The 57,272-nt window shown below is 67.2% G+C and carries 49 protein-coding genes and 2 pseudogenes (1 of these 51 cut by a window edge); 27 read left to right on the top strand and 24 right to left on the bottom strand.

The window, feature by feature from the left end; genetic code table 11:
* The first annotated feature begins 287 nt into the window (after window positions 1-287).
* Window positions 288-2,594 (top strand): phosphoenolpyruvate synthase, encoded by a 2,307-nt coding sequence (gene ppsA, locus NA8_RS08735; RefSeq protein WP_063049864.1) that lies wholly within the window; start codon window positions 288-290, stop codon window positions 2,592-2,594.
* Between the two features lie 96 nt (window positions 2,595-2,690).
* Here the strand turns inward: ppsA and NA8_RS08730 are convergent, their stop codons facing one another.
* From NA8_RS08730 to NA8_RS08720, 3 genes are all read right to left on the bottom strand, one after another.
* Complete coding sequence (locus NA8_RS08730) at window positions 2,691-3,590, bottom strand: universal stress protein (protein WP_063049863.1); 900 nt, start codon at window positions 3,588-3,590, stop codon at window positions 2,691-2,693.
* A 246-nt stretch (window positions 3,591-3,836) separates the two neighbouring features.
* The gene (locus NA8_RS08725; RefSeq protein WP_063049862.1) at window positions 3,837-4,826 is read right to left on the bottom strand and encodes an Acg family FMN-binding oxidoreductase; all 990 of its coding nucleotides are present in this window, start codon (window positions 4,824-4,826) and stop codon (window positions 3,837-3,839) included.
* Window positions 4,827-4,836: 10 nt separating this feature from the next.
* Complete coding sequence (locus NA8_RS08720) at window positions 4,837-5,589, bottom strand: SDR family NAD(P)-dependent oxidoreductase (protein WP_063049861.1); 753 nt, start codon at window positions 5,587-5,589, stop codon at window positions 4,837-4,839.
* Window positions 5,590-6,180: 591 nt separating this feature from the next.
* Between NA8_RS08720 and NA8_RS08715 the strand changes: the two genes are divergently transcribed.
* The 4 genes from NA8_RS08715 (at window position 6,181) to NA8_RS08695 (ending at window position 11,204) form a co-directional block, all read left to right on the top strand.
* Window positions 6,181-7,908, top strand: a complete 1,728-nt coding sequence (locus tag NA8_RS08715; RefSeq protein WP_063049860.1) for a sensor histidine kinase — start codon at window positions 6,181-6,183, stop codon at window positions 7,906-7,908.
* A 184-nt stretch (window positions 7,909-8,092) separates the two neighbouring features.
* The gene (locus tag NA8_RS34305) at window positions 8,093-8,560 is read left to right on the top strand and encodes a hypothetical protein (protein ID WP_063049859.1); all 468 of its coding nucleotides are present in this window, start codon (window positions 8,093-8,095) and stop codon (window positions 8,558-8,560) included.
* On the top strand, window positions 8,557-9,993 hold the full coding sequence (locus tag NA8_RS33595) for a M48 family metalloprotease (protein ID WP_063049858.1): 1,437 nt from the start codon (window positions 8,557-8,559) through the stop codon (window positions 9,991-9,993). The genes NA8_RS34305 and NA8_RS33595 overlap by 4 nt, the downstream gene beginning before the upstream one ends.
* Window positions 9,994-10,643: 650 nt before the next feature.
* Window positions 10,644-11,204 carry an EF-hand domain-containing protein gene (locus tag NA8_RS08695; protein ID WP_157106594.1) on the top strand — a complete coding sequence of 187 codons (561 nt, stop codon included), beginning with the start codon at window positions 10,644-10,646 and terminating at the stop codon, window positions 11,202-11,204.
* A gap of 184 nt (window positions 11,205-11,388) precedes the next feature.
* Here NA8_RS08695 and NA8_RS08690 read toward each other — a convergent pair whose 3' ends face one another.
* The gene (locus NA8_RS08690; RefSeq protein ID WP_063049855.1) at window positions 11,389-18,087 is read right to left on the bottom strand and encodes a type I polyketide synthase; all 6,699 of its coding nucleotides are present in this window, start codon (window positions 18,085-18,087) and stop codon (window positions 11,389-11,391) included.
* A 167-nt stretch (window positions 18,088-18,254) separates the two neighbouring features.
* Between NA8_RS08690 and NA8_RS08685 the strand changes: the two genes are divergently transcribed.
* From NA8_RS08685 to NA8_RS08675, 3 genes are read left to right on the top strand one after another with little or no spacing between them, the layout of a single operon-like run.
* On the top strand, window positions 18,255-19,352 hold the full coding sequence (locus tag NA8_RS08685; protein ID WP_063049854.1) for an AMP-binding protein: 1,098 nt from the start codon (window positions 18,255-18,257) through the stop codon (window positions 19,350-19,352).
* Window positions 19,352-20,737 (top strand): aldehyde dehydrogenase family protein, encoded by a 1,386-nt coding sequence (locus tag NA8_RS08680; RefSeq protein ID WP_063049853.1) that lies wholly within the window; start codon window positions 19,352-19,354, stop codon window positions 20,735-20,737. The genes NA8_RS08685 and NA8_RS08680 overlap by 1 nt, the downstream gene beginning before the upstream one ends.
* Before the next feature lie 24 nt (window positions 20,738-20,761).
* Window positions 20,762-21,748 (top strand): aldo/keto reductase, encoded by a 987-nt coding sequence (locus NA8_RS08675; RefSeq protein ID WP_063049852.1) that lies wholly within the window; start codon window positions 20,762-20,764, stop codon window positions 21,746-21,748.
* Window positions 21,749-21,758: 10 nt separating this feature from the next.
* Here NA8_RS08675 and NA8_RS08670 read toward each other — a convergent pair whose 3' ends face one another.
* From NA8_RS08670 to NA8_RS08650, 5 genes are all read right to left on the bottom strand, one after another.
* Window positions 21,759-22,991 (bottom strand): cytochrome P450, encoded by a 1,233-nt coding sequence (locus NA8_RS08670; RefSeq protein ID WP_063049851.1) that lies wholly within the window; start codon window positions 22,989-22,991, stop codon window positions 21,759-21,761.
* Between the two features lie 17 nt (window positions 22,992-23,008).
* Window positions 23,009-24,106 carry an SDR family oxidoreductase gene (locus tag NA8_RS08665; protein WP_063049881.1) on the bottom strand — a complete coding sequence of 366 codons (1,098 nt, stop codon included), beginning with the start codon at window positions 24,104-24,106 and terminating at the stop codon, window positions 23,009-23,011.
* Between the two features lie 449 nt (window positions 24,107-24,555).
* Window positions 24,556-25,218, bottom strand: coding sequence for a transcriptional repressor LexA (lexA, locus tag NA8_RS08660; protein ID WP_063049850.1), 663 nt, complete (start codon window positions 25,216-25,218; stop codon window positions 24,556-24,558).
* 29 nt (window positions 25,219-25,247) lie between these two features.
* Complete coding sequence (locus NA8_RS08655; protein ID WP_063049849.1) at window positions 25,248-26,213, bottom strand: LysR family transcriptional regulator; 966 nt, start codon at window positions 26,211-26,213, stop codon at window positions 25,248-25,250.
* 318 nt (window positions 26,214-26,531) lie between these two features.
* Window positions 26,532-27,014: a nitroreductase family deazaflavin-dependent oxidoreductase gene (locus NA8_RS08650; RefSeq protein WP_063049848.1), complete on the bottom strand. Its 483-nt coding sequence runs from the start codon at window positions 27,012-27,014 to the stop codon at window positions 26,532-26,534.
* A gap of 149 nt (window positions 27,015-27,163) precedes the next feature.
* Between NA8_RS08650 and NA8_RS34935 the strand changes: the two are divergent.
* Window positions 27,164-27,313, top strand: a pseudogene (locus NA8_RS34935) (zinc-binding dehydrogenase); the annotation flags it as partial.
* A 56-nt stretch (window positions 27,314-27,369) separates the two neighbouring features.
* Here the strand turns inward: NA8_RS34935 and NA8_RS08645 are convergent.
* Entirely contained in the window at window positions 27,370-29,163 is a 1,794-nt protein-coding gene (locus tag NA8_RS08645) for a serine/threonine-protein kinase PknD (RefSeq protein WP_063049847.1), read from the bottom strand.
* A gap of 690 nt (window positions 29,164-29,853) precedes the next feature.
* Between NA8_RS08645 and NA8_RS08640 the strand changes: the two genes are divergently transcribed.
* On the top strand, window positions 29,854-31,173 hold the full coding sequence (locus NA8_RS08640; RefSeq protein ID WP_063049846.1) for a glycoside hydrolase family 1 protein: 1,320 nt from the start codon (window positions 29,854-29,856) through the stop codon (window positions 31,171-31,173).
* A 37-nt stretch (window positions 31,174-31,210) separates the two neighbouring features.
* Window positions 31,211-31,405 carry a hypothetical protein gene (locus NA8_RS08635; protein WP_063049845.1) on the top strand — a complete coding sequence of 65 codons (195 nt, stop codon included), beginning with the start codon at window positions 31,211-31,213 and terminating at the stop codon, window positions 31,403-31,405.
* Between the two features lie 5 nt (window positions 31,406-31,410).
* Here NA8_RS08635 and NA8_RS08630 read toward each other — a convergent pair whose 3' ends face one another.
* Window positions 31,411-32,319, bottom strand: a complete 909-nt coding sequence (locus NA8_RS08630) for an NAD(P)H-dependent flavin oxidoreductase (RefSeq protein WP_084466629.1) — start codon at window positions 32,317-32,319, stop codon at window positions 31,411-31,413.
* A 136-nt stretch (window positions 32,320-32,455) separates the two neighbouring features.
* Entirely contained in the window at window positions 32,456-33,151 is a 696-nt protein-coding gene (locus NA8_RS08625; protein ID WP_063049843.1) for a TetR/AcrR family transcriptional regulator, read from the bottom strand.
* A gap of 186 nt (window positions 33,152-33,337) precedes the next feature.
* Here NA8_RS08625 and NA8_RS08620 point away from each other — a divergent pair, with 186 nt between their 5' ends.
* From NA8_RS08620 to NA8_RS08610, 3 genes are all read left to right on the top strand, one after another.
* A complete protein-coding gene (locus NA8_RS08620; protein WP_063049842.1) occupies window positions 33,338-35,059 on the top strand; it encodes an FAD-dependent oxidoreductase in 1,722 nt (573 codons plus the stop codon).
* 131 nt (window positions 35,060-35,190) lie between these two features.
* On the top strand, window positions 35,191-36,783 hold the full coding sequence (locus NA8_RS08615) for a serine hydrolase (RefSeq protein ID WP_063049841.1): 1,593 nt from the start codon (window positions 35,191-35,193) through the stop codon (window positions 36,781-36,783).
* Between the two features lie 122 nt (window positions 36,784-36,905).
* Window positions 36,906-37,346 carry a hypothetical protein gene (locus tag NA8_RS08610; RefSeq protein WP_063049840.1) on the top strand — a complete coding sequence of 147 codons (441 nt, stop codon included), beginning with the start codon at window positions 36,906-36,908 and terminating at the stop codon, window positions 37,344-37,346.
* A gap of 131 nt (window positions 37,347-37,477) precedes the next feature.
* Here NA8_RS08610 and NA8_RS08605 read toward each other — a convergent pair whose 3' ends face one another.
* Together NA8_RS08605 and NA8_RS08600 are read right to left on the bottom strand one after the other, a co-directional pair.
* The gene (locus NA8_RS08605; RefSeq protein ID WP_063049839.1) at window positions 37,478-37,861 is read right to left on the bottom strand and encodes a VOC family protein; all 384 of its coding nucleotides are present in this window, start codon (window positions 37,859-37,861) and stop codon (window positions 37,478-37,480) included.
* Window positions 37,862-38,162: 301 nt separating this feature from the next.
* Window positions 38,163-39,038 carry a DUF4231 domain-containing protein gene (locus NA8_RS08600; protein ID WP_063049838.1) on the bottom strand — a complete coding sequence of 292 codons (876 nt, stop codon included), beginning with the start codon at window positions 39,036-39,038 and terminating at the stop codon, window positions 38,163-38,165.
* Window positions 39,039-39,167: 129 nt separating this feature from the next.
* On the opposite strand from NA8_RS08600, the gene NA8_RS08595 reads away from it, so the two are divergent.
* Entirely contained in the window at window positions 39,168-39,374 is a 207-nt protein-coding gene (locus NA8_RS08595; RefSeq protein WP_157106593.1) for a hypothetical protein, read from the top strand.
* A 63-nt stretch (window positions 39,375-39,437) separates the two neighbouring features.
* Here NA8_RS08595 and NA8_RS08590 read toward each other — a convergent pair whose 3' ends face one another.
* Together NA8_RS08590 and NA8_RS08585 are read right to left on the bottom strand one after the other, a co-directional pair.
* Window positions 39,438-40,709, bottom strand: a complete 1,272-nt coding sequence (locus tag NA8_RS08590) for a cytochrome P450 family protein (protein ID WP_063049836.1) — start codon at window positions 40,707-40,709, stop codon at window positions 39,438-39,440.
* A 353-nt stretch (window positions 40,710-41,062) separates the two neighbouring features.
* Entirely contained in the window at window positions 41,063-42,178 is a 1,116-nt protein-coding gene (locus tag NA8_RS08585; protein WP_063049835.1) for a hypothetical protein, read from the bottom strand.
* Window positions 42,179-42,887: 709 nt separating this feature from the next.
* On the opposite strand from NA8_RS08585, the gene NA8_RS08580 reads away from it, so the two are divergent.
* Both NA8_RS08580 and NA8_RS08575 read left to right on the top strand, forming a co-directional pair.
* Window positions 42,888-43,649, top strand: coding sequence for a bestrophin-like domain (locus NA8_RS08580; RefSeq protein ID WP_063049834.1), 762 nt, complete (start codon window positions 42,888-42,890; stop codon window positions 43,647-43,649).
* 87 nt (window positions 43,650-43,736) lie between these two features.
* Window positions 43,737-44,675, top strand: coding sequence for a hypothetical protein (locus tag NA8_RS08575; RefSeq protein WP_157106592.1), 939 nt, complete (start codon window positions 43,737-43,739; stop codon window positions 44,673-44,675).
* Between the two features lie 51 nt (window positions 44,676-44,726).
* Here the strand turns inward: NA8_RS08575 and NA8_RS08570 are convergent, their stop codons facing one another.
* Window positions 44,727-45,488, bottom strand: a complete 762-nt coding sequence (locus NA8_RS08570) for a 3-hydroxyacyl-CoA dehydrogenase (protein ID WP_063049832.1) — start codon at window positions 45,486-45,488, stop codon at window positions 44,727-44,729.
* A gap of 519 nt (window positions 45,489-46,007) precedes the next feature.
* Between NA8_RS08570 and NA8_RS08565 the strand changes: the two genes are divergently transcribed.
* Window positions 46,008-46,844 (top strand): DUF3558 family protein, encoded by an 837-nt coding sequence (locus tag NA8_RS08565; RefSeq protein WP_157106591.1) that lies wholly within the window; start codon window positions 46,008-46,010, stop codon window positions 46,842-46,844.
* Window positions 46,845-46,989: 145 nt separating this feature from the next.
* Here NA8_RS08565 and NA8_RS08560 read toward each other — a convergent pair whose 3' ends face one another.
* Window positions 46,990-47,283 (bottom strand): DUF1330 domain-containing protein, encoded by a 294-nt coding sequence (locus tag NA8_RS08560; RefSeq protein ID WP_063049830.1) that lies wholly within the window; start codon window positions 47,281-47,283, stop codon window positions 46,990-46,992.
* 188 nt (window positions 47,284-47,471) lie between these two features.
* Here NA8_RS08560 and NA8_RS08555 point away from each other — a divergent pair, with 188 nt between their 5' ends.
* Window positions 47,472-48,374: a LysR family transcriptional regulator gene (locus tag NA8_RS08555; RefSeq protein WP_063049829.1), complete on the top strand. Its 903-nt coding sequence runs from the start codon at window positions 47,472-47,474 to the stop codon at window positions 48,372-48,374.
* A gap of 293 nt (window positions 48,375-48,667) precedes the next feature.
* Window positions 48,668-48,996, top strand: a pseudogene (locus tag NA8_RS35690) (enoyl-CoA hydratase-related protein).
* 270 nt (window positions 48,997-49,266) lie between these two features.
* On the opposite strand, the gene NA8_RS08545 reads toward NA8_RS35690, so the two are convergent.
* The gene (locus tag NA8_RS08545; protein WP_063049828.1) at window positions 49,267-49,938 is read right to left on the bottom strand and encodes a cyclase family protein; all 672 of its coding nucleotides are present in this window, start codon (window positions 49,936-49,938) and stop codon (window positions 49,267-49,269) included.
* A gap of 143 nt (window positions 49,939-50,081) precedes the next feature.
* On the opposite strand from NA8_RS08545, the gene NA8_RS34920 reads away from it, so the two are divergent.
* The 4 genes from NA8_RS34920 (at window position 50,082) to NA8_RS08525 (ending at window position 52,589) form a co-directional block, all read left to right on the top strand.
* Complete coding sequence (locus NA8_RS34920) at window positions 50,082-50,288, top strand: hypothetical protein (protein WP_063049827.1); 207 nt, start codon at window positions 50,082-50,084, stop codon at window positions 50,286-50,288.
* A 124-nt stretch (window positions 50,289-50,412) separates the two neighbouring features.
* The gene (locus NA8_RS33585) at window positions 50,413-50,631 is read left to right on the top strand and encodes a hypothetical protein (protein WP_063049826.1); all 219 of its coding nucleotides are present in this window, start codon (window positions 50,413-50,415) and stop codon (window positions 50,629-50,631) included.
* A 225-nt stretch (window positions 50,632-50,856) separates the two neighbouring features.
* Complete coding sequence (locus NA8_RS08530) at window positions 50,857-51,342, top strand: DUF2505 domain-containing protein (RefSeq protein ID WP_063049825.1); 486 nt, start codon at window positions 50,857-50,859, stop codon at window positions 51,340-51,342.
* Window positions 51,343-51,563: 221 nt separating this feature from the next.
* Window positions 51,564-52,589, top strand: coding sequence for an alpha/beta hydrolase (locus NA8_RS08525; RefSeq protein WP_439957373.1), 1,026 nt, complete (start codon window positions 51,564-51,566; stop codon window positions 52,587-52,589).
* Between the two features lie 147 nt (window positions 52,590-52,736).
* On the opposite strand, the gene NA8_RS08520 is transcribed toward NA8_RS08525, so the two are convergent.
* Window positions 52,737-53,189 carry an anti-sigma factor antagonist gene (locus NA8_RS08520; RefSeq protein ID WP_063049824.1) on the bottom strand — a complete coding sequence of 151 codons (453 nt, stop codon included), beginning with the start codon at window positions 53,187-53,189 and terminating at the stop codon, window positions 52,737-52,739.
* Window positions 53,190-53,319: 130 nt separating this feature from the next.
* Here NA8_RS08520 and NA8_RS08515 point away from each other — a divergent pair, with 130 nt between their 5' ends.
* Entirely contained in the window at window positions 53,320-53,922 is a 603-nt protein-coding gene (locus NA8_RS08515; RefSeq protein ID WP_063049823.1) for a TetR/AcrR family transcriptional regulator, read from the top strand.
* Between the two features lie 129 nt (window positions 53,923-54,051).
* Here NA8_RS08515 and NA8_RS08510 read toward each other — a convergent pair whose 3' ends face one another.
* A complete protein-coding gene (locus NA8_RS08510; RefSeq protein ID WP_157106590.1) occupies window positions 54,052-54,702 on the bottom strand; it encodes an RICIN domain-containing protein in 651 nt (216 codons plus the stop codon).
* A 242-nt stretch (window positions 54,703-54,944) separates the two neighbouring features.
* Here NA8_RS08510 and NA8_RS08505 point away from each other — a divergent pair, with 242 nt between their 5' ends.
* Window positions 54,945-55,172 carry a hypothetical protein gene (locus NA8_RS08505; protein ID WP_063049821.1) on the top strand — a complete coding sequence of 76 codons (228 nt, stop codon included), beginning with the start codon at window positions 54,945-54,947 and terminating at the stop codon, window positions 55,170-55,172.
* 138 nt (window positions 55,173-55,310) lie between these two features.
* On the opposite strand, the gene NA8_RS08500 is transcribed toward NA8_RS08505, so the two are convergent.
* From NA8_RS08500 to NA8_RS35495, 3 genes are all read right to left on the bottom strand, one after another.
* Window positions 55,311-55,541, bottom strand: coding sequence for a hypothetical protein (locus tag NA8_RS08500; protein ID WP_063049820.1), 231 nt, complete (start codon window positions 55,539-55,541; stop codon window positions 55,311-55,313).
* A 336-nt stretch (window positions 55,542-55,877) separates the two neighbouring features.
* Complete coding sequence (locus NA8_RS08495) at window positions 55,878-56,507, bottom strand: TetR/AcrR family transcriptional regulator (protein ID WP_245663722.1); 630 nt, start codon at window positions 56,505-56,507, stop codon at window positions 55,878-55,880.
* Window positions 56,508-56,551: 44 nt separating this feature from the next.
* The gene (locus NA8_RS35495; RefSeq protein WP_281198982.1) at window positions 56,552-56,677 is read right to left on the bottom strand and encodes a hypothetical protein; all 126 of its coding nucleotides are present in this window, start codon (window positions 56,675-56,677) and stop codon (window positions 56,552-56,554) included.
* 120 nt (window positions 56,678-56,797) lie between these two features.
* On the opposite strand from NA8_RS35495, the gene NA8_RS08490 reads away from it, so the two are divergent.
* Window positions 56,798-57,272, top strand: partial view of a hypothetical protein gene (locus NA8_RS08490; RefSeq protein WP_157106589.1) — the 5' portion only. It continues 80 nt past the right edge of the window; only the first 475 of its 555 coding nucleotides appear in the window; it begins with the start codon at window positions 56,798-56,800; the stop codon falls past the right edge of the window.

Genomic DNA, 57,272 nt, shown 5'->3' with positions numbered 1-57,272 from the left:
TCGCTCCGCTCTCGGCCTGTCCGCGCGACCGGCGGCGCCGGGCCTGGTTCCCGTCCGCGACGGCGAACCACCGCACGCGGCGACATCGGTTTCCGGTTCGCGCGAAACCGCGGCCGACTTCCCGGCACCAGCGCCCGGTGGTCGAGACGAGTCAGGGCTTCCCGTGCGGCGGCGGGGGGCCGATGGGGGCCCGACGATGGGACCTTCGGCCGTGGTGAACGCACACGACGGTAGGCGAGTCTGACAACACAGGCGATGTGCCAAAAGTACGACCGATCGGAGCCGTTATGGGTGACTACGTAGCCGACCTCGGTGACCTGCGGCTGGCGGACGCAGATCGCGCAGGCGGCAAGGGCGCGAATCTCGGTGAGCTGGTGGCGGCGCACCTGCCGGTGCCACCCGGGTACGTGATCCTCAAATCGTGCTACGAGGAGGTGATCATCCACGGTCCGCATGGCGCGGAACTCGACACCTTGCATACCGAGGCGCTGCAGGCGGCGGCGGAGGGCGCCCGCTCGGACGCCGCGCGGCTGGACGAGCTGTGCACCCGGATGCGCAAGCTCGTCCACCAGACGCCGATGGCGGCAGGTGTGCACGACGCCGTGCTGGCGGCCTACCACCGACTGGGCGATTCGGTCCCGGTCGCGGTGCGCTCCTCCGCCGTCGGCGAGGACAGTGCCACCGCCTCCTTCGCCGGAATGAACCTGTCACGGACCAATATGCGCGGCGACGACCGGCTCATGGACGCCGTCGTCGACTGCTGGGCTTCGCTGTTCACCCCCCGGGTGCTCACCTACCGCGCCCGCCGCGACATGCACGAACGTCCGGATATCGCGGTGGTGGTGCAGCGCATGGTCACCGCCCGCAGGTCGGGTGTGGCTTTCACCGCCGATCCGGCGACCGGCAGACGGGATCGCGTGGTGATCGAGGCAGCGCGCGGCCAAGGGGAGGTCGTGGTCTCCGGAGCCACCGAGCCGGACACCTACATGCTCGACGCCAAGGGCCCCACACTGATCGCCGCACGCGCGGGCCGTCAGGGATTCGCCATAGTGGCCGGCCCCGACGGCGACCAACGGATCCAGCTCAGCGACGAAGAGGCAGCCGCCCAGGTGCTCAGCGAGGACGAGGCGGTGTCGGTAGCCCGGACGGCCCTGCAGGTACAGCAGCTGCACGGCGGCCTGCCGCAAGACGTCGAATGGGCATTCGACGACGAGCGGTTGTGGCTGGTACAGGCCCGGCCCATCACCACGCTGGCCGACCGGACCGATACGAAACCTTCGGTGCGCGCGCCCGCCCCGACCCAGGTACTGCTGCGGGGTCTCGCGGCCGCACCGGGCCGCGCCAGCGGCGCGGTGCGCATCCTGCGCTCACCGTCGGAGGGCTCGGCGCTGCGGGTCGGCGAGGTGCTCGTCGCGGCCATGACCAATCCGGACTGGTTGCCCACCATCTCGCGAGCGTCGGCCCTGGTCACCGACAGTGGGGGGATGACGTGTCACGCCGCCATCGTCGCGCGCGAACTCGGTGTGCCGTGCGTGGTCGGCACTCGCACGGCGACCACCACGCTCACCGAGGGCGCCACCGTCACCGTCGATGGCTCCACAGGCCAGATCCTCGCGGGGCGCTCGGAACCGGTACAGGCCGTTTCCCGGCCTGCGGCGCCGGCCGCCGCCGCGGAGTCGACCGCGACGCGCATATACGTCAATCTCGCACTACCGGAGGTCGCCGAACGTCTCGCGGCCACCGACGTCGACGGTGTCGGATTACTGCGGGCGGAAACGCTGATCACGCAGGCGCTCGACGGACGCCATCCGCGGGATCTGATCGCCCGCGGCGAGCAGGACACCTTCGTCGAACGTCTGTCGCAGTCCCTGCATCGAATCGCGACCGCGTTCGCCCCACGGCCTGTCGTCTATCGCGCGACCGATCTGCGGAGCAACGAATTTCGTGATCTCGTCGGCGGAGAACGCTACGAACCGGACGAACGCAATCCGATGATCGGATACCGCGGCTGCTACCGCTACATCCGCGAACCCGAGGTGTTCGCGCTCGAACTCACCGCTCTGGCTTCCGTACGCGAGAGAACACCGAATCTGCACTTGATGATCCCGTTCGTGCGCACCCGGTGGGAGCTGGAGGCATGCCTGGAGCTGGTCGACCACAGCCCGCTGGGCAGCCAGCGTGGACTGCACCGCTGGGTGATGGCCGAGGTGCCCTCCGTGGTGCACTGGCTGCCCGAATACGTGGGCCTCGGCATCGACGGCGTATCGATCGGCAGCAACGATCTCACCCAGCTGATGCTCGGCGTCGACCGCGACTCCACTACCTGTGCCGACCTGTTCGACGAATCCGACCCCGCAGTGCTGGACGCGATCGGGAAGATCATCGGGACCGCCCGGCGCCTGAGCATCACGTCCTCACTGTGCGGGCAGGCGCCTTCGACGCGTCCCGAATTCGCCGAATATCTGGTTCGGATGGGCATCACGTCGATCTCGGTGACACCGGACGCCGTGCCTGCCGCCCGTCGCGCGATTGCCGCGGCCGAGCGGCGAGTTCTGCTCGAGCAGGCGCTCCGGTCGCGAAACGAAGGCCGCTGAGACAAGCCGGCCGGTGGCTATGTCGGCGCCATGCGCGGACGGGCGACCGGCCGAGGACTCCGTTCCGAGCGCCAGGTGTCCCGTCGGGCCCCCGTCTCACGTCTGGCGCACCACAATGATCGGGCAATCCACCGCATGCAGCAGCGCCGCACTGGTGGAACCGAGCAACATGCCGGTGAACCCTCCGCGACCGTGACTACCCACCACGAGCAGTTGGGCTTCGTCCGATGAATCGACCAGGGAGCGCACCGGCCGGTCGCGCACCAGCACACGTCGCACCCGGACATCCGGGTAGCGTTCGCCGAAACCGGCGAGATTCTCCGCGAGCAACGCGTCCTCTCGCTCCCGCACCGCGTCCCAGCCGGGCATGAGGTCGATCCCGCTCGCATCGCTCCACGCATGCAACGCGATCACACCGACTTCACGGCGCGAGGCCTCCTCGAAGGCGAGTTCGATGGCGGGCACGCTGTTGTCGGTGCCGTCCACCCCCACCAGGACCGGTTTCCCCGAGGAGAAAGCGTCGGTTGCCGACGTCGAGCGCACGACCGCGACCGGACAGTGCGCGTGCCGGGTCATCGCCGTGCTCACCGAGCCGAGCAACTCACGCCGGAACGCTCCGAGCCCGCGACTGCCGACCACCAGCGTTCGCGCGCGCTGGGACCTTTCCAAAAGGTCGGGGATGACCGGCTCGTCCGTCAACTCGGTGCTGATCGCCAAAGCCTCGCCTGTCGCGGTCGTCCTGGCCACGCGGGCGGCCTCGGTGAGCACCCGTTCCCCGTCCTTGCGCAGCCACTCCACATCGGCTTCGGTCAGCATCGCGCCGACGTCGTACCCGGGCCGGACCGCGACGGAGGTGACGATATGCAGGCGGCAACGGTGCAACGCGGCGTCAGCCGCCGCCCACGCCGCCGCATGGTACGAAGTGGCCGAACCGTCCACCGCGACCACGATCGGCCGATCGGCCGGACCGTCGTCCGGGGTCGAGTTGTCCGTCATCGTGTTCTCCTCGGTCCGAGGTCGGTCATCTCATGTCCATGCCGACGATCCGCCCAGTCGGCGCCACTCGGCTGCCGAACGAGCGCTACGAGACCGGCCGGATAACCAGCCGATCGGTAGCACCTGCGCCTCCCGCCGACCGAGATGAGCATCCGGGGTTTGCCGTTCCACAGCCGGGATCGCCACCCGCGAACCGCCTGCGACGGACACCGCGGCACCTGACGCGCCCCTGACGGGCACGCTCTGTCACGGCTCCGACGGATCCAGCGGCTGCACCACTTCGTCGAGCGCGCGGCGGGGAGTGGGCGGGACCGGATCGGCGCTCGTAATCGCCCAGCCGATCCGAATGATGATCTGCGGATATCCGGTGTCGTCCAAGACGTGGGCGCGAATGCGCTTCCTGGTGTCGGCCAACTCCATCGGCTCGGTCAGCGGACACGTCGCCAATCCGAGGGTCGTGGCGGTCAACAGCACCGCACTCGCGGCCTCACCGGCACGCAACTGGGACAACCGGTCGTCACTGCTGGTGCTCAGCAGCATCATCCGGTCGGCCGCATCGATATCGCGCACCACAGCCTGCGGCAACCCCGGATTCGAGAACGGCCGCACCGTCGGATCGGCGTCGGTCAGCACCGCGTTGCGCGCGGGCACCCCTTGCGCTGCCGCGTGCCTGCCACTCCACTGCGCGAGTTCGGCACCGTAGGAGACGTCACGGGCATGTTGCCATGCCGCCTGTTCGAACGCTTGCAACAACTGCGTCCGCGCCGGTTCGGCATCGATATCGCGCACGAGCACTCCGGTCGCCGCCCCGGCTGCGATGAGGGCCTCGACATGCGCGGGCGGCACCTCCCAGGAACTGAAGCGGCGGCGATCTGTGCTGCGCCTGCTGATCGCGCGGGCCAACTCCACGTCCTGGGGTGTGCATGTGGTGGGACGGAACTCGACGGCTGCGAGGTGCTCGGGTGTGGCCGGGTTCGGCAGCCGATGGATCACCGTCTCCCACCCCTCCGCACGCGCCGCGACGCGCAGATGATGCAACGCCGCGCCACAACTCAGCAGCAGATCGCGTCCATCGGGGTCGGTGTGCGGCAGCCTTCGGCTCTCGTCGGCGAACAGGTGCACAGTCTCGTGGCCGAGCCGCCAAAGCCACGGCTGCGTGTTGTGGACCGACGGCGCCCGGGATGCCAGCGCCAACGCGGATCGAAGCGTTTCGTGATCGGGATGTGTTTTCGGCATCGTCGGCCTCTCATCGAGATTCGTCCGGCAGGCCCAACACCTGACCGGCAGTAGCGCCACCGTCGAGCACGAACTCCGAGCCGGTCGAGTAGGTGGCCTCGGTGACCAGGAACCGCACCATCGCAGCAACCTCCTCCGGCTGACCGAAGCGGGCCAGCGGCTGACTCGCGGTGACGGATTCGTCCATCGCCTCGGTCATCGGGGTGCGGATCGGGCCGGGATGAATAGAACACACACGAACGTTCGCGCGTCCCAGTTCCAGGGCGGCGGCCTTGGTCAGACCTCGCAAACCCCATTTGCTCGCGACATAGCCACCGATACCCGCGTATCCGATCAGCCCGGCAGTGGAGGAGATGTTGACGATGACCCCGCCGCCCGCAGCCCGCAACCGGGGCGCGGCCAGATGCATGCCCAGCCAGGCGCCGTAGAGGTTGACATCGACCACATGCCGGAACATCGCGGGAGATTCGGACTCCACATCACCGAAATCGACGATTCCCGCATTGTTGATCAACACCGCCAGCGGACCGAACTCTGCCTCGGCGTCATCCAGGACCGCACGCCAGCCCACCTCGTCGGTCACGTCGAGTCGGCGGAAGATCGCGCCCGAGCCGAGCGATTCGGCCAACGCGGAGCCCTCCCCTTCGAGCAGATCGCCGATGACGACCGAGATGTGCTCTTTCGCCAAGGCGGCCACGATGGCGGCGCCGATACCGCGCGCACCACCGGTGACGAGCGCGCTTCTGCCAATGAATTCGGCCATGGCAATCCCTTTCAGCCGGCTGTGCCGCTTTCCTCGTCGATTCAGCATGGCGCGAAGCGACTGCGGACGTGACGGCCGAAGGTCACCGATAACCGGGTCATCCGGCCACGATCGGCCGGCCTTACCGAGACGACACCTCTGCCGACAGAGCCGACGAACCCGGGCGTGCACCGACGAGCAGGCCATGCGCGACGCCATCCTCGCCGTGCCGGGCGCTCGCTGCTCGACAACCGCGAGCCGGCCCCCAGTGCGACCCCCCGATGCGCGCCGACCTCGAGCAAGACAGTCCCGTGGCCGGCTCACCGAGAACTATGTCCCCCGGCAGCTGGCCGAGTTCGTTCCAACCGACGCGCGCAGGCAGCCGTCTACGCGTCGAGACTCCGGTCGCAGCGGTCGGGCCCCGACAACGGCCTCTGACCGGCATCGAACCGCGTCATCTGTCGAACACCGAGCCACTGCCCGCCTCGACCCATCGGTCGCAGTCTCGAGTCGGTATCCGAAGCGTCGGACGTCCACCCCGCCCCGGCAAGTGAACTAGTGTTGCATTGTGGTCGTCTGCCAAGGACAGATCGAAGGCCGGGAGCAGTCGAGATGACCGAGTACGTGTCGGCCGACTCCTACTCGGTGCGCGATACCCTCTCGCAACTGCGGCTGCGCGAACTGCTCGGCGAGGTCAAGGATCGCGTCGAGCAGATGATCGACGCCCGCGACCGGATGGACGGTCTGATCGAGGCCATGCTCACCGTCACCTCCGGCCTGGACTTGGACCGCACCCTGCGCACCATCGTGCACACCGCGATCTCCCTGGTCGACGCCCGCTACGGCGCGCTCGGCGTCCGTGGTCACGACCAGCAACTCATCCAGTTCATCTACGAGGGCATCGACGAACCGACCCGCGAACGCATCGGTGACCTCCCCCAAGGCCACGGCGTGCTCGGACTGCTGTTCAGCCAGCCCAAACCCATCCGGCTGGACAACCTCGCCGACCACCCCTGCTCGGTCGGCTTCCCCGCCCACCATCCACCGATGCGAGCCTTCCTCGGTGTGCCCGTCCGTATCCGCGACGAAGTATTCGGCAACCTGTACCTCACCGAGAAAACCGGCGGCCAGCCGTTCACCGAGGACGACGAGGTCATCGTGCGAGCCCTGGCCGCCGCGGCGGGCATCGCGATCGACAACGCCCACCTCTATGAATCCGCCCGCACCCGGCAAGCCTGGATCGAAGCCACCCGTGACATCACCACCGAATTCCTCGCGGGCACCGCCCCCGATCGAGTCCTGACCCACCTGGTGGAGGCCACCTGCCGGCTCACCGGCTCGCAACGGACCTTTCTGGCGGTCGTCCCGGACCCCGAGAGCACGCCCGATGAGATCACCGAACTGCTCATCACCCACGCCGCAGGCGCCCAAGACAGCCTGCGACCCGTCAAGCTGCCCTCGCGCGACACCAGCATCACCACAGCGCTCCGGTCGCACGCCCCCCAACGGCTCGGCGACGCCCGCCGCACCGATCTCGGCGAGATCTTCACCGACTCGGGCCCCGCCCTGGTCTTGCCGATGCAGACATCCGACTCCACCGTCGGCGTCCTGATCGCACTACGCGCAGTCGAATCGGCACCCTACGACGACGGGATCTTGGAACTGACGGTCGCGTTCGCCAACCAAGCTGCCCTGGCGATGCAGCTGGCCGACGCACAACGGCGCATGCGGGAACTGGACATCCTGTCCGACCGCGACCGCATCGCCCGCGACCTGCACGACCACGTCATCCAGCGACTGTTCGCCGTCGGGCTCAGCCTGCAAGGCGTCGTCCCCCGCACCCGCGTCCCCGAAGTGCGCGAACGCGTCACCGACGCTATCAACGACCTGCAAGATGTCGTCCAGGAAATCCGCACCTCGATCTTCGATCTGCACGGCGGCAACGGCCACAGCACGCAAGTACGCCAACGGCTCGAGGAAGCCATCCGCCAGCAAACCGCCCCCAGCGACATCCGCACCTCCGTACGCATCAGCGGACCGCTCTCGGTGATCGATCCGGAGCTGGCCGATCACGCCGAAGCCGTTGTCCGCGAAGGCGTCAGCAACGCTGTGCGGCATTCCGGCGCGGATTCGGTCGCGATCGAGATCACGGTGGCCGACGACCTGACCGTCGTCATCGAGGACGACGGATGCGGAATCCCGCCGGACGTCACTTCGAGTGGCCTGCGAAATCTGGCCCAGCGGGCTGAACAAGCCGCCGGAACCTGCACCGTCACAGCTGGCAACGGCCCGGAAGGAAGAGTGGGCACCCGGCTGTGCTGGCAGGTGCCGCTGCGCTGAAATCCGGCGGCGAGGGGCAGGCCCCGACTTCGACGACTTCGCTACAGAGATCGACGGACGTGCCGCGGGTGAGCGACCCCCGACCACACCTGAAATTGTCCGAACCGCTTCGGTACGCGAGAACCCTGAGGGGCCCGATCGGTACTATCGCAGTTTCGGCAGACCTGACGGGTAGGGGGTGCTCATGGTCACGACAGTGCGTCAAATCGTGTGGGACGTAGTCGGAAGCAAGGTTCCGGAAGAGCGGTGGCTACTGGAAAATCTGGATTCCCTGGACGATGAGCAGGTGAGTCGTTCGCTGCGTCGCGCCGCTGCGCGATGGCGGGGACCGCTACGTTTCGGGCTCCCCGACATCGCGCCGTTCGTGGTGCCGCTGGTCTGGATGGTGGTCGAACAGCTTTCCGACCATGCGACCGGGAAGGCGGTCGATGCGGCCACGAGCAGGATCGGTACTCGTGTGCGCGCCATGGTCGGCAGGCGGCGTGCGCCCGAGCCGACGGTGCCACCGGTGGATCCGGAGACGCTGCGGCACGTGCGGAGCCGGATCGTCGATGGCGCGGTCGCACGCGGATTCGACAGCGCCCGAGCCGAGGAGCTGGCCGAGGAGGTCGTCGCCCGGCTCCGGGCGATCGAACCGGACATCGGACAGTGACCAGCAACACCGACGGCTCTCGACGGCATCGCGGCTTTCTCTCCTGGGGCACCCGGCGCCGTTGCGTGCTGCTGCTGGCAGTGATCCCGACATGGTCGCTCATCCTGTCCACCCGGATGCTGCTCGCATTACGGGGTGAAGCCACATACCGACGCTGTCTGGACGCGGCCGGATTCGATCCGGCCGACCTTGGCGACGTGACTGTACTGCGACTTTCCATCGAATTCGGCCGCTATTCGCATTGCCTTCCGGAAACTGTTTCCCAGGCGGTGCGGCCGGCGCTTTGGTGGACCGCCGGGGTGCTGCTCGCAGCGTTGGTCATCTACTGGATCGGGCCGCTGTGGGCTCGACGTACGGTGCTGGGGACGATGCCCGCCCAGATGCGAGCCACCGTCGACAGCCTGATCGAGATCGCCGGACTCGCCTCGCGCCCACCGAAGTTCGTTGTCGCGATCTTCGACCCCACCAAGGATGCTGTCACCATTCGCCGCGCGGGCCGACCGATGATCTGCCTCGGCGCGGGTCTGGTCAAGGAGGAGTTGGGCAGGACTGGACGGCGCGGGCAGGAGCGCAAGCCCGATACCTTTCGGGCGGTGGTGCTGCATGAATTAGCCCACGTCCACAATCGGGACGTCCTGATCGGATACGGTGCGCGCGCCCTGTGGCTGACGTTCGTCATCGGTGTCGCCGTGCCCGCAGCGGCAGTGCATCTCTGGTTGTCCACCGGTCTGGTCGCGACGGCCTCCTACTCTCAGCACTGGCCGAACGGTGCCGTGAACCCGTGGCGCGAGTTGGTCTTTCTCGGATCGCTGATCGTGACGGGCCATCTGATCTACGCGGGGCTGCAACGCACTCGGGAACAAGTAGCCGATCACGACGCACGTGTATGGGGAGCCGACCCTGCGGCGTGGACGGTGCTGGAGCACGGCACCGGGGAGCCGGCGCAGATCCGTCGCGCCGACCGGTGGTCTCTCCCGCGCTGGACCGATGGAGGAACTCACCGTCCGATCGCTCTGGTCGCCGGGGTCCTGAACGGACTCGCCACCCGGCTGGCCGAGAGCTGGCAGACGCATCCGATGAGCGCCAGGAGGTGCCGGTGGCTGGCGGAATCCGGGTTCATCGACGACAATCACGGCAAGATCATGCCCAGCTTCCTCGCAATGGGAGCGTGCATGCTGACCGCGGCCGGGATGAATCGCGTCTGGCCCGGCATCGAAGGCGTCCCGCGCATCGTATTGATAATCTCGGTCGTGCTGACGCTCGCCGTACTGTTCTCACTGAGCGACGGCATTTCCAAGGGAAAGACCCATCAATGGAAACACTCCGCCGCCGGTGACCGTCACGATAGCCCCGATCTGCCGAACTTCGCCGATTCCGGTCCATTCGAGATGCCATGGTGGCACCACGACGACGACAACAGATGGTTTCCCTAGTCCCCGCTCTCCGGACGGGCGATCAACCGCCGCCGTCCTCGTCGATGGCTTCTTCGCATAAGACCAACGTTGCACCACACGGTGATCCAGGGAATCAGCCCGGTGCTCCCGGAACACGATCGCCTTCGACCCGGGCACCTCGAACGAGCCGCCGAACCCGCGATTTCGGCCCCGGCACTGACCTCCGGCTTCCAGCCCGATTCCGCCGCAAGGCCGGAATACAAGCCGGTCGGAGAGTTCGGCCACCGTCCGGGTGCCGCCCGACTGCTGCAGCTCCAGGAGTGTCAGCGCGCGGCCGGTTGGTCGGGGCATGGTGGCAGCCTGACGCGAATACAGGACCGATTCTGTCCACTATTTCTCCTAGCCTGCGACGAGCACGCCTCCAGCACAGCCAATGAGCTTCCCATGGACTTCGTCTCAATCCGCATCATCACCAGCGACGTCGCACGCCTCGTCGACTTCTACGAGCGAGCCACAGGGGCGCGGGCGACGTGGGCCGCGGATGGTTGATACCACAGCTGCGGACCGGCGATTCCGGCATTTCTCCCCGAGCACGCCTAGCCGCTCGATATGCTGGACCGGCACTCGGTCGTGTCAGGACGAGTTCGCTTCTCGGCTGTAATGTCAAGAGAGAAAGAGTGTTCAGGAACATGATCTCTGATTTTCTCGACCGCAAACTCAGCAAGCGCTTCCATGCCTACGACGTGAATGGGGACGGTGTCATCGAGCGCGGCGACTTCGCGCTCGCGGTGGAACGTATGGGACAGGCTTTCGGACGGGAACCCGATGACCCCGAGATGCAGCGGGTCGCGGAGTTGAATTTCGCTGTGTGGGATCGACTGGTCGCTCATTGCGACGCGAACAGCGACGGGAAGGTAAGCGAAGAAGAGTTCAAAGAAGCGTCTCTGTCGGGTTCGTTGGAGACGGTCGACTCGTTCGAAGAAGACTACCTTCCCCTGATCAACGCGGCTCTGGACATCGCGGACGCCGATCGTGACGGAAAGCTGACCGCGACCGAGTTCACTCTGTGGGCCGGTTCACTGCTGAATCATTCGCAGCCCGAGATCGATGAAATTCTCCGTCATTTCGATCGCGACGACGACGGACTGATCTCACGAGAGATCATCCTCGCCTCGATCCACGAATACTTCTTCAACGACTCGCCGGACTCGGCGGGAAGCTGGGTGGTCGATCCGTCTCCCGGCCAATAATTTCGAGGATTCCGGGGAAGTCGTTTCCGCTGTTTGGCGGCTTTTTCATCCCTGCGCTCCCGGCGGCCTCCGGGAGCGCAGGGATGATTCTGTATATTCGAAATCTCACTCGCATTACTCTGGCGCATACCTCATTCCACGAAAGGTCTCCGAATACAGCCATCACTGTCACCGCGGCTGTGTGTTATCGGTCGGCAGGCGCTTCCAGTACGGCATCGGCGTTGGAGTGGGGAACTTCCATCGTTTGAGAGGCCGGTGCGAGGGTAGTTCCGCTCCGCAGAAGTTCTCTGCCCAGTTGGTGTGCCAGAGCTGTGGAGTTCGGATGGTCGAACAACGCATCGGTTCCCAGGTGTAGGCCGGCGATTCGGTTGAGGCGGTTACGGAGTTCCACAGTGGTGAGCGAGTCGAAGCCGAGGTCTTGGAACTTTTCGTCGGGGGCGACCGTGTGGCCGGCGGGGTATCCCAGCACATCGGCTGCCTGAGTGAGAACCAATTCCAGCAAGAGACGGTGTTGTTCCGCCGCGCCGGCTCCTGCCAACCGCTGCGCCCAGGATGATGGGCTGTCGTGGTGTGCTCGCACGCCGACAGGGACGCCGCGGCGCGGAACGAGGTCGCGCAGCAGCAGTGGCTGCTCGAGATGGGATGAGCGCAGAGCCGCCAGATTCCACCGCATCGCGGCTGTCATCGCTCGTGCGCTGCCTCTGGCCGCGTCGAACAGCGTCAAGCCTTCGGTGGCCGACAGCGCCACCACCCCGCCACGGATGAGACGTTGCTGCCTGATGCGGTCCACCCCGCTACTGATCCGTGAAGGCGGTGCCCACAGGCCCCAGGCCACCGAGCAGGCGGGGAGTCCTTGTGCGCGCCGGTGGTAGGCCATGGCGTCCAGGAAAGTGTTGGCGGCGGCGTAGTTTGCTTGGCCCGCGTTGCCGAACAGGCCCGCGCCGGACGAGAACATGATGAATTCCGCCAGGTCCAAGTCGCGGGTGAGCTCGTGCAGGTGGATGGTGGCATCGAGCTTCGGCCGCAGTACCCGCTCCAACTTGTCGGTGTCGAGAGATTCGAGTGTCCCGTCATCCACCGCGCCCGCCGCGTGCACGACAGAACCCAGTGAGGGTATCGATGACAGTAGTGCGGCGACTTCTTCTCGATCCGAGACATCGCAGGAGACGATGCGGATTTCGGCGCCGACCGCGGCCAGTTCGGTGGCGAGATCAGGTGCGGTTTCGGTCGTCGTTCCGCTCCGGCCGGCCAGTACCAGTCGCCGCACGCCGTGTTCGGTCGCGAGGTGTCGGGCGAGGATCGTCCCGAGTGTGCCGGTGCCTCCGGTGATGAGCACGGTTCTCTCGGGATTCGGCTCGACCGGGACGGTCAGTACTACCTTGCCGGTGTGCCGGGCATGGCTGACGAATCGCAGTGCCTCACCTGCCTGCCGGATGTCCCAGGCGTGAATCGGCAGCGGGCGGATGGCTCCGTTCTCGACCAGAACGACCAGCTCAGCGAACTTTTCCTCGAGGCGAGCTGGTCCCAGGTCTCCTAGGTCGAAGGGTTGGTAGCTCACTCCGGGATGTTCGGCTGTGACGGTTCGAGGCTCACGGACGTCGGTCTTGCCCATCTCGATGAAGCGCCCGCCCTGGCGTAGCAGACGCAACGAGGCGTCTGTGAATTCCCGAGACAGGGCATTGAGCACCACGTCGACTCCACCCCCAGCGGTGGTGCGCTGGAAGTGTTCTTCGAACTCGAGCGTGCGCGAAGAGGCGATGTGCCGGTCGTCGATGCCCTGCTCGTACAGGGCTTCCCATTTGCCGGGGCTGGCCGTGGCATACGCCTCTGCCCCGATGTGCCGGGCCAGTTGCAGGGCGGCCATGCCCACCCCACCGGCGGCGGAATGGATGAGGACCGATTCCCCGCGCGTCAGGCCCGCCAGGTCCAGCAAGGCGTAGTGGGCCGTCAGGAAGGCGATAGGGAACCCGGCTGCCTGGGCGAATGACCAGCCGGCGGGGATCAGGACCAGGGCCCGGTGGTCGGCATCGACCGATGACGCGAAGCCTCCTGAGACCACGCCCATCACTCGATCGCCCTGGACGAACCCGGTGACCCCGGTACCCACCTCTGTCACCACCCCGGCTACCTCGCGCCCCATCGTGGCCTCGCCCGGGTAGATGTCCAAGGCGATCATCACATCGCGGAAGTTGATGCCTGCCGCTCGCACCGAGATCCGGACCTGGCCCGCCCGAAGCGGACCGTACGACCGTGATTCGAGGGTCCATCGGTCGAGATCGCCCGGCTCCGTGGGAGCGAGACGCCACGGTGAGCCGTCGACGGACGGCCGGAGCTCGTCGGGCACGGTGTCCGCACGTGCCAACCGAGGCACGTAGAGTGTGTTCGCCCGGAAAGCCGACTGCGGCTGTCCGGACGCGCGAGCCGCTGCCAGCGCTTGGGGTAGGTCGGCGCCCTTCTCCACGTCGAGCAGCAGGATCCGCTCGGGGTTCTCGGTCTGCGCGACCCGGACCAGTCCCCAGATAGGTGCACAGGCAAGGTTTTCCACGCGATCTCCTGAGATGGCGGACACTGCCTCTCGGGTCACTACGGCAAGTCGAGTTCCGGCGAAACGATCGTCTGCGAGCCAGGCCTGGAGCAGGTGCAGAATCTGGGCGCTCATGACGTGTGTTCGCCGGATCAGCGTGCTGTCCTCTTCCACACCGACGCACGGAACCAACACGACATCCGGTACGGGGGTCCCCCCGGCCACCGAGAGGACGAGCGCTGACCAGTCGGGCGCCGCCACGACCGAGTGTCCGTTCGCTTCGAGCGCCGCGGCCATAGGGAGTCGGTCGGGACCCAGTACGGCGTAGGCGCAGTCATCGGACCACGCCCATGCGTCCGGCTCGGGGGCGCGAACCCAGTCGAGCCGGAACAGGGCTTCGGCGGCGGATTGTTTGCCCACTCCGGTCGGCATCGCCGGCCGCAGAACGAGCGAGGCGACCTCGATGACCGGTCTGCCGGCCTCGTCTGTCACGGTGAGGGACAGCTCGATCGAGTCCTTGGTGTCGGTCCTCCCTGGCCGGAGCCTGGCCCGCAGCACGGAAGCACCGGGTGCGTACCGATCGACGCCGCTCCACGAGAAGGGCAGCCACAGTTCGGCCGGCCCCTCGGCGAACCGTGCCACCGCGAACCGAGTCGCGTGCAGCACTGTGTCGAGCAGTGCGGGATGTACGCCGAACCCGCTCGGGGGCAGCCCCTCCGGGAGACTCGCCTCCACATACACGTCCGTTTCCAACTGCCAGGCGGCCCGTAGGCCACGGAACGCCGGCCCGTAGTCCATCTCACGTCCGGCCAATTGCCGATAGAGATCGTCGAGTGGGATCGGCACGGCATTCGGTGGGGGCCACGGCGCATCCCCAGCCCACGACCACGCCGGCGACTCGGACGGTAGCCCGGTGACGGGGGCCACGGTACCGGTCGCGTGTCGTGTCCATGAACCGGGCTCGGCGACACCGGGATCGGCTTCGGGCCGAGCGTAGATGGTCAGCTGCCGGTCCCCGCTCTCGCCTGGCGGACCGACCTCGACTTGGAGCAGCACCTCGCACTCGTCGGGCACCGGCAGCGGCGCGTGCAGGATCAGCTCGTCCAGGCGACCACAGCCGAGTCGTTCGCCGGCGTGTGATGCCAGCTCGAGCAGTGCCGTGCCAGGGAACACCGCAGCGCCTCCGATGGCGTGTTCGGAAAGCCATGGGTCGGTCCTGGGTGTCAGTCGGCCGCTGTAGACGTGCCCGCCCGAACCGGCGAGTTCGACCGGAGCCGTCAACCACGGGTGGTCGGCGACAGCGGGGGCGACGGGGATGGCTCGGCGTCCGACCACCGCTCCCTCGGGCCAGTACCGGTGACGCTGGAAGGCATACGTGGGCAGGTCCACCTGCCGCGGCCGTAGCGCGGCGAAGAGGGTGTCCCAGTGCAGCGTCACACCGTGGACGTGCGCCCTGGCCAGAGCGGTCGCTATGGCCGAGGCCTCGGGCTTGCGGCGGCTCAGGGCCGGGCCGAACGACTGTGCCTCGGGCAGGCAATCGCGGACCAGCGCGGTCAGCACGCCATCCGGGCCGACTTCCAGGTAGCCGGTCACACCGTCGGCGTTCATCCGGCGCAGCCCATCGTGGAAGCGCACTGTCTCCCGGACGTGCCGAACCCAGTATGCCGGGGAACACGCCTGTTCCGCTGTGAGCGGAGCGCCGGTGACATTCGAGATGAGCGGGATACGGGGCGGGGCATAGCAGAGTTTCTCGGCCACCTGCCGAAATCGCTCGAGCATGCCGCCCATCCGCGGAGAGTGAAAGGCGTGGCCGACTCGCAGCCGCTGCGTCCGACGCCCCGATGCCTCCCAGTACGCGGACTGATCGGCGATTGCCTCCTCATCCCCGGACAGCACCACAGCCCGTGGACCGTTCACCGCGGCGATCGCCAACTCGTGCTCGTGACCGGCCAGTGCCTCGGCGGCTTCTTGCTCGCTCGCCGCCACCGCCAGCATCGCGCCGCCCGCGGGCAACTCCTGCATCAGCCGGCCTCGTGCCGCGACCAGCGCGCAGGTGTCCGCCAGCGAGAGCACGCCCGCGATATGCGCCGCGGCGAGTTCTCCGACGGAGTGGCCGAACAGAACGTCCGGCCGTAGGCCCGCCACCTCGAGGAGACGGAAGAGCGCGAGTTCGCAAGCCAGCAGCGCTGGTTGGGTGAAGTCGGTTCGGGCGAGCAGCGCGGCGTCCGGTGACCCCTCGTCGGCGAAGACGACCTCCAACAGCGGCCGGTCCAGCAATGGGTCCAGATGCGCGCAAACGACGTCGAGGGCCTCGGCGAAAACCGGCGAGCGGTCGTACAGTTCCCGGCCCATGCCCGCGCGTTGAGCGCCCTGACCGGTGAACAAGAACGCGATCTTCGGGTCGGGCACGGCGGTGCCGAGGATCACTCCGGGCGTCTCACGCTCCTCGGCGATCGCCTCCAGGCCCTCGAGGTAGCCGTCCCGGTCGGCGGCGAGCACCACGCCGCGGTGCGGGAACGCCGTACGGGTGGTGGCCAACGTGTAGGCCACGTCCACCACCGACAGCTCCGGGCGAGAGCGCAGGTGGCCGACGAGCCGATCCGCTTGGGCGCGCCGCGCGAGCGCACCCCGACCGGACACCACCCAGGGCACGGTCCCGGGCTCGGGTGCCGCGACCGGATGCGAGCCGGCGTCACCGTCGGGCTCGCGAGCTTCCTCGAGGATTACGTGCGCATTGGTGCCGCTGATCCCGAACGAGGACACCCCGGCGCGGCGCGGCCCTTCGAGTTCCGGCCACGGCCGTGTCTCGGTCAACAGTGACAGCCCGTTCGCCGACCAGTCCAGCGGCGCCGGTCGGTCGACGTGCAGCGTCCTGGGCAGCACTCCATGGCGCATGGCCTGCACGGTCTTGATGATTCCGGCGATTCCGGCGGCGGCCACCGTGTGGGTCAGATTCGATTTCACCGATCCGAGCCACAGCGGCCGTTCGGGGGTGCGGTCGCGGCCGTAGACCGCCATGAGTGCCTGTGCCTCGATCGGATCGCCCAGCTTCGTTCCGGTGCCATGGGCCTCGACCATGTCGATGTCGTGCGGTGTCAGGGCGGCGTTGGCCAGCGCCTGACGGATGACCCGGCGCTGGGCCGGTCCGTGCGGGGCGGTCAACCCGTTGCTCCTGCCGTCCTGATTGACCGCCGTCCCGCGGACGACAGCGAGTACCCGATGGCCGCGTCTGCGGGCGTCGGTCAGCCGCTCGACCAGCAGCATCGCCACCCCTTCGCCCCAGACGGTCCCGTCGGCGCCCGCGGCGAACGCTTTGCATCGCGCGTCCGGCGCCAGGGCGCGTTGCCGGCTGAACTGTACGAAGGGTTGCGGAGTGCAGAGGACCGTCACGCCTCCCGCGATGGCCAGCGAGCACTCGCCCGCCCGCAGCGCCTGACCGGCCAGGTGCAACGCCACCAAGGACGACGAGCACGCGGTGTCCACCGTCAGAGCCGGGCCTTCGAAGCCGAAGGTATAGGCCACACGCCCGGAGGCGACCGCGAACGAGTCGGAGGCACCCACGAATCGCCCGGCCGTGTCCGACTCCTGTGTCATCGAGTCGTATCCGAAGGTGCTCATCCCGAGGTATACGCCCGTCGGGGTAGCGCGCAGGGTGGTCGGGTCGATGCGAGCGTGTTCGAGCACCTCCCACGCGGCTTCCAGTACCAGACGCTGCTGTGGGTCCATCGCTACCGCCTCGCGGGGAGAGATACCGAAGAACGCCGCGTCGAACATGTCGGCATCGGCTAGGAAGCCGCCGTGCCGCACGTAGCAGGTGCCCGCGCGGTCCGGGTCCGGGTCGAACAGGTTGTCCAGGTCCCAGCCCCGATTCATCGGGAAGGGGGACACGGCCGAACGTTCCTCGGTGACCAGGCGCCAGAGGTCGTCGGGGGATGCCACTGCACCGGGCAGCCGACAGCTCATACCGACGATCGCCAGCGGCTCATCGATGGCGGCGGGTGTGGCGTGGAGCGTGGCCTCGGTGATTCCGGATGCCGCCGCGTCCGAGGCCGTCAGTACGGACCGCAGGTGCTCGGCCAGCGCTCGTGGCGTCGGATATTCGAAGACGGCGTTCGCCTCTATGGGCACGTCGAGCGCCTCGGCCAGGAGGTTGGCCAGCCGCACGCCGGCCAGCGATCCCAGGCCGGAGTCCCAGAATGCTCTGTCGACCGGGATGGCGGCACGCTCGTTCCCGATCGCTCGGGCGGCCGCGTCGCGGATCAGCTCGATGAGCCGCCGCTCGCCGTCGACGGAGCCGGATTCGAAGTCGTTGAGATACAGACGATCTGAGGGTACGAGCGGCTCGTCGCTACGGTTCAACGCGCACTCCCTTGGTGGGCCGGTACATCACCGATCTGTTACAGCGTTCGCTGACAAGGACTCTCGAATCACGCGATCGGGCCCTCGGATCCGCATCGCCATAGAAGAATGACTGATAGCGTAACGCGTTGCCGAGTCGAATACCGTTGGTATCGAGAGGGTTTCATATGCCAAGTTTTCCGGAACCGGTGCTGGAAACGCCCATCGGAGAGACGCCCGACACCGCCGAATTCTTGGCCGCCGCCATGCGCTGGCACTTCGGGCCGGAGACCGGCTCGACCTTCTGGCTTCAGCGCGCCGCGACCCTCGGCTTCGACCCGGTGCGCGATGTGCGGTCCCTCACCGATCTTCGACTCTTTCCCAATGTCGTCGACGAACTGCGCACGGTGCCGGTGGAGCATCTGATCCCACGTGGATACGGCGGAGGCGCCTCGGTCTTCGGTGTCTACGAGAGCGGGGGCACCACGGGCAGCCCCAAACGCCTGCCCTTCCTCGCCGACTGGATGGACCGCGTCATCACCTGGGCGATGCGGGACATGGACGCACGAGACCACCCGCGGAACGTCAACTGGCTGACACTGGTTCCGAGCGGGCCGCAACTGTTCGGCGACTGGACCGCGGAACTGGTCCGCCGCCGGGGCGGGGTCCGTTTCTGCATCAACATGGATCCGCGTTGGGTGAAGAGGACGATCGGCGCAGGCGAGACCGATATCGCGGATCGGTACGTCGATCATCTGATCGCGCAGAGTGCGCACATCCTGCGCAGTCAGCAGGTCGGGGTACTGGTATCCACGCCTCCCCTGCTGGAGCGCCTGTGCCGCGACGAGGAACTGGTCGATCTGATCAATGCCAAGGTGCGGCTGATCGTCTGGGGCGGAGCGCGAATGGATCCGGACACCCGCCGGGTACTGCGCACCGACGTGTTCCCCGGCGTCGAACTGTACGGCTACTACGGCAACGTCACTATGCTCGGCACCACGATCGAACGCCCCGGTTCCGACGACGCGCGGTGTATCTTCGACACCTTCTCGCCGCACATCGTGCTCTCGGTCGTCGATACCGCCACCGGAGAGCCTGTCGCCTACGGCGAGCGCGGCCAGGTGATCGTGAACCATCTCAGCCGGGCCATGTTGCTGCCCAACAACTCAGAGCGCGATCTGGCCATCCGGATCGAGCCGCCGGCGGGACAACTCGGTGACTCCGTTGCCGACATCACCTCGATGACCTCCTTCGCCGGGGAAACGGTCATCGAGGGAGTGTATTGATGGCCGCCCCGGCGCAACTCGATGTGCTCGGTCCACGGGGTGCGTTCCGCGCCCTCACCCGCCATACGCTCGAAGACGTGACCGGCACACCGGCGGCGGAGCTGAGCCTGGCTCCACCGGTGTTCGTGAGTCGCGCTCTCACCGCCCTACGGAGAGCGCCCACCCCGCCGCGGCGCGAGCGAATGGCCGCGCTGGCCCGCGCGGGTCACCTGTTCGCGGAGGCCTCTCTGGGCGGATTGTCACCTGAGGATTACCAGTACCTGGTCTGCCGGGTCAGTGGAGTACCCGCCGCGGTGGTGCGACGCGCGACGCGGTGGATCGAGAGCTGCGCCGTGGGAGCGGACCGTGCCGCGGCCGATGCGTGTCCCCGCGCGGCGGCGGGCGAGGATTCCGCCATCCGTTCCGGCTCGGACCCGGAAACCCGGCACATCAGGTGGGCCCGGCGCGGCGATGTCCTGGCGGTCGGTGCGGCAGGCAATCACCCTGCGGTGCAATCGCAGTGGCTGGATGCGCTGGCACTCGGTTATCGGGTCGCCGTGCGGCCGTCGTGGCACGAGCCGTTCACCCCGCACCGGCTGGTTGCCGCGTTGCGGGCGGCCGGGTTCGGCGCCGACCAGGTGATGCTGCTGCCGACCGACCAGGAGGGCGTCGATGCCCTGATCGGCGGCGCGGACCTGGCCGTGGTGTACGGCCGTGACATGGTCGGTCGGTACGCGACGGACCGTAAGGTTGCCACGCACGCGGCCGGAAGGTCGAAGATCCTGCTCACCGGTGAGGACTGGCGCGACCATCTGGACATGGTGGCGTACTCCGTAAGTCATGACGGTGGCACCGCGTGCGTGAACGCGACGGCGGTCTTCGTCGAGGGTGATCCCGCGCCCTTCGCCGAAGCCCTCGCCACGCGGCTGGCGGAGCTGCCGAGTTCGCCGCCGGAGGACGATCGGGCCGTGCTGCCCGTACGCCGGCTCGACGAGGCGCGGGTGATCGAGAAATACCTGCTGCGCCACGCGCAGAGCGTCCGGACATGGCTCGGCGATGATGGGATCGTGGACCCGTTGGGCGACGGCAGCGCTGTGCTGCGCCCGGCGGTGTTCCAGCTGGACCGGGCCGACGCCCCCCAGGCCAACCTGGAGCTGCCCTTCCCGTGTGTCTGGGTCGCCCCATGGTCGCCGTCGGACGGTCTGGCGCCCCTGCGGGACACCCTTGTGCTCACAGTGGTCACTTGCGACGACGCTCTCATCGATCGCCTGGTGGCCGAGCCGTCGATCGGCAATGTCCATGTCGGTAACCATCCGACGTGCGCGATGGAGCCGGGGCATCCGCAAGACGGGTACCTCGCCGAATTCCTCATGCGCAGCAAGACGGTGGTGCAACGAAAGAGGTGATCGCCTGACCGAAAGGAGTTCTCAGTGGACACACGCCGCGTGGGTAGCTTGACCGTTGGTGCTCAGGGCCTTGGCTGCGCGGGGATGAGCGAGTTCTACGGAGTCACCGACGACGACGAATCGGCGGCGACCATCCACCGCGCACTGGATCTCGGTGTCACACTCCTCGATACCGCCGACATCTACGGCAGGGGCGCCAACGAGGAGTTGATCGGCCGGGTGATCGCCGGGCGCCGCGACGAGGTGATGATCGCGACGAAGTTCGGTCTCGTCCGCGCCGACGACGGATACGCCAGAACTGTGCGCGGAGACGCTCGTCATGTGCGACATGCGTGCGAGGATTCGCTACGACGCCTCCGCGTGGACCATATCGATCTGTACTACCAACACCGCGTGGATCCGACGGTACCGATTGAAGAAACCGTTGCCGCAATGGCGGAGTTGGTGACTCAGGGCAAGGTCCGCGAGCTGGGTCTGTCCGAGGCCGGGACGGCGACCATTCGGCGAGCGCACGCGACCCATCCGATTGCCGCCGTGCAGTGCGAGTGGTCACTGTGGACCCGCGATCTCGAGCACGACGGCGTCCTGAGCACGTGCCGGGAACTCGGCGTCGGCCTGGTGGCGGCCTCTCCGCTCGGTCGCGGCTTCCTGACCGGGCGGTTCACCTCGGCCGCGGACTTCGGACCGCTGGACTTCCGGAGGATCACGCAACCGAGGTTCGCCGACGGGAATCTGGAACGCAACCTACCGATCACGGCCCGATTGCGGGCGCTCGCCGACCGGTATGGCGTGACCACGGCTCAGCTGGCGCTGTCATGGGTGCATCACCGAGGCCAGGACGTGGTGGCGATTCCCGGAACCAAGCGCCGATCCTATTTGGAGGAGAACGTCGGTGCGGCCGGGCTCGCCCTGTCCGCCACGAATCTCGCCGCGATCGAGGCGGCGGTACCCAGGTCCGGGGTCGTCGGGGAGCGCTGCGATCCCGCGATGGCCCGCCAACTGGGCCTGTGACGCCGGCCGGTCACGCTGTCTCCCTGCGGTCGGCGCGGCATGGGCCGAAACCCACCAGCAGCGAGTCCAAGGACCGGACGGACAAGTTCTCCCGCCACCGGATCTCCTCACCGGCGAGCAGGACAACGGGCGCGGCCCGGCACAGCTCCTCGAGCACGATCTCTGCCTCCATTTGTGCGAGCGTGGAGCCAGGGCAGGTGTGGGTCGAATGGCCGAACGCGAGGTGACGGTCGCTACCGCGTCCGATATCGAAACGATCCGGTTCCGGGAAGGCCGAGGGATCACGGTTGGCCGCGCCGGCGTGGAAGTAGATGAGGCTGCCCTTGCCGATCCGTGTGCCCCGCAGCGTCAACTCCGCCGTCGCCATGCGGGAGATCCGCTGGACCGGGCTCTCGAATCGGAGGACTTCCTTGACCGCGTTGCGGATTCCGCTCGGGTCTCGACGCAATTGTTCGAATTGCTCCGGATGCCGCAGCAGCAGCAGTATCCCGTTGCCGATCAGATTGCTCGTGGTCTCGAATCCGGCGAAGACCATCATCAGGCAGACTGCGACGATGTCGTCGTCGCTCAGTGATGGGTCGTCGACCAAAGCGCTCAGTAGATCCGCGCGCTGTTTCCTGCGCCGGGCGCGCACCAGTGGGCGCAACAGGTCGGTCGTCTGCCGAACGGTGTCCATCGCGGCCTCCGCCCGAGGCAGATAGGCATGGGGCGCCGCCCCGAAGAAATCGACGATGTCGACAGCGCACCGCTTGAGCAACTCGACCATGTTGTCGGGTACGCCGAGGATCCGCGATGTGACGTACAGCGGAAGCGGCAGGGCCAGATCCGCGATGACGTCCATGCCGCCGCGTTCCACCGCCCCACGCAGAATGGTCCGCGCGGTATCGCGTATCAGCGGTTGGAAACCGGCGACGATCGTCGGTCTCATCGCACGCGTGACCGGCGTGCGCAACCGCGCGTGCTCACGGTGGTCCAACATCAGCGGCCAACGGCGCAGCACCCGGGACAGGGGCTCGAACCGGTCCCGCTGCTCCGCGGGGAACTGCGCGAGGCGTGGGCTGATCCGGTCCGCGGAGATCGCCGGATGGGCCAACCCGAAGCGCACATCCTCATACCGAGTGACCACCCAGGCATGGAGCTGCTCGCTGAATGTCACCGGCCGGTTCTCGCGCAACCTGCCGAGTACAGGGTATGGATCGGTTCTGGCCTGAGCGCTGAGCAGATCATACGCGGCCTCCGCCATGGTTTCCCTCCTCGAGATCAAGTCCAGGAGGAGGCCGCTGGTACGGCTCCCACGCCTGCCATCAGGTAGTCGTAGTCGACGCGGACCGACGAGGAGGGCCCGCCGAGCAGCGCGACGATCCGGGTGTCGTCATATCGGCGACGGTGGCTCAACATTCCCGAAGTGGGTGTTCTGTCGAGGAACGCTTCCAGCGCGGTCCGCTCGGTGGTCGGTGCCGCTCCGATCACCAGCCGCAGCGGAGCCAGCGCCTCCATGACGTCCATCAGCACCCGCACCGGGACGTCATGGCCGTGCACGACGTGGTATGTCTCCACCCGGCCGGTGTGCTCGAGGTCGGTCAACCGCGCCATGACCTGCGCGGCCCGCTCCACCGGCACGAAGTTCAGGTGCGCCTGTGGATGACCGATGGCGCGCACGACCGTTCGGGATGCCCCGGACGTTGTCGGGCACAAGCGCCCGACGGCCGCCCGGATGGTCCGACCCAGAGGCAACAGGGGATGCGGCGGTAGACCCGCCTGCGGGGGGCGGTTCGTCACCAATATGCTGGGCCGCACCACAACAGCTGGCCGACCGTAGCGGCGGGACCACGTTCGTATCAGTGTTTCCGCCTCGAATTTCGTCTGCTCGTACGCGTTCTCGAAACCGGCCGTCCCGTCCAGCTCCGACTCGTACACCACGCCATCGCGTCGTGCGCCCGCTACGAATGCGGTGCTGACGTGGCACAGCAAGGGTTGACGTTCCCCGGCGGACACCAGATCGAGTACGTGGCGGGTGCCGGCGACATTGACCGGGCGCAGCGCACTCAGATCGTCGTGCATTTTGATACTTGCGGCGCTGTGCCATACGACGTCGATCGCATCGGCCAAGTCGCGGAACGCCGCAGGGGAAAGACCGAGTCGTGGCGACGACACGTCCGACTCGACTATGCGGATCCGGCGGGGCAGCGCATCGATCAGGCTGCGCGGTTCCCCTACGAGCTGGAGGAATTGCGTGATGCGATCCAGCGCGGCCGGATCGCGAGTCAACACGACGAGGTCGTGATTACGAGCAAGTAGCTCGCGAACGAGGTGAAGACCGAGAAAGCCGGTCGCACCGGTTATGGCGACAGAAGACATGTCGACCTCCGCTGGCAGCAAGAGCAGTGCAAGACTACAGGCTCAACCGATATATGTCCTTCATTGGCGCACAACGGAATAGGACGAAAACTCGCGCAGTCACCGTCGTCCACCTCGGCGGGCCCCCGCCTGTGGTGGCCAGGGTCCGTGATCGCCCTGCGCGTCGTCGAGGTCACGTCGCAGACGGTTCCGGGCCGACATGACCGGCGGCGAGCAAATGTCGCAAGTGATCCGAAAACAACACCGGCGGACCCGCCACCCCGACCGGCCGGTTACAGCATCAACCTTCCTGGACGCGGCACCAGGCGCAGCTTTCGTCGGCTTGCTCGAACCCGGCGCCGGGAGGCGTCCGAACAAACTCCGAACAAACTCCGACATGCCGTTCAGGGTACGGCGACCGCCACCGCACGGGCCCGACTGCCACCTCCCGCGGAAAGAAATCGCCGAGGTCAGACGCGCCGCATCACCGACACGACCTTGCCGAGCACGACCGCTTCGTCGCCGTCGATCACCGCGTAGGCCGGGTTGCGCGGCTCCAGGTACACATGACCGTTGCGCCGCCGGTACACCTTCACCGTCGCCTCTCCATCGATCATCGCCGCGACGATCTCGCCGGAATGCGCCTCGTGCTGCCTGCGCACCACCACGAGATCGCCATCGCAGATGGCCGCATCGATCATCGAATCGCCGCGTACCCGCAGCCCGAACACCGTGCCGCGCCCGACCAGCTCGCGCGGCAACGTCATCGTGTCCTCGGCGTGCTCCTCGGCCAGGATCGGAGCGCCCGCCGCGATGTCACCGACCACCGGCACCGCCACCGAATCCTCCGCGACCTCCCGCCGCGCGGGCGTGTGCAGAAACATCCGCACGTCGATCGGCCGCGACACCGTCCGGCTACGGCGCAGGAAACCGCGCTCCTCCAGGCTCTTCAGATGCTTCGACACCGACGACGCCGACCGCAGCCCCACCGCGTCACCGATCTCGCGCGTGTTCGGCGGATACCCGTGCCGGACAACCCAGTCCCGAATCGTGGCGAGAATCCGCTGCTGGCGCGGTGGTAACGTCGAGGTGTCGAGATGCTCGAACGCGTCGAGCGGGTCGAATCCGGTCACCCGGGGAATGGTAGAGGCACGAGCGGACACTATCGCCCTGCCACCGCACCGGGCACGCCGAACAGCGCCTGATCGGAATCGGGAACCCAGCAGGCAGCGGCCGTATCTCGGTTGTAGTTGTCCGCCACGTGCTCGACCAAATGCCGCAGTCCCGGATGCCGGTTACCCGCCGACCACAACAACGCCAGCGGATAGGCGGGGGTCGGATCGACGATCATCAGGCGCCGCACGTTCGGATGCCACGGCGTCTGGCCCCCGTCTCCGCTGAACGTCGTCAACGACGACGAGTCCGCGATACGTTCGACGATCTCGGCCATCCCCACCAGCGGCCCCCTGGTGTCGACCGGAATCCCGCTGAACGCGCTGAGATCTCGGTAGAAGTCGGCCCACTCCGACGGCACGGCCGCACCGGGCACCCACACCGGCTGCCCGGCGATCTCGCGCAACGCGATCGTCGACCGGCCCGCGAACGGATGATCCTTACCCACCAGCAGATACAGCGGCTCCAAATACGCGGGAGCGGCGACGATATCGTCGGGCAGAGCCACCGGGCCGCCGTACGCGCGAGCGAGAGCCGCGTCGACGATGCCGCCGCGCAACGCTTCCCGCGAGGTCGTGATCATATTCGAGATGACGATCTCGGTGTCGCGGTGCGGATGACGCGCGAGGTAGAACTCCATCAAGTCGGTCGCGGCCATCCGTTTCCCCAGCACCGCAACCCGCAACGGCCGCACTACCTCGCGCACCGCCCGCACCGCGGCCTCGGAGCCCGCGAGCAGCGACCGCGCATACGGCAGCAACCGAGTACCGGCCGCGGTGGGCACACTGCCGCCGTGCCCGCGGTCGACCAGCGCCGTTCCCAGCTGTGACTCGAGCTTCGCGATCCGCTTGGACACCGCCTGCTGGCTGATCCCCAGTACCGCGGCCGCGTGACCGAACTGCTGCTCCTCCACCACCACGACGAACGCGCGCACCGCCGCGAGATCCAGATCCATCCACCACCTCCGGGCACAACCTTACGTTGTCCCCATCCCGGGTCCCCATGTTCTATAGCGACCGTCATCGCTGCTCAAATGATCGCACCAATCATGATCAGCCAACACAGCTTACAACCATTCGGTGTTAATCCGATCGGTCCTGTGATCGCTGGAGAACCGAATGACAGCGTCCTTCGTCCACCTGCCCGACCACACCGAATTCAATGCTCGACAGCGCGGCGAAAGTCGGCCCGATCCATCCAGAAGCGGAGCAACTCGGCGGGCCCGCCATCGGCCACAAGGACACCTGGCCGCCACTGGTTTCCGATGCCACTGTCAGTCGGATACGCGGCGCAGCTCGAAGATTCGAAACACCCGGCCGCCGGACAGTTCGTACTCCATGGCGTAGCCGGGCCAGAACTCGACCGCCAGATCCCAGAAGCGCTTACGCTCCACGCCGGTGATCTCGCGCACCGCGGCAAGGAACTGCTCGCCCTTGTGCCGGACCGAAGCGGTTTGCGCCGCACGCAGATTCGCCGACCAGGCCGGATGCTTCGGACCGCCCCAATTCGAGCCGAGGACGATGAAGTCCGCACCGTGCGGCACGTAGAGCAACGATGTGGTGCGCGGGATCCCCGTCTTCCGCCCCGGCACGGTGACCTCGACGGACGGCAGCCCTGCCAGATCCAAGACGCCTTTTCGCCCGCCGCTCGCCCGCCGGACCAAGCGTTCGACCCGCACTACGACCGGCGCCGACCGCATGACCCAGCGCCGCTGGGCGAGCCGTCTAGCCAGAACCGGCACCGGATTAGAGACCATCACAGGACACCTTCCCGTAGCGAACTCCGCAACCTGGCGGGCGCAACAACAGATCTAACACCTCGTAGTCCGCATACCCCACGTTTCTGGACTTGCGGGTCCATTCGTCGGCGCGGCGCCCGTCGTGAACCTGCGCAACCTGCCCCGCAGTGTCAGGATCTGCTGCTCAATGGTTCGCGATCAGATCCCGACTCGCAGGGCGTTGCCGCGGCGCGGAGCTCTCCGACCTGATCCGGGATGGGCGGTTGGAGATCGAGATCGCTCGGCGTTACCCGCTCGCGGACGCCGCGCAGGCTCATCGCGACATACGCGCTCTGGCAGGTGCGCTAGGTCTGAAACCGACAGAGTTGCGGGGTCAACCGACCGGAAGTTTCACCACCGAATTGGGGCCCAGGTCGGTGATGTATACGTTGCCCGCAGTGTCGACCGCCACCCCCTGGGGGTTCTTCAGGCCGGTGAACGGCAGCGGCGTCGGCGTCGACGCGCCCGCCGCCAACCTCACCACCCATTTGTTACCCCAGTCGACGACATACAGGTCTCCCGCCCCGTCGACGGCCACACCCTGGGGGTCTTTGAGGCCGATGAATGGCAACGTAGTCGACTCCGGCGCGCCCGGCGCCAACCTCAACACCCGCTCGGTACCCAATTCGGTGACATATACGTTGCCCGCATTGTCGACCGCCACACCCTGGGGATCTCGGAGCCCCGTGAACGGTAGCGTCGTCGGCGCCGGCGCGCCCGCCGCCAACCTCAACACCCGATCATTACCCCAGTCCGCGACGTACACGTCTCCCGCCGCGTCAACTGCCACACCCTGGGGGTTCTTCAGGCCGGTGAACGGCAGCGGGGCCGGCGCGGACGCGCCCGCTGCCAATTTCACGACCCGATCGTTACTCGTATCGCTTACGTAAACGTTGCCCGCCGTGTCGACCACCACACCCTGGGGATTATTCAGGCCGGTGAACGGCAGCGGCGTCGGCGCGGACGCGCCCGCCGCCAACCTCAACACCCGATCGTTGCCCATGTCGGTGACGTATATGCTGCCGGCCGTGTCGACCGCCACATCGGTGGGCAGGCTGACTCCGGTGAACGGCAGCGAAGTCTGAGCCGAGGCGTCCGACGTGGGCGAGTTGCCATCGCCGCCCGAGCCCCGTTGGACACCGGCGACGACAGCTACGACGGCCACCACCGTCACCGCGACCGTGGCGGCGAGCAGCATAGCGGTCTTGCGCGACAATCCGATTCGCCACCAACGGCGCGCAGCCGCGCCCGGGGCGTTGCCGGCCACGACACCGTCCACCGCGGCGCAGGCGGCCGTGGCCAGCTCGCGCACGGTCTGGTAACGATCGTCCGGATTTTTGGCCATTCCTTTGGCGATAACCGCATCGAACGCAGTCGGTACATCGGGCGTACTGGCGCTGGGACGTGGTGGAGGGCTGTGTAGGTGATGGGCGATCACACCCTGCGGCCCCGATGCGCTCACAAACGGCGGCCGGCCGGTCAGGCACTCATACAGCACGCACGTCAACGCGTATACGTCCACTCGGCCATCGGCCTTGACCTCGGTGCTGATCTCCTCCGGCGCCATGTATGCCACGGTGCCGATGGTCTCGCCGAGAGTGGTCAGCGTACGGTCATCGGCGGCGTGGGCGATCCCGAAATCGATCAGGGAGGCGAACTCATCACCGCTCAGCAGAATGTTGGAAGGTTTGACATCGCGGTGGACTAGCCCGGCTTCGTGGGCAGCCTGTAGCGCGCCGGCCACCTGTGCGGTGATCGCCACCGCCCGCCGCGGCGACAGGCGCCCTTCGCGGGTGATCACCGTGCGCAGGTCGGTGCCCTCGATCAACCGCATGTTCAAATAGAGCCGACCGTCGATATCGCCGAAGTCATGGATGGGAATCACGTGCGGCTCGGTCAACTGCGCCACCGCCCGGCACTCCCGGCGGAACCGCTCGCGCAGTTGCTCGTCATCGGCGAAGCGCTCGGGCAGCACCTTCAGCGCCACCACCCGATTGGTCAGCGAATCATGCGCCCGCCACACCTGGCCCATGCCGCCCTGACCCAGCAGCGACAGAAGCCGATAGCGTCCGAACGCCTCGGCTGAATCCTTTGTGGCGTCCCCGCCACCCATCAATGTGTCATCCATTGCGCCGTCTCATAACCGCCCGACTGGCAAACGGTGTACTCGAATTGCATTTCGACCCCGCCTGAGCAGGAGCCCCACGCGCGTTGATTCAGCCGGGGCCGGACAGTCCGGATTCGGGCGGGAGAAGCCCCAGCCATGCCCGTTGACAAATACGCGGATGAACACCGCCCGGACACCGGTGCGAGCGCACGGATCGTTCCCATGAACGCCAATAACCTGTCGCTAGTTCAGTGTACCTCGGTGTACCTCGGTGTACCTCGAACCCATTCGACCGACCTCGTGAAGACGGTGATCTGCGACGTCGCCACCAGCAGCAGCTCCCGAACACTCAACCAAGTCCCGAGAGAACGCCGACCCACCTCTCTCCCTCTTTGCTTTGTTTTTGGATGCTGGCGTGAACGCAAGGCGAATTTGTGTGGCCGAATTTTTCACATAGTTGAATGCGCATATCTACGTAGCATTATGTTTTTCCACCGCGCTGGGAGATGCGATGCCATGCACGGCTCAACTCCTCCATGTAATTTGCCCGGCGAGCAGGCGGCGGGGAACGAGCGTCCCATCTCCTTTGACACCTTCCCCGTCTTCAAGAAAACGGACAATCGACCAGTTACCCTGTCCCCCGTGGTACTCGCCCCGTCCATGCGCCGGAGGTCCGCGAGCGCCCGTCGCCCCTCCCGGAACAGGAGTCCGATGCGTTCCCACCCCCGCCGCGTCTGGGCCGCCCTCGCGGCTGTCGCCGCCGTCTTGCTCGGAGTCGCCGCTCCGGCCGCAGCTCGGCCCGCGCCACCCGCCGTGGTCACGCCGATGGGCCCGGATTTTCTCTGGGGCGTCGCCGCGTCGGGGTACCAGTCGGAAGGCCATGCACCGGACAGCAACTGGTCCCGTTACGTTGCGTCCGGGAAAACATCGGACCCGTACCGGGATTCGATCGACTTCTATACGCGCTACCGCTCGGACATCGCCCTCGCGGCGGGCCTGGGTGTGAAGGTGTACCGCATCGGCATCGAGTGGGCTCGGCTCCAGCCGGAGCCGGGCAAGTGGGACCCCGAGGGGTTGCGGTTCTACGACAACGTCGTCGCCGCGATCACGGCTGCGGGCATGCGCCCCATGATCACCATCGACCACTGGGTCTATCCGGGTTGGGCGGTGGACCGCGGCGGCTGGAACAACGCGGGCATCGTCGAGGACTGGCTGGCCAACGCACGCACGGTCGTCGATCGATACTCCCCGTACGAGCCGCTGTGGGTCACCTTCAACGAGCCGACCTTCTACTTGGTGAACGAACTGCGCAACGGCGGCCTGCCGCCCGCCGCCACGCCTGCGATGCAGGATCGAATCGCCCAGGCGCACAACAACATCTACGACTACATTCACAGCGTTCAGCCGGACGCCATGGTGACCAGCAATGTCGCCTATATCCCGGCCGCCGAGGACATGGTGAACAAGCCACTGGTGGACAGGATCGGCGCCCAGCTCGACTACATCGGCATCGACTACTACTACGGCCTCTCCCCCGACAGCCTCACCACCACGGGCAATCTCGCCGAGTTGTGGAAGAATCCGCTCCAGCCGGAAGGCATCTACTACGCACTGCAGCACTATGCGCGCCAGTTCCCCGGCAAGCCGCTCTACATCGTGGAGAACGGAATGCCCACCGAGAACGGCCTGCCACGGGCGGACGGATACGGGCGTGCCGACTCCCTGCGTGACACCGTTTACTGGCTGCAGCGCGCCAAGGCCGACGGCATCAACCTGATCGGCTACAACTACTGGAGCCTCACCGACAATTACGAGTGGGGGTCCTACACACCACGTTTCGGCCTGTACACGGTCGACGTCCTTACCGATCCGGCACTGACGCGTAAGCCCACGGACGCCGTGGCCGCCTACACGGACATCACCCGGGCCGGCGGCGTCGCGCCCGGGTACCGGCCGACCCACGCGCCGAAGGATTGTTCCTTCGTGGACGGGCCGGCAAGCTGCTCCGATCCGGTTACCGTGCCGGAGTGAGAGACCGAAGCCGCATGTCGGCGAGTGGCGGTAGGCGATGAACGACGATCCCGTCGCGGTACTCCGGCGCTGGACCGACGCGGGCGGGGTCTGGCGGGTCACCGGGCGCCGATCCGGTTCGGTCACCGTCGCGCTCTACCAATGCACCGGCGGTGAGGAGGTCGATCGGCTGACCTCTTCCGACCCCGAGTTGATCCGCTGGCTCGGCGACCGGACCAGCAGCGAGGACTGAACCACTCAGCCCGCGACCGATCCCGTCGCCCCTGACCACAGCCGCTGCAGCACCTGCGCGGCCGGTTCCACGCTGGTGACCGAACCGACGCTCGAGCCCGCGTCGATCGGCGCCACGGCCGGATCGTTCGCGGCGAGAGCGGCCATGAGCGCGTGCTTGGCAGCCGCATCGGTGGCGAGTTCCCCTTCCCGTCCGGTCCATCGGTCGGTGAATCCGGTGCGCAGCACTCGCGCGGGAAACCGAGCCGGCCATGGCAATTCCATCCCCACGTCGTAGGCCCGGGTGAGCACGGTGTCCGCACCGCGTGCGTCGAGCAGGGCTCGGCGGCCCGCGTCCGACAGCAGCGACTCCGAGCACGCCGCCAGGCAGGTCCCGAGCCATGCGCCACTCGCTCCCGCTCGGAGTACAGCGGCGAGATCCCGTGGCGCCCCGATGCCACCCGCCGCCAGCACCGGGACCGTCGCCACGTCCAGCACCTCGTCCAGCAGCGGCAGCAGCGGCGCGTTCACGGCGCCGTGTCCGCCACCCTCCACGCCGCGGGCCACGAGGACGCCGATGCCCGCGTCCTGCGCGCGCCGCGCGTCCTGCCCGCTGTAGACCTGGGTGGCGGGGATGATCCCCGCGTCCGCGACACGAGCCGCCCAATCCAGGTCCGCACCGAAGCTCACCGAGACCAAGGCGGGACGCGCGTCGATCGCGACCTCCAGCAGCCGCGGCTCCCGCGCGACCACCCAATCGACAAGACCGATGCCGAACGGCCCGTCCAGGCCCCGAATGTGCGGCAGTTCCCGCTCCAGCGCCGCGACCGATCCGGCGCTGCCCATCCCGATCATGCCCAGTCCACCGGCCGCGGTCACCGCCGCGGCGAGCCGTCCGCCCGCTACGCCGCCCATCGGCGCGTTGACCAGTGGCATCCGCACACCGATCCGGTGCGCCCATGCCGTCGCCGCACCGACATCGGGTGCGGGTGGCAGTTCGGAGAAAGTCACGCCACCCATCGCAACACACGCCGCCACGACCTATCGCGGACTCCCCCTTTGCGGGTGGGAATCACGCGCGGCGACCGAGCATGTCCAGCAGCCCGTCGAGTTGCAGTTCGAACAATTCGGCCCGGTCGGCGAAAGTGTCGGCGCCGTACATGTCGAAAACGTCCGCGCTCACCGCGCCGAACAGACCGACCCAGAATGTCACGCCGCGGACGATCAGCCAATCGGGCACCTCGAGCCGGAACTGGTCGCGAATTCGCGTGAAACTGCCCGCAAGAGCGGTGGATATTTGCGGCTCCGCCGCCGGAGCAACGAGTTCGCCCGCTCCGTATGCCCGAGCGAAGAGGGTAAGCATCGTGGCGATCACGCGGGTACCCGGGGCGATGGTCTCGGCAGCGGGTGCGTCGTAACCGGGGACCGGCGTGCCGAACAGCAACCCGTAGCGGGCGGGTTCGGCCAGCGCCCAGCGCCGTACCGTTCGCCCGAGCACGCGCAACCCGTCGATCGGATCGGCCTCGGCCGCCAGCGCGCCGTCGACCGCGTCGCCGAGCGCGTTGTAGCCGTCCACGACGAGCAGGGTCAGCAACTCGTCGCGACTGCGGACATATCGGTAGACCGCCGAGGAGACCACGCCGAGATCGCGCGCCACCGCACGCAGCGACAAGGCGGCGGCGCCGTCGGTCGCCAGGTGTTCGCGCCCGATCCGGACGATGTCGTTCATGGTCTGGGCCCTGGCACGGGCACGCGGTGTCGTGGGCATGACAAGACCATGCGTCATTTAGAGAGCGTTGTCAACTAATGAGAGCATCGCTCTAAAAACAGGCCGGGCAACTGCTGGCAAACCGAGTTACCGCAGCGATGCGCCGTTTCCAGCCGAGTTGCGGACCGCTACTTACCGGAGAGTAGTGTTAGCCGAGTCACTGGCGACACGATCGAGGAGTTCCACATGGACCAGCGGACGACGGATTTCGACGTGCTGATCGTCGGTTCGGGGTTCGGCGGCAGCGTCACCGCGCTCCGGCTGGTGGAGAAGGGTTACAAGGTCGGCGTGCTGGAGGCGGGCCGGCGCTTCGCCGACGACGAGTTGCCCGAGACCAGCTGGGAGCTGAAGAAGTTCCTGTGGGCGCCCGCGCTCGGCTGCTACGGAATCCAGCGCATCCATCCGCTGCGCAATGTACTCATCCTCGGCGGCGCGGGCGTCGGAGGCGGTTCGTTGAATTACGCGAACACCCTGTACGTGCCGCCGGAGCCGTTCTTCCGCGACGCACAGTGGCGTGACATCACCGATTGGCGCGACGAACTGACCCCCTACTACGAGCGCGCGCAGCAGATGCTCGGCGTGGTACGCAATCCGCACCTGACGCCCGCCGACGAGGTCTTCAAGGCCGTCGCCGACGACATGGGCGTCGGCGACACGTTCGTGCAGACTCCCGTCGGCGTGTTCTTCGGCGAGCCGGGCAAGACGGTGCCGGATCCGTACTTCGGCGGCGTCGGCCCCGAGCGAACCGGGTGCGTCGAGTGCGGCGACTGCATGGTGGGCTGCAAGTACGGCGCCAAGAACACCTTGGTGAAGAACTACCTCTACCTGGCGGAAAAGGCCGGCGCCGAGATCATTCCGATGACAACGGTTACCGAGCTGCGTCCGCATCCCGACGGCACTTGGGACGTGTCCACCGCCCGCACCGGCGCGTGGGTTCGCAAGCAGCCCCGGACGCTCACCGCTTCGCACGTCGTGCTCGCCGCCGGCACGCGCGGCACGCAGAAGCTGCTGTTCGCCATGCGCGACAAAGGGGTATTGCCGGACCTGTCCGATCGACTCGGCATGCTCACGCGCACCAACTCGGAATCGATCGTCGGCGCGGCCACCAAGAAGGTGCGCCCCGGCGTCGACTTCACCAAGGGCGTCGCGATCACCTCGTCCATCCATCCCACCCCGGACACCCACATCGAGCCGGTCCGCTACGGCAAGGGTTCCAACGCCATGGGCCTGCTCCAGACGCTCATGGTCGACGGCGGTGGGCGCATACCACGCTGGCTGCGCTTCCTGGGCCTGGTGCTGCGGCATCCGATGAACCTGCTCAGCTTCCTGAGCACCAGGAACTGGAGCGAACGGACCATCATCTCGCTGGTCATGCAGCACCTGGACAATTCGATCACCACCTACACCAAGCGCGGCCTGTTCGGCCGCAAGCTCACCAGCAGACAGGGCCACGGCGAGCCCAACCCGACCTGGATCCCGGTGGGCAACGACGTCACCAGGCGGGTGGCGGAGAAGATCGGCGGCATCGCGGGCGGTAGCTGGGGCGAGATCTTCAACATCCCGCTCACGGCCCATTTCCTGGGCGGAGCCGTGATCGGAGCCGACGCCGAGCACGGCGTGATCGACGCCTATCACCGCGTCTACGGCTACCCCACGCTCAGCGTGGTCGACGGCGCGGCGGTCTCGGCCAACCTGGGCGTCAACCCGTCGCTGACGATCACCGCGCAGGCCGAACGCGCGGCGGCATACTGGCCCAACAAGGGCGAGGTGGACGCCCGCCCCCTAGTGGGCACCGGATACCGGCGCATCGCTCCCATCGCACCGGTGAACCCGGTCGTTCCGGCGAGTTCGCCCGCGGCGCTGGTGCTTCCGATCGTGCAGATCCGGGAGACACCCGCCGCCGGGTAGGTCAGCCGCCGGTCCCGTCCGGGCGGGCTCAAAGAAACGCGGTCGCTGACGACAGAACATGCCGCACAGCTATCTCCCCTCAACTAGCCTTTATCTGGTCTTTTGTCGCTACGACAGCCAGGAGGCGACCGATGAGCACACGGTGGCGCGGATGGATCGGTCCCCCGGCGATGGCGGTCATTCTCGCGTTGAGCGCGTGCGGCGGCGACGAAGCGGACTCCTCCGAGGTGGGAGCGCCGTCCGGTTCCACGGTGATGCCCGACCGGTTCGCCGGTGTGCCGATACCGGACGGACGGATCGATGGTGCCGTGGGCGAGCTGGACGACCTCGCCGAGAGCCTGCTCACCTCTTCGGGTATTCCCGGTATGGCGGTCGCCGTCGTGCACGGTGGGAAAGTGTTGTACACCAGGGGCTTCGGCGTCCGCGACATCGTCACCGAGGAGAAGGTGGACCCGGATACGGTCTTCCAGCTCGCGTCGCTGTCCAAACCGGTCGGAGCGACGGTCGTGGCCCGCCGCATCGCCGCGGGGGGTGTCGAATGGGACACGCCGGTGCACCGGCTGCTGCCCTCCTTCGCGCTCGCCGATCCCTACGTCACCGAGCACGTCACGATCGGCGACCTGTACGCACACCGCTCCGGGCTGCCCGATCACGCGGGTGACCTGCTGGAGGACCTCGGCTACGACCGCGGGCAGATTCTCGACCGGCTCCGGCTGTTGCCGCTGGGCGCCTTCCGGGACTCCTACGAATACACCAATTTCGGGCTGACCGCGGCAGCTGTCGCCGTCGCCAGCGCGGCGGGAACCGACTGGGAGACGTTGTCCGAACAGACGATCTATCGCCCCCTCGGCATGACATCGACCAGCTCCCGCTACGCCGACTTCGCGGTTCGCGCGAACCGGGCCGAGGGGCACGTTCTAATCGACGGGAAGTACGAGCCGGCCAATCCCCAGCGTCAACCGGACCCCCAGTCTCCGGCGGGAGGGGTCAGTTCCTCGGTGGCCGACCTGGCCAAATGGATGACAATGGTGCTCGCGAACGGGTCCGCGGGTGGCACCGCCCTGGTGCCACCGGAGGATCTTCTGCCCGCCATCTCCCCGCAGGCGGTGTCGGCGCCACCGAAGACGCCGGACGCGCGCGCCGGGTTCTACGGATTCGGTTTCAACGTCAGCGATTCCGCCTCGGGCCGGGTCGTACTCGGTCACTCGGGGGCATTCGGCCTCGGTGCGGGCACAGCGTTCACCCTCATTCCCTCCGCCGACGTCGGCATCGTGACACTCACCAACGCGGCGCCGATCGGCGTGCCGGAAACGCTCAACGCGGAGTTCGCCGACCTGGTCCAGTTCGGGAAGATCCAGCAGGACTGGCGCTCGCTCTATCGAACAGCATTCCAGCCGCTGGGCGCCCCGGCAGGGGCGCTGGCAGGCAAGCAGCCGCCCGCCGACCCCGCTCCCGTCCGACCGTCCGCCTCGTATACGGGCATCTACGACAATCCCTACTACGGTCCGGCGACCGTCGCCGCCACCGGCAATTCCCTGACCCTCAGCCTGGGCCCGAACAACATGACCTTCCCACTGAAGCACTGGGATGGCGACACTTTCGTCTTCACACCGGCCGGGGAAAACGCCAACCGCGGCTCGGTCTCCCGGGCGACCTTCGAGGGCGGCAAGCTCACTCTCGAGTACTACGACACCGAACACCTCGGCGTGTTCACCCGAAGATGACTTCGCCGTCGTAAACCCGCGGCCAGGGTGTGTGCCCCCTCCCCGGGCGCTGGTGGACCACTCTCCGAGGGTTTGCTGCCGACAGTTCCGGGAAGTCGCTGAATGCAGGAGAGGAGGCAGTGATGACCGAACCGAACGAGACCTATGACCCGCCGCAGGACACGGGCGCACCCGACTCGGTCGAATCCGATCCGGCGGCGCTCAACAGCGCCGAGGATCTCGACGAGGACCGACTGCGTTCCGACCCGCTTGAGGCCGGAATGGACCCACCGGAACACTGGAGCGGCGTCACGAAGTACGGCGTGACAGCGTGGGAGCAAGCTCATCCGCGGCCGATCGAGGACCGGCTCGCCGAGGAGGAGCCGGACGTCGATCCGAACCGCGCCCCCGAGACGGAGGAAAGCGGGAGACTCGAGGACGACGACCACAGGCTGAGAGACATCACCTCCGACAGCGACCGCGTGCCTGTCGACCATCCTTACGAGGAGCAGATCGGTGTCGCGGCCGACGTCGCGGGCGGATCGGTGGCCGACGACATCCGTCGGCCGGCGCCGCCCCAATGAGAGACGGGTTCGAGGTTGATCGGCCGGCACTCGCCACGCCCTGGCCGATCCCCCACCCAGGGTATTCATCGCATAGCGCGCGATCGTTGCGAAAGTGACAGGCCGGGCAGTGCGCCCGGCCTGTCCGCTGCTCACTCGTCCGAGAGCCATACCAGACAGAACGTGTGCCCCACCGGATCGGCGTAAACACGGAACGCTCCGCCGGTTTCGCCTTGCACGAGTGTCGCCCCCAAGGCGAGCGCCGCCGGTTCGGCTTGCTCGATGTCGTCCACCAACACGTCGAAATGAACCTGCTGAGACGCCTCGGGGTCCGGGAAACGCGGCGGTTTGTACTGCGGCGCCGTCTGAAACGCGATGCGCCTGCCCGAGGTCTCGACCAGCACCACCCAGTCGTCGTCATCGTCCTCTAGCAGGTCTCCCCCGAGCAGGTCCCGGTAGAACCGGGCGAGTTTTCGCGGTTCGGGGCAGTCCAGCACGACGCTGCGCAACTGTCCGACGGCATTGTTCGATGTCATACTCCGACCTCCTGACCTACGCCATTCGTCGTTGCCTACCCGCCCCGACCGGCGACAAACTCGGCAGCACAAGCAAGCTCACCCCCATGCCTCCGGGATGCGAACGCACGATCCGGCGCCGACCGACCGAACGCAACGGCCCGCCCGGCGTCACGCTTCCGCCGGACGGGCCGCTTCCCCGTTCGCCATGCGACGCCGCCACGTCACACAGCGTGATCATGGTAAGCGCTGTCCCCGGTCAAATCCGGCAGCCACGCCGGACCATCGGACGTCCGATGAAAGACGGTCGCCGTCGCGGGTGTTAATCGCCGTGCGAAGCTCGCCAGAGAGTATGTTCGCGGCTGATCGCTTCCTCGGCGTCGGATACCGCGTCCGCCCAGGCTGCTTCGGTGCCGTTCTGTTCCAGCACTTCGGCGACGATGCTCAGTTCGTTCGACGCGACGGCATAGGCAGCGGCACCGGTGCTGTGCTGGCGGGCCGACGACCAAGCGGCCAGGCCCGCGACCGCGGCCGCGAAAATGCCTGCGAGGTCGAAAGTGACCGCGTTGAACGCCTTCGCCAGCGCACCGGCCACACCCGCCACCTCGAAAACGAGTGCCAGCGTGCCGTATACCTGCGATCTGCGTTGGTGATAGCCGGATTTGGCCGCATACCATCGTTGTTGTTCCCTGATGCGATCGTCCAGATAGACGCGGCGCCGTTCGTCGAACGGGGCCGAACGCAGCTGCCGCATGCGGTCGGTGATGGTCGGCGCGGTGGTCGGACGCAGGGCGAGCGCCGAGATGTCTTGGCGCAGCAGCATGATGCGCTCGATCAGCATCCGATCGGCCTCGGCCGGGGACAGCGTCCCGGCGAACGGCGCACCCCGCACCGCGTACTTCCAGGTCAAGGTTTTCACCGACTCGGCGAGCGCGCGACCTTCGTACCAGGACTTACCCGGACGGCCGCGCAGGACACCCACGTCGACGGCGAGGATTCCGACGAAGGCCATGGCGGTCAGGATGGCCGCTACATCCGTACGCGCGGAGCCGACGCGGACGGTGAACGCCGCGCACGCCGCCGCCACCACCGCCAGCCAGAGCCGAGCTCCGTAGGCGCGGAGATAGAACTTCTGGCCGTACAGCGACGCCGTGTCCGCGGACTGGAACAGCCCGGGGTAGTCGTCAGCGTGCCGCACGGGCCGCGAGGCGCGTTCGAACCGACATGGCCGAAGCGTAACAGGCAACCGGTGTCGCTCGAATCCATTTGCGCTGCTCTGGAATTGCGGACTTTCCCTGCTACAGATCCATGTCCCGCGACGGATGCCGTGTCATCCACGGCGAACCTGCGGAGCCGGCAGGAACACGAGGCCGAGGACGGCAGGCTCCAGTTCCGGCGCGGGACGCAGCGTCCCGTCGGTTTCTCCACCGTCACCCCGGCCGCCAGTACCCAGACGCCCAGCGCGACCGGCATCAACTGCGGCCCACGCGCCCAGACCACGACTACTGCCGCCATCGACGCCACGCCAGTATGAACCAGCAACAGCCCGGGCACATCGTTGTCATCTCATGCGGCGTCGGCCCGTTCGCTACCCGTCCTACCCGATGCGCACCGGCGCGGACTTGGGGAAGGCGACCGGCAAAGCCGTCAGAGCCCGGTGAAACGGGCCCGGCCGCCATTGCAGTTCGTTCTTGGGCCTGCCCAGCTGGATTTCGGGCAGGGCGTCGAACAGCTGATCGATGGCGTTCTGCACCGTCATGTACGCGACGGATTTGGCCGGGCAGGCGTGCGGGCCCGCGCTCCATGCCAGATGGGAGCGATTGCCGATCCGGCTGCCGCCGGGTTCGTCGGTCCCGCGGATCTCCGGGTCGTTGTTGCAACCGGCGAGGCTGATGACGACCGGCTGGTCCGCGGGCAACCAGACACCGTCGACCATGATCGGCTGCCGGGGATACGTCGTGCAGAAGTTCGCCATCGGCGGGTCGTTGAACAAGACCTCGTCGAGAGCGTCGGTGGTGGACAGGTTGCGTCCGAGGACGTCGCCGAAGCGGAACCGGTCGTCGGTGATCATCAGCAGCACGGCGTTGGTGATCAGATTGCGCTGCGCTTCGAAACCGGCACCGTAGAAGCTCATGAGCTGGGCGAAGATCTCGATGTCGTCGAGGTCGGTCGTGTGATGCGCCAGCCGCGAGGTGACGTCGTCGCCGGGTTCCCGGCGCTTGAGCCGGATGAGCTGCATCAACGCTTCCTTGAGCATTTTCATGCCCTCGGGCCCCCGGACGGTGTCGAAGCGGGCGGCCATACCGGTCGCGACCCGCTCGCCGATCTCGGCCGGGCAACCGACCATCTCGTTGAGGACTTCGAGAACGAGCGGAAACGCGTACTGGGTCACCAGGTCGGCGGACCCGGCTTCGCAGAAGGAATTGATCAGCGGGACAGCGAGCTTCTCGACCATAGTCGGCACGTCGAACAAATCGATCCCGTCGATGGCGTCGACGGAGGCATGCCGATAGCGGTCATGTGCGAGGCCGGTGTTGTACCGCGCGGCCGGATACCACTCCATCATCGGCCGCACGGGTGAGTCCGAGGGGATGGTCTTCTGCCACGTGCGGGGATCGGCGGGGAAATGGTCGGGATCGCTGAGGATGCGCACCGCCGTCTGGTAGCCGATCACCAGGGTGGCAGGTACACCGGGCGCCAACTCGATCGGAACCAGCGAGCCGTGCTTGCGGCGCATCTCCCGGTACGCGCGATGCGGGTCCGCGACGAACTCCTTGGTGTACAGCTCGACGCGCGGGGCGTCCGTCTCCGTCGGGGATCCGTGCTGGACGGGGCACGCTCCGGTTCCAGTGGTGTGCGGTGCGGCCATCGGGGACTGTGGTGTGGTCAAGAACGTGACTCCAGGTTATGGAACAGCAATTCGACGATCGTGGTCAGTGAGCGGGTACACGTGCCTGCCGAGATCTGTTATCCAGAGCTCGGCGACCCGCCTACGCTAGCAACATAGCAACGCTCCGATCGTGGCGCTGACGAAGGCGGCGCGGGCGAACACACGAGAGCGGGTTCGCGACAACGCAATTGGACGTATCCGACGGCGATACCTCAGCGGAGGCGCTGGTCGGCAACCGCACGGTTGTTGCGAGCCGGCTCGAGCTGGTCTCGACGCGCGGAGGACGTGGCACGCCGTCCGCGGCCACCGGCCGTCGGCTACCACCGGGCGGATTACGGCTCGCGTTCGTCACCGACGCCGGTCAACGAGACCGTGGTAGCGACCGCCCGCCTCGCGTCGTCGACGGTGCATCGGCCGAGGCCGCACGCGGTGGCGACTCCGTAGGCCGCGCGTCCGGCCGCTTGTTCGAAGAGAGCGAGCGCGCGGGCGCTGTCCGCGCGGGCGTCCGGGGAGACGACACCGGCGATCACTCTCCACTCGGCGTCGAGCTTGCGCAGCGGTGCGTAGAACCGCGGATCCAGCGGTGCCGGTTCGGCGCCGTAGGCGCACGGGATATGCACCGGGGGTAGTGGCGTCCCCTGTTTGTTCAGCAACCGTGCGGTACGACGCAGCAACTTCACCGACGGGGCGAGACTGCGTGGAGTCAGCAGACTCTTGTGCTGATAGTCGCCGTAGCACAGGTGCACGATCGCGTCCGCCCCGACCTCGTGCATCCGCCCGAGAAAACCGGCGAGCTGCCGCGCGACGAGCGGCGCCAGCGCCCATTGCGAACGTAGTTGCTCGGCTTTGACCATGCTCAGCAGCGCGATGGGCGACTCCACCTGAAAGACGACGCGGTCGCCGTACCGCTCGACGACCTGCGTCATCTCCTGCAATACGGCTTCGGTGAACACCGGTAGCTGCCGCAGCGCACCGACCACGAACCGGGAACCTCGCACCGCCGGCCCGACCGGGAGCCCGGCGGAGACCGCGGCGCCCGCGAAGACGAACATCGCGAGATCCAACGGGTTCGGTTGACTTATCTGCACTTTCGTCTTCGCCAGCTCCGGCCGGTCGCGGCGCAGCGCCTCGAACGCGTCCACGACCTTGCCGATGCGCTCGACGCGGTTCATCGAGACGTGCCGCGGTTCCAGGGTGCACCCGGGCCGCACACCGTAGCTGGGAAAATCGCTGTAGTCGGTGTACTCGCCCGCCCGGACGATCTCGAAGACGTCGGCATGCTGCTTGCGCGTGCGCAGGTAGTCGAAGATCCAGTCCGGATCGAGGTCGCAAGGCACCGCCGTGACCGGCCGTCCCTCGCTGTGGTCGGCAAACCATTGCATGACGGCGCGATCACCCGTCATCAGTTCGGCAGGCAGGGTGCCGACATAATGCGCGAATCTGGTCATCTGTGGCTCTTCTGTTGTCTGGACGCGGGTTTCGCGAACCAGGGCAGTCCTGTTACGCCGATCGGTAGCTGTGCAAGCGTACACGGACCCGCTCCGTTCCCGCATCCCTGATGTTCCCACGCTATGGAGAAGCACGCGACGTTCCCGGCCATCCGCACTGCCATGACCTATCTCCGAAATTTCGCCACACGCAGGTTGATTCGCGGTCTAACATCAATGTCGTCCAGAATGACTTGCTGGGTGGAAGATTTCCACGGCGCCTGGTTCGCACGGGCACCGTGTCGCGTATCGATTTGCTGTGCACCACAGATCTGATCCGAACGAACGCAGACCCTCGACAGCTCCATCGTCGACGGTCTCGGAATCCATCTCGGGGGTGAGGGCCACGCATGACCATCGGAGCGCCCGGTCGAGACAGTCCCGGCTCGTCTCCTGACCGATATCTGATGCGCGTCTCGACGAGTTCGCGGGATCACCCCATGCCCGACCCCGCAGGACCGAGCACCCGTTCAGCTCCGAGACGATCCCGCACGTGGGATTCGCACCGACCCAGAACAACTGAGGACCGGCGCACCCTCCGAGCTCGGATACCGGCTGCCCCGCGGTGCTCGAGACACACCCATGCACCAACCCCCGTAGTGCGACAGGCCTGCGGAACGTCGCCGACGCGGCGGTCGCGAGAACCTCTCAGACAGAACGGAGTCCCCGCATGGCCTTCGAATTTCTCGTGCCTGCTCTCACCGCGCTCGTTGCGGTGGTCGTCTTCCTGGCCGGGGATCGCCTACATCCGAAGACCTGGCGGCAGACCGACGACGACACGGTCGGCGCGTTGGTGCTCAACCTGATCAACACGATCTTCATGGCGGTGGTGGCGTTCATCGTGGTGATCGCCTGGCAGCAGTACGACAACGCGCGCAATCACACCATCGCCGAAGCCAAGGCGCTCATCGATACGTACTGGGCCGCGCACGGAATGCCCGAGTCCGACCACACGCGAATCCAGGGCCTGGTGCGCGATTACACCGAGCAAGTCCTCACCCGGGAATGGACCGTTATGGCCGACGACGGGCATCTCAGTCAGTCCACCCAGGACACCCTCGACACCCTGCGCGACGCGGTGGCCGCGGTGGACACCGCGGACGCCGAGGTCGACTCGCTTCGTGCCAGCGCTCTGACCAGCCTCGACGCCGTGGCCCAAGCGCGCGCCGACCGTGCGCTGGACGCCGGTTACCGGGTTCCCGGCTTTCTCTATCTGGCCATGTGGATCTGCACGGTCCTCCTGCTGTTCAGCGTGGTCCTCTCCGGCGTGCAGATCACCAAGCGCAGTGTCGTGACCACCGCGCTGCTCGGCGCCATCGTCGGGGTGGTGATCCGGGCGATCTACAACCTCGACGAGCCGTTCTCCGGCGGGAACGTGGTCCCGAAGGAAGCCTTCGAACTCGCTCTGTCCCGGTATCAGCACACCACGTGACCTTCCGGACCGGTTTCGACTACGACGAGGCGACTGCATATGCGAGCAACTCGAACACATCGGTTGGCACGAGGATTGGCCACCGCGATGCTGCCGCTGACCCTCGCGGCACTCACGGCTCGACCGCTGGAAGCATCAGCAGACCCGCTGCCCTGGCTGCCCCTCGGCGACCTGGCGACGGGGAGTTCGGGCGCAGCCCCCGGCTCCGATATCGTGAACACCGGCAATGGTTCCAGCCCCGACGCAGGCACCCCATCGTCCGGCAGCGCCTCGGGTCTCGACGCCGAGGGCGCGACCAGCGGTGGGTCTTTGGCTCTCGGTCCGGTTCGGTTACCTTCCGGCAGCGCCGGTCTTTCAGCAACCGGCAGCGCCGAAGTCGGCGGAGCTCGTGGCGGCCCTCTCGCCACCGGCCGTGGGCAACCCGGCGACGGCACATCCCGCACGGCGGACACGACGGCCCACCCGGACGTCATGGCGGGCAGTCCGGCCGAGACGCTGCAACTCGACACGGGCAGCGTCCAGTCGGCATGTGCCGGCAGCGCCGCGACGGGCAGCGCATTACTCCTGCTCGGGCTCGCGACCGGCAGCGGTTTCGGCTCCTTCGGATCCAGCCTCATCGGCCCGGGATCGAGCCTCGTCGGGCCGGGGTCGAGCGGATCGGCCCTCGGCAGCGCGGGCGTCGGCAGCGCCTTCTCCGGCAGCGCATTGCTGACCTGCTTGCTGCTGCTTCCCACCCCGCCGCCGGTGCCCATGACCCCACTCGAACTCGGCCCGCCCATCCCCGAATTCCGTATCGTTCCGTCACCGGCCGCCATCGCGACGCAGATACCACTCCAGGCCGAAGGCCCCCTCCCCGCGCTGCCCTCGTCCCCGCCCAGCCGTCAACGGGGAAAGGACGTACAAGCCGCCGAACCGCCCCGAGACCCTGAGGTATGGAACCTCATGAGGCTCATGACGGTATTGGTGGTCACGGTCATCACCGTCGTCGGTATCCGTATATCACCCGGCCCCAAACGAACCCGCTGACCGAGCGAGAGGTACGGCGCACTCGCCCGGTTCACGCCCTTTCGCACGACCTCAGCGCGGCGCCATCCGGATGGCACCGTCGAGACGGATGGTCTCGCCGTTGAGCATCGGGTTCTCCACGATGTGCCGCGCGAGCGCGGCGTATTCGGCCGGGTCACCGAGTCGCGAAGGGTGCGGGACCTGCGCGCCCAGGGATGCGATGGCCTCGTCGGGCAGCGTGGCGAACAGCGGAGTGTGGAAAAGTCCCGGCGCGATGGTCACCACCCGGATCTTGATCGCCGCGAGGTCACGCGCCACCGGCAAGGTCAGGCCCACGATCCCGCCCTTGGACGCCGAGTACGCCGCCTGCCCGATCTGGCCGTCGAACGCCGCCACCGACGCGGTGTTGATGATGACACCCCGCTCCTCGCCCACCGGATCGGTCTTGGCGATCCGTTCGGCGGCCAGCCGGATCACGTTGAAGGTGCCGACCAGGTTGACGTTGATCACCTTGGTGAAGTCCGCCAACGGGAATGCCCCGTTCTTGCCCACGGTCTTGATGGCGTTACCGATGCCCGCGCAGTTCACCGCGATGCGCAGGTCGCCCAGCTCTTGCGCGGCATCGAGTGCGGCGGAGACCTGCTCTTCGTTCGTGACGTCGGCCGCGGCGAAGACCACGCCGTCGCCGAGTTCCTTGGCGACGGCCTCGCCGGAGGACGACGGCAGGTCGACGATCACGACCTTCGCGCCCTTGCCGTGCAGCTCCCGCACGGTCGCCAAGCCGAGTCCCGACGCACCACCGGTCACCGCAGCGACCGCGTTGCTGATCTCCATCCCACTCCTCTTCTCCGGGTTGCCGAACAACGGCGCGAAACGTCGGCCGACCGGTTTCCGCTGCCACCCCGGGACGGGGAGCCAGGCGTCGTGACCAATCGGCACACGGCGACAGGCTAACCGTCCACAGAGGATTAAGTAAACAGCCATTCTCATCCGAGTCGACGATATAGCCGCCCCGGACGAGTCCACTGAGCTGCGCGAGGCCCACAAACGGATCCGGCAACTCGAACAGGGAGCCGGAGTCATGCGTCGCGCGGTACCGGGCCGCAGTACCCGTCCGGATACTCGGCACTACCTACATCGTGCGCTGAGGTCGGCACCGCGGCGGGCGATGCGCTGCACCAATTCGCGGGCGCTCTGCCGACGGGGGGTGCGCAGCCTGTCACCACATCCAAGCTCGACAACGCGGCCGGGCAGACGCTCACCTGCACGGTCACCTACGAGGATCCGATTCCGCACCTCGACAAGGTGTCCACGCCCGAGCCTCTTTCGCGCACGGCGAGGATCGATCTCTGGGTGTGGAAAACCCCAGCCGTGGTCGGGCAGACCACGACGTCCACCACGGCCGAACCCACCTCGGCAAGTGGAGCTCCGGCACCCATACGCGGCATCGGCGATCACGCCGACATCGTGACCCTGCCCGTGGGGAAGAACCAGGTTGCGGTGACGGTGCAAACCAGGCTCGGGAACCTCGCCGTCAACGTCCACACCCGAGGACTGAACTGGTCCGGGTCAAGTGGCACTCCGCCCACCGGTGACTCACCGGGATTGCGTAACGACCTCGCCTCCGGCGCCGAATCCATCGCGGCCGCGCTCATCCACAGTCTTTCGGCGAGCCTGCCACGCAAGACGTTCCGGCCCGAGTCCGCGACCACCTCCGCTTCCATTGTTACCACGGCCCCGGACCTCACGACACCGACTGCGCCCCAACCGGTCTGGGATCCGTGTACGATCCCCGACGCCGACGTCGCGGCGGTGGGCCTGAATCCACAGTCGAAGAAGACGGACACCCCGTACCCGGAGGCGAAACAGTGCCGGTGGACCGGCCCAACGTACTATGTGGCCGTATTCACTCGGGACAGTCGGTTCACGGACTGGGCCTACGAGGTCTTCACCCAACCCCGGCCGGTCATGGTGGGCGATCGGCGTGCCCTGCTCGCCGTGCCCAGCGACGTACCCGGTGAGTTCTGCTGCCTCCTGTTCGACATCCCCCAGGGCACACAGGATGGCATCAAGACCGGCGTCGTCGAGGTGCGGGCATCGACCGAAACCTCGGGCGACCGAGACGCCCTGTGCACCGAACTCACCCGCCTGGCAGTCCCTCTGACCCAGCACTTCCCCACCGGCCGTTGACCCGGACACCGCGCTGAGAGCGGGTCCAGCGGCTGAACATCGGCAACCAGCATGTGGCAGAACAGGTCGTCGCAGAACCGACAGCATGCTCTTCATCTGCGCTATCCGATGACGCAAAGACACCGCGGGAACTGGGCCCCGGCGGTCAGTCGATGCCTTCGACGATGCGGAAGTCGCGCTCGACGCCGTCGGGGAGGGCCACCAGCGCCTTCTGGTATGCCTCGCTCTCGTATGCCGCGACGGCCTGTTCAAAGCTGTCGAACTCGATCAGAACGACGCGTTGCGTGATTCCGGCCTCGTGGGCGACGACTCGACCGCCACGCGACAGGACGCGCCCTCCCCCAGCCTGGACAGCCGGACGGGCCAGCTCGTTGTAGGCAGTCAGCCTCTCAGGGTCGGAAATGGCGGGGTAGACGCTGACCCAGTAGCCCTTAGCCATGGAAACCTCCCGTGTTCGGCCGGACACGTCCGACTTCGAATTGACACTCAGATCGATCGGTCCCGGCGACGGGCACTGCGGTCAGTTGAATCGTCATATGCGCAGGCTAGGGCTTGATGTGCGGTCGAGGGAAAGACCGGTACGCGATAGACTCAGAACGGATCGTTATCAATCGATAGGGAGGGCACGTGGCGCCGGATACGGTGAGCCTGCGGTACTTCCTGGTGCTGGCGCGGGAGTTGAACTTCACCCGCGCCGCCGCACGGATCGGTATCGCACAGCCCGCGCTCAGCGCCCGGATGCGCCGATTGGAGGCGGAACTCGGTACGGCCCTGCTGGTTCGCAACACGCGTAGCGTCGTATTGACCACGGCCGGTGCGGCTTTGGCGGAGTCCGCGGCGCCCGCGCTGGCGGCGCTGGACCGGGCATGGGACACCGCCCGGAGCGCGGGGGCCGGTGAACTGGGCACGCTGCGCATCGGATACAGTCTCAGCGCCGGGGCCGGGACGGCACCGGCCCTGGTGGACAGGCTCATTCGCAGCAGCCCGGGACTCGAGGTCGGCGCGGTCCCGATGGCGACACCGGAGATCTCCCCCGCGGTCGCCGACGGCCGCATCGATGCGGGGATCACCCGCGGTGAACAGCCGGGGCGTGGCGTACGCCGGTTCCTGCTGCGGCGTCAGCGCGTCGGGGTCCAGCTGGCGCAGCATCATCCGCTGGCCGAACACCCGGAGATCGAGATCGCCGACGCGGCCGCGTATCCGCTGCGACTCCCCGACCGTACGGCCAACCCCGTGATCCACGATCAGCTGTCCGCACTGTTCCGCGACACCCGGCCGATCCCCCGATTCCGCACGCCCGCAGTCTCTTTCGACATGTCTCAGCGCGACCTACACGACGGGCTCACCCTCGCCCCGGCCGGTGAAGCCGCGGTCACGACACAACCGGCCGGTCTCACCTGGCGACCGCTGCGGGGCGCGCCCAGCCTGACGATCCACCTGGTCCTCCCACGCGAGCAGTCGCCGCTACACCGCCGCATCCGTGCCGTCGCCAAAACCCTGGCGCACGAGCTGCACTGGCTGCCGGACTGACGCGCAAGAGGTCAAGCGAGACGGACGCCTGCGGTGGCGAGGCCGAAGACCTTACGCCCTAGGGAGTCCGTTCCGGCCCGTTCGATCTCTCCTTGCGATCTGTACCGCCGCCATCGCCGACGCCGCGTTCGCCGGGTGGCTGGCCGACCGCACCGCCGGAGGCGACAGCATCATGCTCGCCGCCACCCACGCGACGGTGACCGAGCTGAACCGGCTCGCCTGCGGACATCGCCTCACCACCTCCGGCGTGAATTCGAACGCATGTTCGACTCCCGCAATCCGTCATCGCCGCCGTGAACGGCCCCGCCGTCGGCGTGGGCATCACCGTGACGCTCGCGGCGGACTTCCGGCTGGCCGTCGACAACGCCCGCATCGGGTTTGTCTTCAATCGCCGCGGCATCGTTGTTCCAGTTGGTTCCTGCGCCGCCTGGTACCGAAGCAGACCGCGCTGGACTGGGTGTACTCGGGCCGTCTCGTCGAAGCGGGCGAAGCGCTCGACGCGGGATTGTCCTCCGCGCTGCATCCCGCGGACACACTGGTCGACGAGGCTCGCGCGCTCGCCCGCCGGGTTACCGAGCATTCCGCGCCCGTGTCGGTGGCGCTGTCTCGGCAGATAATGTAGCGCAACCTCGGAGCCGAGCATCCGATGATCGCCCGCCGCATCGAATCTCGCGGCATCTACCACCGGGCGCCGCCGCCGACGCCAGGGAAGGCGTGACGGCCTTCCTGGAGAAGCGGCCCGCCCGATTCTCCGACAGCGTCGACCGCGACCTCCCGGACATCTTCGGCGACGATCTGGCGGTCCCGCCGTTCCGGCCTCGAGATCCTCGGTTGTAGAAGGCGATCCGAGGTGCGCGATTCGGTCGACGACGGATACCGAATCGAAATTTCCTCAGTTGCCCACTGCGCCGTGCTCGGTCCACGCCACGGCGCGCAGCGGAAACGAGCCCGTCCCACGCACCGGCGCAGGAAGCGCGACCAGCCTGGCGCCGGTGTCGGGGACCGCGTCCAGATTCGTCATCTGCTCGATGATCGGAATGCCCGCACCGAGCAGCGTGTGGTGGCACGGCCGCGTCGGCAAGGACGTGTCGTCGACGTCGGACGAGTCGATTCCCACCAGCGCCACATTGGCGGCGATCAGCGCCTCGGCGACCTCGCCGACCAGGAACGGATGTCCGGGCTCTCGGTACGCGGACGATCCCCATTTGCCCGACCAGCCGGTGTGCACGAGCACCGCTTTGCCCCACAACCGCGCGGGATCGCCCAGCACGTCCGGCCCCACCGCGCGGCGGCCCGGCGCACGTATCATCACGATCGGCACGTTCAACAACCGCTCCAACGGCAGCTCGGCGATGTCGGCGCCGCCGGCGTGGAAATGGAAAGGCGCGTCGATGTAGGTGCCCGTGGGACCGACCATATCCACGCGCGCGATGTGGTAGCCCATGCCGATCAGCGGCGATCGGTCACGTGCCACCGCCGTGGTGACACGCGGTGCGGGCAGGCTCGGATCGATGAGCATGCCGTCCGAGACAGGATGGGACAGCTCCACGATCGCTCGGCTCATACCAGGGACGGTACCCGCGCAGGGCACCGAGTCGCCCGGGGCACGACGACACAAAGGACTCGCGGTGCGCTCGGACTCGCCGGTGGAAATCGTCTGATGCACACCGACCCGAAGAAGCGCAGAATGGAAACCGGAAGGTCATCATGCGACTGCTACAGGGTCTACTCGGTCCGATACTGGGGATCCTCACCGCCGTGCTCGGCACGGTACTGGGGCTGGTCGCCGCTGTGCTGTGGCTCGTCGGCGCGGTGCTGTGCGTGACGATCCTCCTGCTTCCACTGGGCATCCCGGTCATCAGACTCGCCCGCCGTCTGTTCACGCTCTCCCGGCAGCTGATGCGTCTTCCCTGAAGGCTGTCCCCGCGGCCGGCGGGGTAGCCCGCGCGACGATCTGGACCACGCCGAGGCACTCCCAAGGCCGTGGCGGTTCAGCACCCGCAGCCGAGCTCGCCCCACCTACGCCCCCGAGATCGACGTGGCGGGCGCCTACGTCGCGGCGCCCCCGGCAGATCTGTTCGCCACTTTGCGCCAGATCGACGGCGGCAGGGCGTGGCGCCTGCTGCCGGATCGGCTGTTGCTGCTCCCGCTGGCCTACAACCGCTTGCAATACGAGAAACTCGTCCGCTCTCACCGCAAATTCGCGCTGGACATTTTCGCGGCCCCCTCCAGCACAGCGGGCGGCTGCCCGATCTGAGCGCCACCCAATCGGTGATAGCAAAATCGGCTTGTACTATCGCTGCCCGCGGCGGCACCGGTTGATCGCAATCACTCTCGTCCTCGACCGGGCCGCGGACACCGATCCGCTGGCAGTCTGCTATCGAACCTCTTGTTTCCCAGCGCGATTCAGTGGGTGTCCGGCGTCGTGGCGTCGGCGGTTCACCGGCGGTGAAGCGCGTGGCAGCAGGTAGCGTGTGCCGGTATGGCGACCCCCTTGGCGTACACGGCCACCTACTCCCATTCGGCCGACGCGCTTCGTGCGGCGCTGGCCGACGAGCGGTACTGGAAAGACCGCATCGAGGAGGTCGGCGGGGCCGACGCACAGCTCGTCGAGTTCGACGCCGCCGAGGACCGCCTGCACGTGCGGATGGTGCAGACCGTTCCGGCGGCGGCGCTGCCCAGCGCCATCACCGCGGTGCGGCCCGAAGGCCTGGTCATCACCCGCTCCGAGACCTACACCCGCGAGGGCGGCAGTTTCGAAGCCCGCGTCGAAGGTGTGCCCGCCCAGGTGAGCGGCACCGTCCGGCTCACCGAGAGCGATACCGCGGCCGAGGCGGTGGTGGCCGGTGCCGCCGAAGTCGGTATCCCGTTGTTCGGCAAGAGGATCGAGGCAGCCATCGTGGCCCGGTTACTCGACATGCTGGCCACCGAGGCGGAGTTCACCGACACCTGGATCACCGACTACTGACCCCGGCCCCTCGCCAGCGGCATTCGGGAGGCTCGGTCCAGGCGACGGCGTTTTTGTGGCTGTTCCCAGCGAAACCCCAACCGCAGTGGCTATCGACCCCAACAAGCGCGACGTCGCCTTGCCCGCCGAGGCATGCGCGGCATACCGTGGGCCTGTTTCGTCCAGCCTCCTCAGGAAGGCCGTGTGTGCATTCCCCCGTCCCGCCGTCTTACCCCCGTGGCGTGGCGCGGACCGCACGGCTGGTGGCGGCGCTGAGCATCGTCGCCCTGGGGTTCGCGACCGGTGTGGCCGGCCCGGGGAGCGCCCAACCGGAACTCCCGTCGCCGATCGGCATGCCGCCCGATCGACCGCATATCGCCGGTGCGACGTCCGGCCCGGGACGGCTGGTGGAGCTGACGGTCCACTCCGCCGCGATGGCGAACGAGGTGACCGTCCGCGTCCTGCCTGCCGCCGACCGATCGGTTCCGGCGCCCACCCTGTACCTGCTGAACGGGATCGACGGCGGCGCAGACGGCAACTGGCTCGGCCGCACGGATGTGGTGGAGTTCTTCCGGGACAAGCAAGTCAACGTGGTGATCCCGTTCGGCGGCGCCAGCTCCTATTTCACGGATTGGCGTGCGGATGATCCGATGCTGGGACGCCAGCGGTGGGCCACGTTCCTGACTCGGGAACTGCCCCCGATCGTGGATGCGGCGTTCGGAGGCAACGGGTCCAACGCGATCGCGGGCATCTCGATGGCGGGCACGTCGGTGTTTCAGCTGGCCTTGGCCGCACCGGGGTTGTATCGGGCCATCGGCTCGTATTCCGGGTGTGTGCGCACCAGCGATCCGCAGGGTCAAGTGATCGTGAGCGTGGTGGTGAGTGGACGCCGGGGCAACGTGGTGAACATGTGGGGTCCGCCGACGGATCCCGCGTGGGCGGCCAACGACCCGTATCTGCACGCGGACGAGCTGCGCGGCACCGCGATCTATGTCGCGAGCGGGACCGGCGCGCCCGGTCCATACGACACCCTCGACAGTGCCGGGATCGAGCACAACCCCGGCAAGCTGATCGACCAGCTTCTCATCGGCGGCGCCCTGGAGACATTCGCCGAACGCTGCACCCGTCAGCTGCGCGAAAGGCTTGATCAGCTGGCCATTCCCGCCACCTTCGAGCTGCGCGGCAACGGCACCCATTCCTGGTCTTACTGGCAGGAAGACCTGCACAGCTCATGGCCCGTGTTCGCCGCCGCACTCGGCACGTCCTAGCGACCGAAGCCGCTCGGTTCGATCTAGGAGCGCCAGTCTCCGTCGAAGACCAGGTCGCCGAGCGCCGTAGGATCCCGCAGTGTATTCCGCGCCGATCGAGCCGACATTGATCACCGCTCCGCCGGGCCGCAACCCGTCTTCGCTCGGCTATCCCGCGACCCGGCCTCCCAAGGAACCCCCGCTCGGCACGGAACCGGCCAGTGCGTCCTCGACGCAGGCGTAGATGGGCTGGAGAGCATCGAGGTCGAGGAGGGCCACGATGCGGGTCACGACCAACGGGCTGCCGACCACGCACAGCCGCACATCCCGGAGCCTGCATGCCTCGGCCTCCTCGGCCAAGGCCAGCATGGAACGGCAGGCCATGAAGCCGAGGCCGCTGGTGTCGATCACGATGGGGCCCGGCGCCGCGGTCGCTGTGACGACCTCCCGCAGCAGTCTGCGCCACGTCGGCAGAGTGTAGGCGTCGACCTCGCCGTGGACATGGACGATGGCCGCGTTGCCCCGACGTTCGACGGTCGCGTTCAATCCGGGGCGGGCGTCTTCCGGCTCATCGGCCGGTGGTTGGGTGGGGTTGCTGAGACCGTGCAGTGCTGTGCTCATATGGGCACACTCGATTCGTTTCGCGCCTAGGGCGCTCGACAGTCGGGCCCACCCTGCATCCTCAAGACAGACCTGTCTCTCTTTACTAACAGAGACAGGCCTGTCTGTACAGCGCTATGGTGACAGGGAGATGGAAACGCCGAACCCTCCACGCATCGCACCCGCCGCACCCGCGCGCGAGCGAATCCTCAGCACCGCCTACGCGTTGTTCACGCGTCGCGGCGTCCGAGCGGTGGGCACTGACGAAGTGATCGCGATGTCCGGTGTGGCCAAGGCCACGTTGTACAGGCATTTTCCGTCCAAGGACGATCTCGTGCTCGCCGTGCTGCAGCGTCGCGAGCAGCTGTGGACGCTCGGCCTGGTCGAAACCCAGTCTCGCGCGCGCGGCAACACACCCGAAGAACAGTTGCTGGCGATTTTCGACGTCTTCCACGACTGGTTCCAGAAGCGGGAGGATTTCGACGGCTGCTCGTTCATCAATGTCCTGCTCGAGCTCGGCGCCGCGCATCCGGCCGGGCAGGCCAGCATCGGATACCTGGACAATATCCGGGCCATCGTCCGCGGCCGGGCCGAGGCGGCGGGATTGTGTGACCCGGATGATTTCGCCCGGTCCTGGCATATCCTGATGAAGGGCTCGATCATCTCCGCTGCCGAGGGAGATCTGCTGGCGGCCCACCGGGCCAAGCTCATGGCGCGCATGCTCATCGAACAGCACCGCCCCGCCGAGCCGTAGCGACGCGGGCGCATCGACCCACCGACGCACAACTAGTGGTGAGATCATCGTCGGCGAGGAAACGAGCGACGAGTCGATCGCGCGCACTATCGAGAGTGGTGCCGCGCAAAGTCCGTATATCGGACCTGGTCATGGGCGGTGGAACTGCCACTGCTGGATATCGCTGGTGGCCGCGAAGCGCGTCAACCCGATCTGCTCGGTGCCGATCTCATGGCCCGGCAGGGCCAGAACGAACTCAGCGGCGGGCCAAACGGCGATACGGTAGCAGGCGGGATGAGCTTCGTCGGTGCTGATCTGCCATCCCATCGGCGTCCCGCTGCATTCGACATGAACCCCCTCGGACACCAGACCGTCGCCGAGTCCGAGCCGGGTCCCGGTGCGCCCGTTGGTGATGTACCAGATCCCTTCGCCGAATTCCGGCGCGGTCGACAACAGCCAATGCTGCCAGCCGTCCTCCACACTCGCCTCACCCACTACCGTGACCTGGTCAGCGCTGTCGAGCGCCAGCACATGACCCGTGCCGACGTTGACGATCCGATAAACACCCTCGCTCAACTCAGCCATGATCCGTCGTCCTCGCCGTGTGGACACACCACGCATACCACCACCGACAACAACCTCCCGATAGAACCTCGACCGTGGGGGCTCACCGCGGTGGCTGATCTCGAAGATTGCGGTTGATACCGAATTACCCGTCTCCAAACCAATGAACCACTTCAACAGACCGGAGTTCGCCGCCCCGCGCATCGTGCGCAGCCACCGGCGCTCGTCACATGTCATGCCTGGCCGCCACCTTGCGCACCCGTATACCTCGGACCCGCACCGGTGACCAGAACCGCGATCCGCTGTCCCTGCTCCCACTCGGACCCCGACGAGTTCTGCCGCGAATATCCCTCGATATCGCGTGCGGTCGCCCAAGCCGGGTATCACGCTCGCACAGCGACCATCGCACGTGCACGAGCACCCGAACGCGGCGCAAACTGCCGCACCTCGGCTACGGCCCGGAGATCGAAGGAGGCGTCATGCCGGTCCGACACCGCACCTACCTCGTCCGCCTCGACCCCTCCCGGCGCGGCGAGAGTGCGACACCGAAAGGTGCGCGCGGGAAGTTTCTCGACTGGTTGCAAACCGACGACGCCGAGGTCGTCGAGCTCTGCGGCGCAGATCGCGTCGTCATCTCCTGTTCCCAGGAGACCGCCGACGAAATCAAGGACCTCGAGTATGTCCTGGACGTCGCGCCCCACGCTTAGCGCACTGGTGACCAACGCCCGACCGCCCGGAACCCTGGGCGGAGAAACTCCGCTCGACTTCTTCCGAACGCCGCACCGAGCCGAGACTCCGATCGAGCCCGGGCTCGTCGGCCGGTTCGCGGGCGGCCGCGGGGAATCTCAGCCGTTGCCGTAGACACGGTCCGGCAGGACCAAAACCACTGCCCTGCGCTCGGCGGCCATCACTCTGTCGTACTCGGCCCAATCCTCGTCCGCGCCGGTCGCCGGATGCCGCAGCACACCCGCGTTGACCACGGACGATTGCATCGTGCGGTCGGCTCGCAGGGTGGAGATCACACAGAGGCCGTGGTCGCCGGTGATCAGCCGGGCGAAGTCCGCGAGATCGGTCACGCCGGAAGTCTACGTAGCCGGGTCGGCACGGCCGCCCGGAACACGGCTCCGGTCAGCCTGCCCGACCGGGTCTCGGAAACCTCGCGGCAGGTCGACCAGCTCCGTCGCGGCACGTGCTGCGTATTCGCTACCGGCGTCGACACGGTGTATGAACAGCAGCGGCCAGGGTAGTGCTGACCATATCGTCGCTGCGTCGACGCGGCCCGATGCCTCATCGACGGGGTCGCGCTCGCCATCGTCGACAGAAGCATTACGGAGCGACCCGAAGGCTGGTGGCGTCATGATCTCGCAGGTCCTCGATGCTGGATTCGCGGCATCACCGGCTACGACCGTTGGCTACGACCGATCTTCTTTCGGGGCGGGAATGGTCAACAGGCCGAGAATCGCTCGAGCCTGCTCCGCGGTCGGCGTGGGCAGGCTGCCGCGACCGTGGATGAAGCCGATGCCCAAGTACACCATCGCACCGGCGCGCAGCCGTGCTTCCTCCGGTCCGAAGCCCAGTTCCAGCATCGCTTTCTGCACCGTTTCGAAGATCTGTTGGTCCAAGGCGCGCACCGTCGCGGCCACCTTCTCATCGCTTCGTGCCCATTCGCGCACGGTGGCTTCGGTGGCCCAGGTGCCTTGGTCGATGAGATTGGCGGCCATGTTGGCGATGCGCTGCTCGACCGGAACGGACTCGATCGCGCCGAGTGCGCGGATGATCTCGGTCTGCAGCGCGCTCCAGCGGTCGGCCATCGCCTCCATGAGCTGTTCGATATCGTCGAAATGCCAGTAGAAACTGCCTTTGGTGACGCCGAGTTCCTGGCACAGCCGGGGGATCTTGATCGCGGAGACGCCTTCTCGGGCGAGCAGTGCCAGAGCGCCGTCGACCCATGCCTCGTACGACAGCCGCGGAGCGCGGCTGTTGCTGCGTTGCTGCGCCGCCGCTTTCCGGGAGCGCCGCGGTGCGGAGTTCGTGGCGTCCACGTCAGGGGGCCGGATGCTGTCGCCGGCCGGCGGCCGGTCGGCTGTCATCGGGGCGGCCCCGCGTCGGTGGAAATCACCTCTCGATGGTAGGTGACCCCGTTACGGGGCAGCTTCAGCGCGGCGACTGTCCACTGCACCCCTCCGGCGATGGTGCCGTATCTGCCCGTCACCGAACTCCTTTCACGATGATGCCGAGCGGACCCGATCCTTCCATTCAAAATGGTACCGATAACTATACTCGATGGTATGGTCACCGGCGTGGGGTGCGCGACGACGCCGCCCGAGAAGGGTTGGACGATGAGACTGCGGATCGGGCGCCGAAGTTTCTGCACGGCGTGTGTGCGGGCTTCGCCGGGTCGATGCTGGTCCGGACACGAGGTGTCGCCGAGCCGCTGCTGCCGCCCGGCATGGACAGCCCGCTGCTGTTTCATTCGCCGAGGGTCGAACCGTTCGTCGATGAACTACCCCGGCTACCGGTGGTGCGCGCGGGCATCACCCGGGCGAACGTCTACGCCGGACGCGCCGGGATGTTCCTGTCGCTGCTCGATCACGAAGACCACGACATGATGCTGAGGTACCGAGGGTGCGATGAGGCGAACGCCGGCGCCGATCCGCGCGCAGAGCTGAACGAAATGCCCCATCTCACCCACTACTCGGTCGACCAGCCCCAGGTGCTCGGGCAGATCATCGAGCACTCGCGGTCCGGGCTGGTCCGGCGTGAGCTGGTGGGAGGAGCAGGTCGGGCCGAACGACCCGGACCGCATC

It is taken from the genome of Nocardia arthritidis NBRC 100137 (assembly GCF_001612765.1).
In the GTDB taxonomy this organism is placed as follows: Bacteria; Actinomycetota; Actinomycetes; order Mycobacteriales; family Mycobacteriaceae; genus Nocardia; species Nocardia arthritidis.
The sequence above is the reverse complement of the archived record's forward strand: the minus strand, read 5'-3'. Positions and strand labels throughout refer to the sequence as shown.

Bases quoted from the DNA above. Each gene is read 5' to 3' on its own strand.
- NA8_RS08635 (WP_063049845.1), top strand. From the start codon at position 31,211: ATGAACGACGATCCCGTCGCGGTACTCCGGCGCTGGACCGACGCGGGC.
- NA8_RS08530 (WP_063049825.1), top strand. From the start codon at position 50,857: ATGGCGACCCCCTTGGCGTACACGGCCACCTACTCCCATTCGGCCGAC.
- NA8_RS08715 (WP_063049860.1), top strand. From the start codon at position 6,181: ATGACCGAGTACGTGTCGGCCGACTCCTACTCGGTGCGCGATACCCTC.
- NA8_RS08610 (WP_063049840.1), top strand. From the start codon at position 36,906: ATGACCGAACCGAACGAGACCTATGACCCGCCGCAGGACACGGGCGCA.
- NA8_RS08720 (WP_063049861.1), bottom strand. From the start codon at position 5,589: ATGGCCGAATTCATTGGCAGAAGCGCGCTCGTCACCGGTGGTGCGCGC.
- NA8_RS08570 (WP_063049832.1), bottom strand. From the start codon at position 45,488: ATGGAGATCAGCAACGCGGTCGCTGCGGTGACCGGTGGTGCGTCGGGA.
- NA8_RS08505 (WP_063049821.1), top strand. From the start codon at position 54,945: ATGCCGGTCCGACACCGCACCTACCTCGTCCGCCTCGACCCCTCCCGG.
- NA8_RS08590 (WP_063049836.1), bottom strand. From the start codon at position 40,709: ATGGCCGCACCGCACACCACTGGAACCGGAGCGTGCCCCGTCCAGCAC.
- NA8_RS08730 (WP_063049863.1), bottom strand. From the start codon at position 3,590: ATGACGGACAACTCGACCCCGGACGACGGTCCGGCCGATCGGCCGATC.
- NA8_RS08620 (WP_063049842.1), top strand. From the start codon at position 33,338: ATGGACCAGCGGACGACGGATTTCGACGTGCTGATCGTCGGTTCGGGG.
- NA8_RS34305 (WP_063049859.1), top strand. From the start codon at position 8,093: ATGGTCACGACAGTGCGTCAAATCGTGTGGGACGTAGTCGGAAGCAAG.
- NA8_RS08725 (WP_063049862.1), bottom strand. From the start codon at position 4,826: ATGCCGAAAACACATCCCGATCACGAAACGCTTCGATCCGCGTTGGCG.
- NA8_RS08650 (WP_063049848.1), bottom strand. From the start codon at position 27,014: ATGGTCTCTAATCCGGTGCCGGTTCTGGCTAGACGGCTCGCCCAGCGG.
- NA8_RS08560 (WP_063049830.1), bottom strand. From the start codon at position 47,283: ATGGCTAAGGGCTACTGGGTCAGCGTCTACCCCGCCATTTCCGACCCT.
- NA8_RS08665 (WP_063049881.1), bottom strand. From the start codon at position 24,106: ATGTCTTCTGTCGCCATAACCGGTGCGACCGGCTTTCTCGGTCTTCAC.
- NA8_RS08640 (WP_063049846.1), top strand. From the start codon at position 29,854: ATGCGTTCCCACCCCCGCCGCGTCTGGGCCGCCCTCGCGGCTGTCGCC.
- NA8_RS08520 (WP_063049824.1), bottom strand. From the start codon at position 53,189: ATGAGCACAGCACTGCACGGTCTCAGCAACCCCACCCAACCACCGGCC.
- NA8_RS08605 (WP_063049839.1), bottom strand. From the start codon at position 37,861: ATGACATCGAACAATGCCGTCGGACAGTTGCGCAGCGTCGTGCTGGAC.
- NA8_RS08680 (WP_063049853.1), top strand. From the start codon at position 19,352: ATGGCCGCCCCGGCGCAACTCGATGTGCTCGGTCCACGGGGTGCGTTC.
- ppsA (WP_063049864.1), top strand. From the start codon at position 288: ATGGGTGACTACGTAGCCGACCTCGGTGACCTGCGGCTGGCGGACGCA.
- NA8_RS08585 (WP_063049835.1), bottom strand. From the start codon at position 42,178: ATGACCAGATTCGCGCATTATGTCGGCACCCTGCCTGCCGAACTGATG.
- NA8_RS08580 (WP_063049834.1), top strand. From the start codon at position 42,888: ATGGCCTTCGAATTTCTCGTGCCTGCTCTCACCGCGCTCGTTGCGGTG.
- NA8_RS08670 (WP_063049851.1), bottom strand. From the start codon at position 22,991: ATGGCGGAGGCCGCGTATGATCTGCTCAGCGCTCAGGCCAGAACCGAT.
- NA8_RS08510 (WP_157106590.1), bottom strand. From the start codon at position 54,702: ATGACATGTGACGAGCGCCGGTGGCTGCGCACGATGCGCGGGGCGGCG.
- NA8_RS08695 (WP_157106594.1), top strand. From the start codon at position 10,644: ATGATCTCTGATTTTCTCGACCGCAAACTCAGCAAGCGCTTCCATGCC.
- NA8_RS34920 (WP_063049827.1), top strand. From the start codon at position 50,082: ATGCGACTGCTACAGGGTCTACTCGGTCCGATACTGGGGATCCTCACC.
- NA8_RS08615 (WP_063049841.1), top strand. From the start codon at position 35,191: ATGAGCACACGGTGGCGCGGATGGATCGGTCCCCCGGCGATGGCGGTC.
- NA8_RS08575 (WP_157106592.1), top strand. From the start codon at position 43,737: ATGCTGCCGCTGACCCTCGCGGCACTCACGGCTCGACCGCTGGAAGCA.
- NA8_RS08625 (WP_063049843.1), bottom strand. From the start codon at position 33,151: ATGCCCACGACACCGCGTGCCCGTGCCAGGGCCCAGACCATGAACGAC.
- NA8_RS08655 (WP_063049849.1), bottom strand. From the start codon at position 26,213: ATGGATCTGGATCTCGCGGCGGTGCGCGCGTTCGTCGTGGTGGTGGAG.
- NA8_RS08545 (WP_063049828.1), bottom strand. From the start codon at position 49,938: ATGAGCCGAGCGATCGTGGAGCTGTCCCATCCTGTCTCGGACGGCATG.
- NA8_RS08685 (WP_063049854.1), top strand. From the start codon at position 18,255: ATGCCAAGTTTTCCGGAACCGGTGCTGGAAACGCCCATCGGAGAGACG.
- NA8_RS08515 (WP_063049823.1), top strand. From the start codon at position 53,320: ATGGAAACGCCGAACCCTCCACGCATCGCACCCGCCGCACCCGCGCGC.
- NA8_RS08645 (WP_063049847.1), bottom strand. From the start codon at position 29,163: ATGGATGACACATTGATGGGTGGCGGGGACGCCACAAAGGATTCAGCC.
- NA8_RS08630 (WP_084466629.1), bottom strand. From the start codon at position 32,319: ATGCCACTGGTCAACGCGCCGATGGGCGGCGTAGCGGGCGGACGGCTC.